The 56,064-nt window shown below is 67.2% G+C and carries 58 protein-coding genes and 2 tRNA genes (1 of these 60 only partly in view); 36 read left to right on the top strand and 24 right to left on the bottom strand.

Annotation, left to right across the window (positions count from 1 at the left end; all coding sequences use genetic code 11):
* Together L810_RS18100 and L810_RS18095 are read left to right on the top strand one after the other, a co-directional pair.
* Positions 1–109, top strand: the 3' portion of a protein-coding gene (locus L810_RS18100) for a sigma-54 dependent transcriptional regulator (protein WP_021159730.1). It extends 1,289 nt beyond the left edge of the window; only the last 109 of its 1,398 coding nucleotides appear in the window; the start codon falls outside the window, past its left edge; the stop codon is at positions 107–109.
* 41 nt (positions 110–150) lie between these two features.
* Positions 151–1,122: a thymidylate synthase gene (locus L810_RS18095; protein WP_021159729.1), complete on the top strand. Its 972-nt coding sequence runs from the start codon at positions 151–153 to the stop codon at positions 1,120–1,122.
* A gap of 101 nt (positions 1,123–1,223) precedes the next feature.
* Here the strand turns inward: L810_RS18095 and L810_RS18090 are convergent, their stop codons facing one another.
* Complete coding sequence (locus L810_RS18090; protein ID WP_042975183.1) at positions 1,224–3,761, bottom strand: DUF6600 domain-containing protein; 2,538 nt, start codon at positions 3,759–3,761, stop codon at positions 1,224–1,226.
* A gap of 162 nt (positions 3,762–3,923) precedes the next feature.
* On the bottom strand, positions 3,924–4,631 hold the full coding sequence (locus tag L810_RS18085; protein WP_027788033.1) for an ArsR/SmtB family transcription factor: 708 nt from the start codon (positions 4,629–4,631) through the stop codon (positions 3,924–3,926).
* Between the two features lie 195 nt (positions 4,632–4,826).
* On the opposite strand from L810_RS18085, the gene L810_RS48445 reads away from it, so the two are divergent.
* Together L810_RS48445 and L810_RS18080 are read left to right on the top strand one after the other, a co-directional pair.
* A complete protein-coding gene (locus tag L810_RS48445) occupies positions 4,827–4,967 on the top strand; it encodes a hypothetical protein (protein ID WP_179945675.1) in 141 nt (46 codons plus the stop codon).
* A gap of 130 nt (positions 4,968–5,097) precedes the next feature.
* Positions 5,098–5,610, top strand: a complete 513-nt coding sequence (locus tag L810_RS18080; protein WP_012328135.1) for an acyl-CoA thioesterase — start codon at positions 5,098–5,100, stop codon at positions 5,608–5,610.
* Between the two features lie 71 nt (positions 5,611–5,681).
* On the opposite strand, the gene fumC is transcribed toward L810_RS18080, so the two are convergent.
* From fumC to L810_RS18065, 3 genes are all read right to left on the bottom strand, one after another.
* Positions 5,682–7,076 (bottom strand): class II fumarate hydratase, encoded by a 1,395-nt coding sequence (fumC, locus tag L810_RS18075; protein WP_021159727.1) that lies wholly within the window; start codon positions 7,074–7,076, stop codon positions 5,682–5,684.
* 155 nt (positions 7,077–7,231) lie between these two features.
* Positions 7,232–8,620 carry a multidrug efflux MATE transporter NorM gene (gene norM, locus L810_RS18070; RefSeq protein ID WP_021159726.1) on the bottom strand — a complete coding sequence of 463 codons (1,389 nt, stop codon included), beginning with the start codon at positions 8,618–8,620 and terminating at the stop codon, positions 7,232–7,234.
* A gap of 134 nt (positions 8,621–8,754) precedes the next feature.
* The gene (locus L810_RS18065; protein WP_021159725.1) at positions 8,755–8,973 is read right to left on the bottom strand and encodes an RNA-binding S4 domain-containing protein; all 219 of its coding nucleotides are present in this window, start codon (positions 8,971–8,973) and stop codon (positions 8,755–8,757) included.
* Between the two features lie 269 nt (positions 8,974–9,242).
* Between L810_RS18065 and L810_RS18060 the strand changes: the two genes are divergently transcribed.
* Positions 9,243–9,644, top strand: a complete 402-nt coding sequence (locus L810_RS18060; protein WP_021159724.1) for a hypothetical protein — start codon at positions 9,243–9,245, stop codon at positions 9,642–9,644.
* Between the two features lie 123 nt (positions 9,645–9,767).
* On the opposite strand, the gene L810_RS18055 is transcribed toward L810_RS18060, so the two are convergent.
* The 8 genes from L810_RS18055 to fdxA form a co-directional block, all read right to left on the bottom strand.
* Positions 9,768–10,550 (bottom strand): DUF4088 family protein, encoded by a 783-nt coding sequence (locus L810_RS18055; RefSeq protein ID WP_021159723.1) that lies wholly within the window; start codon positions 10,548–10,550, stop codon positions 9,768–9,770.
* A gap of 161 nt (positions 10,551–10,711) precedes the next feature.
* Positions 10,712–11,050, bottom strand: a complete 339-nt coding sequence (locus L810_RS18050; RefSeq protein WP_021159722.1) for an AzlD domain-containing protein — start codon at positions 11,048–11,050, stop codon at positions 10,712–10,714.
* On the bottom strand, positions 11,047–11,814 hold the full coding sequence (locus tag L810_RS18045) for an AzlC family ABC transporter permease (RefSeq protein ID WP_042975172.1): 768 nt from the start codon (positions 11,812–11,814) through the stop codon (positions 11,047–11,049). The genes L810_RS18050 and L810_RS18045 overlap by 4 nt, the downstream gene beginning before the upstream one ends.
* 123 nt (positions 11,815–11,937) lie before the next feature.
* Positions 11,938–12,837: an AraC family transcriptional regulator gene (locus L810_RS18040; protein ID WP_021159720.1), complete on the bottom strand. Its 900-nt coding sequence runs from the start codon at positions 12,835–12,837 to the stop codon at positions 11,938–11,940.
* 61 nt (positions 12,838–12,898) lie between these two features.
* Complete coding sequence (locus L810_RS18035) at positions 12,899–13,384, bottom strand: CreA family protein (RefSeq protein WP_021159719.1); 486 nt, start codon at positions 13,382–13,384, stop codon at positions 12,899–12,901.
* Between the two features lie 119 nt (positions 13,385–13,503).
* A tRNA-Asn gene (locus L810_RS18030) sits at positions 13,504–13,579 on the bottom strand.
* Positions 13,580–13,650: 71 nt separating this feature from the next.
* Positions 13,651–13,726: transfer RNA gene (locus L810_RS18025), tRNA-Asn, on the bottom strand.
* 102 nt (positions 13,727–13,828) lie between these two features.
* Positions 13,829–14,152, bottom strand: coding sequence for a ferredoxin FdxA (gene fdxA, locus L810_RS18020; RefSeq protein WP_011351384.1), 324 nt, complete (start codon positions 14,150–14,152; stop codon positions 13,829–13,831).
* A gap of 300 nt (positions 14,153–14,452) precedes the next feature.
* Between fdxA and pncB the strand changes: the two genes are divergently transcribed.
* From pncB to rmuC, 5 genes are all read left to right on the top strand, one after another.
* Positions 14,453–15,652 (top strand): nicotinate phosphoribosyltransferase, encoded by a 1,200-nt coding sequence (gene pncB / locus L810_RS18015; RefSeq protein ID WP_021159717.1) that lies wholly within the window; start codon positions 14,453–14,455, stop codon positions 15,650–15,652.
* An 88-nt stretch (positions 15,653–15,740) separates the two neighbouring features.
* The gene (locus L810_RS18010) at positions 15,741–16,403 is read left to right on the top strand and encodes a LutC/YkgG family protein (protein WP_021159716.1); all 663 of its coding nucleotides are present in this window, start codon (positions 15,741–15,743) and stop codon (positions 16,401–16,403) included.
* Between the two features lie 43 nt (positions 16,404–16,446).
* On the top strand, positions 16,447–17,877 hold the full coding sequence (locus L810_RS18005; protein ID WP_021159715.1) for a sodium:proton antiporter: 1,431 nt from the start codon (positions 16,447–16,449) through the stop codon (positions 17,875–17,877).
* An 81-nt stretch (positions 17,878–17,958) separates the two neighbouring features.
* Positions 17,959–18,948 carry a 2-hydroxyacid dehydrogenase gene (locus L810_RS18000; RefSeq protein ID WP_021159714.1) on the top strand — a complete coding sequence of 330 codons (990 nt, stop codon included), beginning with the start codon at positions 17,959–17,961 and terminating at the stop codon, positions 18,946–18,948.
* Positions 18,945–20,423: a DNA recombination protein RmuC gene (rmuC, locus tag L810_RS17995; RefSeq protein ID WP_021159713.1), complete on the top strand. Its 1,479-nt coding sequence runs from the start codon at positions 18,945–18,947 to the stop codon at positions 20,421–20,423. Before L810_RS18000 ends, rmuC begins: the two co-directional genes overlap by 4 nt.
* Positions 20,424–20,511: 88 nt before the next feature.
* Here rmuC and L810_RS17990 read toward each other — a convergent pair whose 3' ends face one another.
* From L810_RS17990 to L810_RS17965, 6 genes are all read right to left on the bottom strand, one after another.
* Positions 20,512–20,997: a GNAT family N-acetyltransferase gene (locus tag L810_RS17990; RefSeq protein WP_021159712.1), complete on the bottom strand. Its 486-nt coding sequence runs from the start codon at positions 20,995–20,997 to the stop codon at positions 20,512–20,514.
* Complete coding sequence (locus L810_RS17985) at positions 20,994–21,269, bottom strand: hypothetical protein (RefSeq protein ID WP_006401288.1); 276 nt, start codon at positions 21,267–21,269, stop codon at positions 20,994–20,996. Before L810_RS17985 ends, L810_RS17990 begins: the two co-directional genes overlap by 4 nt.
* Before the next feature lie 39 nt (positions 21,270–21,308).
* On the bottom strand, positions 21,309–22,607 hold the full coding sequence (gene moeA / locus L810_RS17980; protein ID WP_021159711.1) for a molybdopterin molybdotransferase MoeA: 1,299 nt from the start codon (positions 22,605–22,607) through the stop codon (positions 21,309–21,311).
* Between the two features lie 105 nt (positions 22,608–22,712).
* Positions 22,713–23,330: a molybdenum cofactor guanylyltransferase MobA gene (mobA, locus tag L810_RS17975; protein ID WP_042975170.1), complete on the bottom strand. Its 618-nt coding sequence runs from the start codon at positions 23,328–23,330 to the stop codon at positions 22,713–22,715.
* Between the two features lie 27 nt (positions 23,331–23,357).
* On the bottom strand, positions 23,358–24,470 hold the full coding sequence (gene moaA / locus L810_RS17970) for a GTP 3',8-cyclase MoaA (protein WP_021159709.1): 1,113 nt from the start codon (positions 24,468–24,470) through the stop codon (positions 23,358–23,360).
* A gap of 131 nt (positions 24,471–24,601) precedes the next feature.
* The gene (locus L810_RS17965; RefSeq protein WP_021159708.1) at positions 24,602–27,730 is read right to left on the bottom strand and encodes an Rne/Rng family ribonuclease; all 3,129 of its coding nucleotides are present in this window, start codon (positions 27,728–27,730) and stop codon (positions 24,602–24,604) included.
* Positions 27,731–28,451: 721 nt separating this feature from the next.
* On the opposite strand from L810_RS17965, the gene L810_RS17960 reads away from it, so the two are divergent.
* Genes L810_RS17960 through L810_RS17945 form a run of 4 tightly spaced genes read left to right on the top strand, consistent with a single transcriptional unit; the run spans position 28,452 to position 31,530 of the window.
* A complete protein-coding gene (locus L810_RS17960; RefSeq protein ID WP_042975167.1) occupies positions 28,452–29,456 on the top strand; it encodes an RluA family pseudouridine synthase in 1,005 nt (334 codons plus the stop codon).
* Between the two features lie 11 nt (positions 29,457–29,467).
* Positions 29,468–30,127, top strand: coding sequence for an HAD-IA family hydrolase (locus L810_RS17955; protein ID WP_027788016.1), 660 nt, complete (start codon positions 29,468–29,470; stop codon positions 30,125–30,127).
* Complete coding sequence (locus L810_RS17950; RefSeq protein WP_021159704.1) at positions 30,124–30,525, top strand: Rieske (2Fe-2S) protein; 402 nt, start codon at positions 30,124–30,126, stop codon at positions 30,523–30,525. The genes L810_RS17955 and L810_RS17950 overlap by 4 nt, the downstream gene beginning before the upstream one ends.
* 12 nt (positions 30,526–30,537) lie before the next feature.
* The gene (locus L810_RS17945; RefSeq protein ID WP_021159703.1) at positions 30,538–31,530 is read left to right on the top strand and encodes a S49 family peptidase; all 993 of its coding nucleotides are present in this window, start codon (positions 30,538–30,540) and stop codon (positions 31,528–31,530) included.
* A 61-nt stretch (positions 31,531–31,591) separates the two neighbouring features.
* Here the strand turns inward: L810_RS17945 and L810_RS17940 are convergent, their stop codons facing one another.
* Together L810_RS17940 and L810_RS17935 are read right to left on the bottom strand one after the other, a co-directional pair.
* Positions 31,592–32,314 carry an SAM-dependent methyltransferase gene (locus L810_RS17940; RefSeq protein WP_027788014.1) on the bottom strand — a complete coding sequence of 241 codons (723 nt, stop codon included), beginning with the start codon at positions 32,312–32,314 and terminating at the stop codon, positions 31,592–31,594.
* Positions 32,311–32,943, bottom strand: coding sequence for a Maf-like protein (locus tag L810_RS17935; RefSeq protein ID WP_042975165.1), 633 nt, complete (start codon positions 32,941–32,943; stop codon positions 32,311–32,313). Before L810_RS17935 ends, L810_RS17940 begins: the two co-directional genes overlap by 4 nt.
* A gap of 221 nt (positions 32,944–33,164) precedes the next feature.
* Here L810_RS17935 and L810_RS17930 point away from each other — a divergent pair, with 221 nt between their 5' ends.
* The 22 genes from L810_RS17930 to nagZ all read left to right on the top strand — a co-directional run bounded on the left by L810_RS17930 (position 33,165) and on the right by nagZ (position 52,983).
* Entirely contained in the window at positions 33,165–33,803 is a 639-nt protein-coding gene (locus L810_RS17930; RefSeq protein ID WP_021159702.1) for a DUF177 domain-containing protein, read from the top strand.
* 98 nt (positions 33,804–33,901) lie between these two features.
* On the top strand, positions 33,902–34,081 hold the full coding sequence (gene rpmF / locus L810_RS17925; protein ID WP_006051932.1) for a 50S ribosomal protein L32: 180 nt from the start codon (positions 33,902–33,904) through the stop codon (positions 34,079–34,081).
* Between the two features lie 129 nt (positions 34,082–34,210).
* Entirely contained in the window at positions 34,211–35,317 is a 1,107-nt protein-coding gene (plsX, locus tag L810_RS17920; RefSeq protein ID WP_042975164.1) for a phosphate acyltransferase PlsX, read from the top strand.
* A complete protein-coding gene (locus tag L810_RS17915; protein ID WP_042975163.1) occupies positions 35,318–36,307 on the top strand; it encodes a beta-ketoacyl-ACP synthase III in 990 nt (329 codons plus the stop codon).
* An 83-nt stretch (positions 36,308–36,390) separates the two neighbouring features.
* Positions 36,391–37,323 (top strand): ACP S-malonyltransferase, encoded by a 933-nt coding sequence (gene fabD / locus L810_RS17910; protein WP_042975162.1) that lies wholly within the window; start codon positions 36,391–36,393, stop codon positions 37,321–37,323.
* Between the two features lie 36 nt (positions 37,324–37,359).
* Complete coding sequence (fabG, locus tag L810_RS17905; protein ID WP_006476504.1) at positions 37,360–38,109, top strand: 3-oxoacyl-ACP reductase FabG; 750 nt, start codon at positions 37,360–37,362, stop codon at positions 38,107–38,109.
* Between the two features lie 144 nt (positions 38,110–38,253).
* Positions 38,254–38,493: an acyl carrier protein gene (gene acpP / locus L810_RS17900; protein WP_004197638.1), complete on the top strand. Its 240-nt coding sequence runs from the start codon at positions 38,254–38,256 to the stop codon at positions 38,491–38,493.
* Positions 38,494–38,660: 167 nt separating this feature from the next.
* Positions 38,661–39,893, top strand: a complete 1,233-nt coding sequence (gene fabF / locus L810_RS17895) for a beta-ketoacyl-ACP synthase II (RefSeq protein ID WP_021159697.1) — start codon at positions 38,661–38,663, stop codon at positions 39,891–39,893.
* A gap of 12 nt (positions 39,894–39,905) precedes the next feature.
* Positions 39,906–40,370, top strand: coding sequence for a hypothetical protein (locus L810_RS17890; RefSeq protein ID WP_021159696.1), 465 nt, complete (start codon positions 39,906–39,908; stop codon positions 40,368–40,370).
* Between the two features lie 91 nt (positions 40,371–40,461).
* On the top strand, positions 40,462–41,061 hold the full coding sequence (gene rpoE, locus L810_RS17885) for an RNA polymerase sigma factor RpoE (protein WP_006490873.1): 600 nt from the start codon (positions 40,462–40,464) through the stop codon (positions 41,059–41,061).
* A gap of 86 nt (positions 41,062–41,147) precedes the next feature.
* The gene (locus L810_RS17880) at positions 41,148–41,765 is read left to right on the top strand and encodes a sigma-E factor negative regulatory protein (protein ID WP_021159695.1); all 618 of its coding nucleotides are present in this window, start codon (positions 41,148–41,150) and stop codon (positions 41,763–41,765) included.
* Positions 41,766–41,770: 5 nt separating this feature from the next.
* A complete protein-coding gene (locus tag L810_RS17875) occupies positions 41,771–42,823 on the top strand; it encodes a MucB/RseB C-terminal domain-containing protein (protein WP_021159694.1) in 1,053 nt (350 codons plus the stop codon).
* Positions 42,824–42,839: 16 nt separating this feature from the next.
* The gene (locus L810_RS17870; protein WP_021159693.1) at positions 42,840–44,342 is read left to right on the top strand and encodes a DegQ family serine endoprotease; all 1,503 of its coding nucleotides are present in this window, start codon (positions 42,840–42,842) and stop codon (positions 44,340–44,342) included.
* Between the two features lie 7 nt (positions 44,343–44,349).
* The gene (locus L810_RS17865) at positions 44,350–44,586 is read left to right on the top strand and encodes a glutaredoxin family protein (RefSeq protein ID WP_021159692.1); all 237 of its coding nucleotides are present in this window, start codon (positions 44,350–44,352) and stop codon (positions 44,584–44,586) included.
* Between the two features lie 199 nt (positions 44,587–44,785).
* Positions 44,786–46,579 (top strand): translation elongation factor 4, encoded by a 1,794-nt coding sequence (lepA, locus tag L810_RS17860; protein WP_021159691.1) that lies wholly within the window; start codon positions 44,786–44,788, stop codon positions 46,577–46,579.
* A 16-nt stretch (positions 46,580–46,595) separates the two neighbouring features.
* On the top strand, positions 46,596–47,489 hold the full coding sequence (gene lepB / locus L810_RS17855) for a signal peptidase I (RefSeq protein WP_021159690.1): 894 nt from the start codon (positions 46,596–46,598) through the stop codon (positions 47,487–47,489).
* 153 nt (positions 47,490–47,642) lie between these two features.
* Positions 47,643–48,881 carry a ribonuclease III gene (gene rnc, locus L810_RS17850; protein ID WP_042975161.1) on the top strand — a complete coding sequence of 413 codons (1,239 nt, stop codon included), beginning with the start codon at positions 47,643–47,645 and terminating at the stop codon, positions 48,879–48,881.
* 60 nt (positions 48,882–48,941) lie between these two features.
* The gene (gene era / locus L810_RS17845; RefSeq protein WP_027788003.1) at positions 48,942–49,841 is read left to right on the top strand and encodes a GTPase Era; all 900 of its coding nucleotides are present in this window, start codon (positions 48,942–48,944) and stop codon (positions 49,839–49,841) included.
* Positions 49,828–50,664: a DNA repair protein RecO gene (gene recO, locus L810_RS17840; RefSeq protein WP_021159687.1), complete on the top strand. Its 837-nt coding sequence runs from the start codon at positions 49,828–49,830 to the stop codon at positions 50,662–50,664. The genes era and recO overlap by 14 nt, the downstream gene beginning before the upstream one ends.
* Complete coding sequence (gene pdxJ / locus L810_RS17835) at positions 50,661–51,437, top strand: pyridoxine 5'-phosphate synthase (protein ID WP_021159686.1); 777 nt, start codon at positions 50,661–50,663, stop codon at positions 51,435–51,437. Before recO ends, pdxJ begins: the two co-directional genes overlap by 4 nt.
* A 72-nt stretch (positions 51,438–51,509) precedes the next feature.
* Entirely contained in the window at positions 51,510–51,938 is a 429-nt protein-coding gene (acpS, locus tag L810_RS17830) for a holo-ACP synthase (protein ID WP_021159685.1), read from the top strand.
* 16 nt (positions 51,939–51,954) lie between these two features.
* A complete protein-coding gene (nagZ, locus tag L810_RS17825; RefSeq protein WP_021159684.1) occupies positions 51,955–52,983 on the top strand; it encodes a beta-N-acetylhexosaminidase in 1,029 nt (342 codons plus the stop codon).
* A 194-nt stretch (positions 52,984–53,177) separates the two neighbouring features.
* Here the strand turns inward: nagZ and L810_RS17820 are convergent, their stop codons facing one another.
* From L810_RS17820 to earP, 3 genes are all read right to left on the bottom strand, one after another.
* On the bottom strand, positions 53,178–54,563 hold the full coding sequence (locus tag L810_RS17820) for a sigma-54-dependent transcriptional regulator (protein ID WP_021159683.1): 1,386 nt from the start codon (positions 54,561–54,563) through the stop codon (positions 53,178–53,180).
* 269 nt (positions 54,564–54,832) lie between these two features.
* Entirely contained in the window at positions 54,833–55,390 is a 558-nt protein-coding gene (gene efp, locus L810_RS17815) for an elongation factor P (protein ID WP_011351421.1), read from the bottom strand.
* 128 nt (positions 55,391–55,518) lie between these two features.
* Positions 55,519–56,064 (bottom strand): elongation factor P maturation arginine rhamnosyltransferase EarP (gene earP, locus L810_RS17810; protein WP_042975159.1); only part of this gene is annotated, 546 nt, incomplete at its 5' end.

The following is a 56,064-nucleotide window of genomic DNA, read 5'->3' as shown; positions in this document are numbered from 1 at the left end:
GCGTGTCACGCTCTACCGGCTGATGTGCGCGCACGGCATGCGCGATCGCGGCGACACGCTGGCAGGGTTTTCAGCGCCGTTGCAGGAGCTTCCGCGTCACGCTTGCTAAAATTGGCGGGTACGGCCGCCCTCGCGGCCGAAGGAACCCGCATGAAACAGTATCTCGATCTCGTTCGCACCATTCTCGATACCGGCACCTGGCAGGAGAACCGCACGGGGATCCGCACCATCAGCATGCCGGGCGCGATGCTGCGCTTCGACCTGCAGCAAGGCTTCCCGGCCGTGACGACCAAGAAGCTCGCGTTCAAGTCGGCGATCGGCGAACTGGTCGGTTTCCTGCGCGCGTCCCGCAGCGCGGCCGATTTCCGCGCGCTCGGCTGCAAGGTGTGGGACGCGAACGCGAACGAGAATGCCCAGTGGCTTGCGAACCCGTATCGCCAGGGTGTCGACGATCTCGGTGACGTGTACGGCGTGCAATGGCGCCAGTGGCCGGGCTACAAGGTGCTCGACGCGGGCGCCGACGCGCAGATCGCCGATGCGACGCGCCGCGGCTTCCGGATCGTGACGCGTTTCGACGAAGACGGCGCACCGAAGGTGCTGCTGTACAAGGCGATCGACCAGTTGCGCCAGTGCCTGGACACGATCATGGAGAACCCGTCCGATCGTCGCATCCTGTTTCACGCGTGGAACCCGGCCGTGCTCGACCAGATCGCGTTGCCCGCGTGCCATCTGCTGTACCAGTTCCTGCCGAACGCGACGAAGCGCGAAATCTCGCTGTGCCTGTACATCCGCAGCAACGACGTCGGCCTCGGCACGCCGTTCAACCTGACGGAAGGGGCCGCGCTGCTGGCGCTCGTCGGCCGGCTGACCGGCTACACGCCGCGCTGGTTCACGTACTTCATCGGCGACGCGCACATCTACGAGAACCAGCTCGACATGCTGCAGCGCCAGCTCACGCGCGAGCCTTACGACAGCCCGCGGCTCGAGATTTCCGACCGTGTGCCGGAATACGCGAAGACGGGTGTTTACGAGCCCGAGTGGCTGGAACGGATCGAGCCGTCGGATTTCTCGCTCGTCGGCTATCGCCACCACGAGCCGCTGACCGCACCGATGGCCGTCTGATCGCGCGGCCCGGGACGCGCGGAGGCATCGATCCGTTTCCCGCAGGAAAATGGCCCGACCGGCTGATACCGGTCGGGCCTTTTGTTTCATGTTTGCGGCGCTTACTGGCGGTGCCGCTCTTCGTGGCCGCCTTGCGGCGGCGGGTTGCTCGGGTGTGGCGCCTCGACGTGCGGCGCCGGTTGCGGCCGCGGTTCCATGTGCGGTGCGGGCATCGACGGGCGCGGCTCCATGCGTGGCGCCGGTTGCGGTCTCGGCTCCATGCGCGGCGCCTGCGGTTGCGGGCGCGGCATGTCATGCACGGCGGGGGCCGGCGGCCGGTACTCGTTCACACGTGGCGGGGCGACTTCGTGGTGTGGCGCCGGTTGCGCGAATTCGGGGTGCGGTTGCGGCGCGGGCGCCGCGCGCTCCGGTTGCGGTTGCCCATGCTGCGCCGGTGTCGGGAATTCGGGGCGCGGGCGCGGAATCTGCGCCGTATTGTCGAGCCTTGGTTGCGGCAGTGCGCGCGGCGTTTCGTTCCGGCCGCCGGGCTGCGCGCCCTGCAGCGCCGGCGCGCCCTCCGGATGCGGGATCGCCGCGCTGCGCACCGGCGGCAGCGCATTCTGTCCCGCCGCATGCAGTGCGGTGGGCGGAGCGGGGCGCTGGCGCTCCATCGGTGTGTGCGGCTGCATCCAGGCGGGCGACGGCGTCTCGGCCGCGTGCGCATTGCCGATGCCGGCCGGACTGTTGTTCGCTACCGGCGGATGGGGGACACCGTTACCGGGCCCGAACGCCTGATGTGGCGCCGGGTTGCCGGGTGCCTGCGGCATGCCGCCGTTGGCGAAGTGCGGTGCGCCGGGGTTTTCGCCGTTCGTGGGCCGCGTGGCATTCGGCACGCCGGGCATCGGTGTTCCCGGCCGCCCGGCCTGCAAGGCGGCCGGCTGGCCTTCGCGAGGCGCGCGAGCCGGCTGCACGACGGGGCCGTGCGGATTCACGAGCTGGACGTTGTGCATCGCCCATGCGCCGCCACCCGGTTTGCCCGGTACGCGGACCGGACGCGCCGTATAGTCGGCCGGCACGTTCGTCTTCACGACGGGCGCGCCGGCACCCGGCACGCGCCCGCCTTGCTGCGCGAGGTGGGCGGCGGCCTGGTCGCGATACGCGGCCGGCACGGCGGGATTGCGCGTGGCGACGTACGGATGCTGGGCAATTGCCGCCGGCGGGCGGTAGCTCGCATTGCGCAGCCCGCCGGTGAAGCTCTGGCGCACCGGCGCAATGCCCGGCGTACCCGGCGTGACGTGCGCGTTGCGCCATTGCTGCGGGTCGACGTGCTGCGAGAAGTGCGCGACAGGCTGGCCGTGCACGAATGCGGCAGCCGGTACGGCCGTGATCGCGTGCGGCGCACGGAAGTTGACGTAGGTCTTGTTGATGTTGGTGATATTGGTGATGTTCGTCACGTTCACGGTCTTGTTCACGTTGACGTTATTCACCACGATGTTGCGGTTCACCCGGTCGTAGTAGTGCGGGCTCCAGCCGCCCCAGCCCGGATGCCACGGTTCGCCCGGGCCGAGCGCGAACCACGCGCAGCCGGCCGCGGCGACGCCGCCCACCGTGAGCGCGACGCTCCAGTCGGGGCCGCCGCCACCGCCGACGAACGCGACGAGTGCCGGTGCATAGGCCGGCGGCTGGCTGACGGCCAGCGGGCCCGGTACCCAGGCCCAGCTATCGTCCACGTACGCCCAGCGGCCGTAGTGATACGGCGCGAAACCCCATGGCGCGTCGTCGACCCACGTCCAGCCCCACGGGGCCTGCCAGATCCAGTGGCCGTCGTGATACGGCGCCCAGTCCGCCGGCGTATCGTTCGGCACCCATACCTGGCCGTAATTCGGGGTGTTGCGCCACGTGCCGTTTGCGTCGAGATCCTGGTAGCCGGGAATGTCACGGGACACATAGCGGGCCGACACCGAGCGTTCCTCGGCCGCGTCGCGGCTGGCGGCCCACTGGTCGAGCGCATCGGGGCCGGGGGCGGCGGCTTGCTGCGCGACCTGCAGGTCGGTGCCCGTGAATACGACCTGCTGCCCCGGTGACAGCGGATACTGGCCGTTGCTGCCGTAGACGGTCGCACTGCCGCTGCGCACCGTGACCGTCGTGCTCGCGCCGTTCGGCGCGACGTCGACGCGATAGTCGCCGGGGCCCGTGATGCCGAGCGCGAGGTTCGGCGTGTCGATTTCGTACGATCCGCCGGCCGGCAGATCGCGCACGTGAGTCGATACGGTGCCGAGCCCCACTTTCAGCTGGGTCGTCGTGTCGTCGAGGTTCAGCACCGACAGGCTCGTCGACTCGCCGAGCCGCACCGCGGTCGAGCCGATGTGCAGTTCCGAGCGCGCCCCGGCATCGTTCCAGAGCTGGTCGCCGGTCGTCAGCGGCCGGTTCACGGCGGCATACGACCACGTATCGGTGCCGGCCGGCTCGGTCGTCACGGCGCCCGACAGGTAATTGAGCCGTGCGACACGGCTGGGCGGATCGCCGCCCGGTTGCCGTGCCGCGGCCGCATACGGAGGGGCGTCGGCCGATTGCGCGAATGCGGGGGGCAGGGCCGCAAGCGCGACGAACGCGAGCAGTGTGCAGCGGGCGGTTCGCTTGAGCGTGAACAGGGTGGCCATGTTGAGCGTCTTCGTCATTGTCGCGGCGCGTCGATTCGTGCCGTTGAGTGCACAATATCCGCTCGGCCTGTTTCAATGCTCGGTGTTTTGTAAGTCGAATGGCACTCGATGTAACAAAACCTGTCGATCGCGCGCCGTTGTCGTGCAGACGCAATGCGGGCGTCAAGCGGACGTAAGCCACTCGTCGAAAACCTGCTGTCCGGGCACGGTGACGCGCAGCACGCGCGGCCGTGCCGCACGCTCGATCCAGCCGTGCGCGCAGAAGCTCTCGAGCAGTGCCGCACCGAGCGCGCCGCCGAGGTGTGAACGCCGCTCGCTCCAGTCGAGGCATCCGCACGCGAAGCGGCGCCGGCGCGTGCGCTGCTGTGCGACGTCGATGCCCCATTGCGCAAGCGCCTGGGTGCCGAGTTCGGTGGTCTCGATCGCATCGCCGTCCGCCTGCAGCCAGCCGCGCGCAGTGAGCCCGTCGAAGATGCGCACCGCGAGTTCGCCGGCCATGTGGTCGTAGCAGGTGCGCGCATAGCGCAATTCGGCCGGGACCGTGCGGGACGGCGGCGGAGCCGCGCGATGCGGCGCGGCCGCGCGGGCGACGTTCGCGAGTGCCTCGAGCGACGCCGCGATGTCGGCCGATGCGATCCGGTAGTAGCGGTGCCGGCCGCGCACGTCGAGCGCGAGCAGGCCGCCTTCGGTCAAGCGCGAGAGGTGGGCGCTTGCGGCGGAGGGCGACAGCCCCGCGATCATCGTCAGCTCGCCTGCCGGTCGTGCGCTGCCGTCCATCAGCACCCACAGCATCGCGGCGCGTCCTGGGTCGGCGATCAGCGAACCGATGCGGCTCAGGCCCGGAAAGTGGTGGTCGTCTTGGTCGGTCATCGTCGTGTCTCGTCAGGCGGGATGGCCTCCAGTGTAGTGGGCGCGCGCATTCGATGTTTCGGTTCCGGCTGAAATGTCGGATGCAGACTTGCCGGCGGCGTCGATGCGGCGAACCGGGCCGCGGCCGCGTGCGGCGCGCGCGTAGAATGGCCGAAAGCGGCGGCAGCGGGCTGCCGCACGTGACACGACGCAACGATGAAGACGATTCTCTGTTTGCTGGCGGTGGCGCTCGTCTGCGCGGCCTGTGCGCAGGGCGGTGCGGGCGCGGCCGGCGAGCGCGGCGGCAGCCTCGAGATGTACGGGACGATCGATCAGGGCATCACGGTGCGCCGCTGACCGGCGCCGGCCACAGGCACGGCGGGCACGGCCCCCTCAGCCGCGCCACACGGGGCGCCCCGCGACGCGTTGCCGCAGTGCAACGTATAATCGGCCGATTACAGCGCCCCTGCCGCCTGGAGCCAACACGATGTCCCAACCGTCCCCCGTACCGGCCGCCCTCGACCGCACCGAAACCGTATTCCGCTTCCTCGCCGAACCGTCGTCCGTGAACTTTGGCGGCAAGGTGCATGGCGGCGCGCTGATGAAGTGGATCGACGAAGTCGCGTATGCGTGCGCGGCCGTCTGGTCGAGCCGCTATTGCGTGACGGTCAGCGTCGGCAACATCCGCTTCCAGCGTCCGATCCTGGTCGGCAATCTCGTCGAGTTGAAGGCGCGCGTCGTTGCGACGGGCCGGACCAGCATGCACATCCATGTGTCCGTCCATGCCGGGGATCCGAAGGGCGGCGTGCTGCGCCAGACGACCGATTGCCTCGTCGTGTTCGTCGCGGTCGACGAGAACGGCAACCCGGTGCCGGTGCCGCCGTTCGTGCCCGAGACCGACGAGCAGAAGGTGCTCGCGAAATATGCGGCCGACGTGCGGGCCGCGCTCGACAAGATCGTCGAGATGAAGCCGGAAGAAGTCGCGAAAGGCGCGGTCTGACCGCGGCGGGCGCCGCGCATCGCGCCGCGCCCGCGATTCCGTAGAACGTCGTACCGCCGATCGTCGTACCGTCAGCGCGCCCCGATCATCTGCTCGGGGCGCACCCACGCATCGAATTCCGCCTCGGTCAGGTAGCCGAGCGCGAGCGCGGCGGCCTTCAGCGTCGTGCCTTCCTTGTGCGCCTTCTTTGCGATCTGCGCCGACTTGTCGTAGCCGATGTGCGGATTGAGCGCCGTCACGAGCATCAGCGATTCGTTCAGCAGCAGGTCGATCCGCGAGCGGTTCGGCTCGATGCCCACCGCGCAGTGGTCGTTGAAGCTCTGCGCGCCGTCGGCGAGCAGCCGCACCGACTGCAACACGTTGTGCGCGATCATCGGCCGGAACACGTTCAGCTCGAAATTGCCGCTCGCGCCGCCGACGTTGACCGCGACGTCGTTGCCGAACACCTGGCAGCACAGCATCGTCACGGCTTCGGACTGCGTCGGGTTCACCTTGCCCGGCATGATCGAGCTGCCCGGCTCGTTTTCCGGAATCGACAGTTCGCCAAGCCCGCAGCGCGGCCCGCTTGCGAGCCAGCGGACGTCGTTCGCGATCTTCATCAGGCTGGCAGCAACCGTCTTCAGCGCGCCGTGCGCGAACACCAGCGCATCGGCGGCAGCCATCACCTCGAACTTGCTCGGCGCCGTCACGAACGGCAGCTTCGCGAGCCGGCCGATCTCATCGGCGACACGCACCGCGAACTCCGGATGCGCGTTCAGCCCCGTGCCGACCGCGGTGCCGCCGAGCGCGAGCTCATACAGGTGCGGCAATGCCGATTCGACGTGACGGATGCCCTGGTCCAGCTGCGCGACATAGCCGGAAAACTCCTGGCCGAGCGTGAGCGGCGTGGCGTCCTGCAGGTGCGTGCGGCCGATCTTCACGATGTCGGCGAAGGCCTTCGACTTCGCGTCGAGCGTCGTGCGCAGCGTGCGCAGCGCCGGCAGCAGGTGGTTGACGATCGCGTACGCGGCGGCGACGTGCATGGCGGTCGGGAACACGTCGTTCGACGACTGGCCGCGGTTCACGTCGTCGTTCGGATGAACCTTGCGCGCTTCGCCGCGCTCGCCGCCCATCAGTTCGCTCGCGCGATTCGCGATCACCTCGTTGAGGTTCATGTTGGTCTGCGTGCCGGAGCCCGTCTGCCACACGGCGAGCGGGAATTCGCGCGGATGCTTGCCGGCGATGATCTCGTCGGCCGCGTCGATGATGGCGCGCGCCTTGTCGTCGGCCAGCACGCCGAGCGACTGGTTCACGGCCGCCGCGGCGCGCTTGACGATCGCGAGCGCGTGGATCAGCTCGGGCGACTGCTTCTCGGTCGAGATCCGGAAATTCTGCAGCGAGCGCTCGGTCTGCGCGCCCCAGAGCCGGTCGGCCGGTACGGCGATCTCGCCGAACGTATCGCGTTCCATCCGAACTGCTTCGTTCATGATCCACTCCTCCAGGAAAGGGGAAAGGCCGCGCGTCGTCGCGCGGCATCAGGCATAACCAGACGTATCGTGAGGCAGTCGCGCCGCTGGCGCGGCGTCTCGAGGTCTTCAGCCGACTAGCATAGCGCCGGCCGGAATTTCGCGTCGTGTCGCGCTCAGTGCGGCGACGTCGTGAGCGACGCGCTCTTCAGATGAAAGCGCCACCCCATCAGCACGGCGACGCTGGCAAGGCCGGCCGCGAGACCCCACCACAGGCCGCGGGCGCCGAGGCCCACGTGGAACGCGAACCAGTAGCCGGTCGGAAAACCGATGCCCCAGTAGCCGAGGGTCGCCGCGAGCATCGGGATGCGCGTGTCCTTCAGGCCGCGCAGCGCGCCCGACGCGACCGTCTGCGCGCCGTCGACGATCTGGAACACCGCGGCGATGCCGAGCAGCGACGCGGCAAGCGACACCGTGGCCGCGTTCGACGGATCGTCGAGGTTCAGGTACAGGCCGACGATCGCGTGCGGCGCGACGATCAGCACGATGCCCGACAGCGTCATGAACGCGACACCGAGGCCGAGTGCGACGAAACCCGCGTGCCGCGCGGCGACGGGCGCCCCCGCGCCGACCCAGTAGCCGACGCGCACGTTGGCAGCCTGGCCGATCGCGAGCGGCACCATGAATGCCACCGACGCGACGTTCAGCGCGATCTGGTGCGCGGCCAGCGACGTCGCGCCGAGCACGCCGATGGTCAGGCCGGTTGCGAGGAACAGCGTCGACTCGACCCCGTACGTGATCGCCACCGGCCAGCCGATGCCGATCAGCTCGCCCATCATGGGCAGCTTCGGGCGCGCGGCGGTGACGAAATGACGGAAGCGCTGCCGGCCGTGCAGCAGCCAGATCAGGGCGAGCGCGGTGAGCCAGATCGTGATCGTCGTCGCGACCGCCGACCCGAGGAAGCCGAGGCGCGGCAGCCCGAACGCGCCGTGGATCAGGCCGTAGTTCAGCACGGCGTTGACGCCGACGCCGCCGATCGACACCCACAGCAGCCGCCGCGCCGCGCCGATCGCCGGAAGGAATGCGCGCATCAGCCCGACACCGATCAGGCTGCCGAGCGCGGCGAAGCGCAGGATGCCCGTGTATTCGCCGACGTGATGCGCGAGCAATGGCGGCTCGTGGAACATCAGCAGGATCGGTTCGGACAGCGACAGCGCGATGATGGCCGGAATCGCGAGCAGCACGGACAGCGCGAAGCCGGTCCAGTAGATGTGCGGTACGCGCTCGTCGGCCTTGGCGCCGCGCGCGTGCGCGACGCTGACGCTGACCGACGACAGCACGCCTTGCAGCACGGTCACGATGACGAAGAAGAAGTTCGCGCCGAGCCCGCCGGCGGCGAGCGAATCGGGGCCGAGCGAGCCGAGCAGCACCGTGTCGGTGACGCTCATCGCCATCTGCGAAAGCTGCGCGATCGCGAGCGGCGCGGCGAGGCGGGCGGTATCGGCGGCATGACTGGACAGGGACGGCGGCGCGGCGGCCGTCCGCGTAAGACCGGAATGCGACATGGAGTGGGCGCTCGCGCGGGTGCGGGCCCGCGCTATATGTATTTATTTTGAGAGACGGCTAGCTTACGGCTTTATTCGAACCGTGTCGAACGCGCGCGCCGATGGCCATGTCGCAGGCAGGGGAACCGTCGGCCCTAGGCTTCGCGCACCGCAATGCGCGTGTCGCCGAGCAGGACGACCTGGCCCGCGCGGATCTTGCAGGTCTTGCGCAGTTCGACCGCGCCGTCGACTTTCACCGCGCCGGACGCGACGATCAGCTTCGCGCTGCCGCCGCTGTCCGCGAGGCCGGTGATCTTGAGAAGGTTGTGCAGCTCGACGTATTCGCCGGTCAGCGTGAAATCCAGGTTGGGCATGACGAAGGAGGTGCGCAAGGCGCGGGAGGAAACGCTCCGCATCATACGGCACCACGGGCCGGCACGCGAGCGCGGGGCGCCGCGGCATGCAGTTGTTAAGGACTGTGAGCGACTCGTCAGCAAATGAAACGGTGGGTAACAGTCTGAGAGATTCGAGAACCGGCCGGGCGTGCCGCGGGTCTTTTTCGTACCTGCTGCGTGTCGCGGCAGGGGAAGCGACGGACCGCATCGCTGCGGTTCGGGCTCACAACTTCCTGAGGAGAATTGCCATGTCCAAGATTCGTACGATGCTGATCGGTGCCGCGCTGACGGCGTTCGCCACTTCGGCCGCATTTGCCCAGACGGGCACGGCGGTGCAGGGCACGGCCGGTGCCGGCGTGCAGGCGCAGACGCCGGCGGCGGGTGTCGGTGCCGGCATGCAGGGCGGTGCGGGCGCGAACGCGTCGGGCAATGCCGCCGGCGGGGCAACCGATGCGGTCGGCGCGGCAGCCGACGGCGCGAAGGATACGGCGTCGTCGGCCGTCCACTCGGCCAAGAAGCACACGAAGCATGCCGCGAAGTCGGCCAAGAGCCATGTCGGTTCGGCCAAGGCGAAGGCCGGCGAAGCGACCGAAGGCGGCGCATCGGTCGGTGCGGAGGGCGGTGCATCGGCCCAGGGCGCCACGCAGTAAGCGGTGCCTGGCGCCGCGCGATGCTCGTCCCTGGCGGTGCGTCGCGATGGCGGTCATCCAGCGGCCCGGTTCGCATTGCGCGAACCGGGCCGTTTTCGTGTGTCGATGCGCATGGGGGCGCCGTTACGGGCGGCGCTGTCCTTGTCCTTGTCCCGGACCCTGTGCCGGCCGCGCGGCAGCCGGGGTGAATACGCTGCGCAGCCACGCGGCGAGCCGTGCGAAGACATCGTACGGCTCCTCGACGAAGATCTCCGGCTTCAGCAGCCGCAGGTATTCCATGATCTGCTGCGCTTCCTGTTTCTGGAACGAGCCGTGCGCGAGCCCGAGCCGCAGCAGGCCGCGCAGTTCGCCGAGCTTGTCGCGCGCGGTGCTGCCGACGCTCATCTCACACGCGAGCTTGGCCTCGTAGACCCGTTGCCGCAGCGATTCCGCGAGGCGCCATGCCGGCGTCTGCATCAGTTCCTCGAGTGCCTGGATATCTTGCGCCGCGCCCTTGATCTGCGACGCGAGCGGGTCGATGAGCGACGGGTCGCCCTGCGCTTCGGCGACGATCGCCTTCGCCCAGTCGCGGCACGCCTTCGCGAGTTCGTCGGGGGTCCATTCGGAACGGCACGCGAAGCCGAAGCCGAATTCGCCGGCCTGTCGCATCAGGATCGCGACGACGTCCGGGAATTCCTTGTCGAGCGTGCGTTTGGCCCACGCGTACTGGCCGCCCTGCAGCATCCGCTGCACCGCGTGCTCGGTCAGCGGCACCATGTTGTCGAGCAGTTTGGCGCGCAGGAAATCCTCGAACGACGGCGTCGCGAACTGCGGGTCGAGTTTCAGCGACACGCGGACGAACGCGTCGTAGTCCTTGCGCAGGGACTCGAGCGTGTCGTCCTTGAGGGAAAGGGTGATCTGGCCCATGAATCGTCTCGATGGCGGCCCGCGCAAGCCGGCGGCCGGCACGGCGCACCGGGGCGGGCGCAGCGTCGACTGACCGGTGCGCGCCGAGGCCGGTGGCGGGTCTTCATCCCCTATATCGGCCTGCCGGGCGGAAACTTGAGCGCGCGTGACCGAGCGTGTGCTCAGGCGGGCAGCCAGTGGGGCAGCACGACCCCTTGCCAGAAAAAGAACACCGCGAGCCCTGCCGCGATCGTCACGAGCGGGCGGCGGGTCGCAGCCGACACGAGCACGGCCGCCAGCGCGCCGACGAGCTGCGGATTGCGCCAGGTCAGCTCGGCCGTGCCGCCGTGCGGCGAGACGGTCATCGGCACGATGATCGCGGTCAGCACGGTGACGGGCACGAAGCCGAGCGCGGTCCGCACGAGCGGCGGGAAAGCCAGCCGTTCGCCGAACAGGAACAGCGTCGAGCGGATCGCGTACGTGATGACGGCCATCCCGAGAATCAGCAGCGCGTAGCTCACGATGCGGCCTCCGTGTGCGAGCCGGCACGCGATCGTTCGTGCAGCAGCGTGAGCGCGACGCCGGTCGCGACGCCGGCGGCGACCGCGCCGAGCAGTCCGAGCTTGTACGGCCAGCCCTGCCAGAAGTACGCCAGCGTGCCGGCCGTCACGGCCGCCGCGAAATAGCGCAGGGTGCCGAGCTGCGGGACGACGATCGCAATGAAGGTGGCCGCCATCGCGAAATCGAGGCCCAGCGACTGCAGCCCCGGGAACGCCGCGCCGAAACCGATGCCCGCGAGCGTCCAGACCTGCCAGTTCAGGTACATCGCGAGCCCCGAGCCGAAGAAGTAGTGGGGGCCGATCGCGCCGGGCGGGAAATGCCGGTAGTGCGCATAGGCGACCGCGAACACCTCGTCGGTCATCAGCGCGCCGAGCGTTGCGCGCCAGCGCAGCGGCAGGTGCGCGACATAGGGCGCGAGCGTTGCGCTGTACAGCAGGTGACGCAGGTTCACGATCAGCGTGGTCGCGAGCACGACGACGAAGCTTGCGCTACCCGCGATCAGGCCGAGCGCGATGAACTGCGCGGAGCCCGCGAACACGGCGAGCGACATCAGCGTGCCATGCCACGCGGCGAGCGGGCCGCCGCCGACGAGCGTGCCGAAAATCACGCCGAACGGGGCGGCGCCAATCATCATCGGGATCGTGTCGCGCGCGCCGTCGAGCCATTCGTTGAACGGGCGGCGAGCGGGCGATGCGGGTGTCGGGTTCAAGGGGTGCTCCTCCATGAACGGGAGGATAGCGGGCGGGGAGGCGAGCCGGCTTGTATGTTCTTGCGCTTGGGCGGCGAGCCGGTGCTTGCCTGCTTGCAGGCGCCGGCGGCATCGCGTTGGCGGGCCGGACGCCGCGCGTCAGCTCGCCTGCCAGCGCCCGGGCGGTACGCCGAACATGCGTTTGAAATGCCGTGTGAAGTGGCTTTGGTCGACGAAGCCGCTGGCCGCGGCGACGTCGGCGACGGGCACGCCCGCGCGCAGCGGCGCCAGCGCGCGCTGCAGGCGCAATTGGTTGCGCCACGCATGCGGCGGCATGCCGTTCGTGCGGGTGAACAGGCGCGCGGCGTGGAACGGTGACAGGCCTGCCGCCTGCGCGACCTCGTCGAGCGTCACCGTGCACGTCAGATCGGCGGCGAGCCGTTCGCGCATCGCGTCGACGCGGGGTTCGTCCGCCGCGAGCGGCGCCGGTCGCGGCAGGGCGTCCGCATGGCGCACGATCAATGTCGACAACGCATCGAGCATCGCCGTTTCGGCGGCGAGCGGATCGTAGATGCGGGGTGCGCCCGTCGCGGGAACGTCAGCTGCTTGCCCGTGCGCCTGCGAGGGCAGTGCGTGCTCGCTGCCGGCCTCCATCATCCGGTGCGCCAGCGTGAGCCGCGCCGCCAGGTCGGCGTCGCGAATCACGTCGGGCGCAAACCACGGCGCGTCCTGCGGGCGGCCGGCGATCGCGCTGGTGAGTTCGCGGATGAAATCGACCGGGATGTAGCTGACGCGATAGCACCAGCCCTCGTCGGCGGCACGCGACCCCGTATGCACTTCGCCCGGATTGATCACGGGTACGGTGCCGGTTTCTGCGACATGGCCGCTGCCGCGATAGGTGTAGCGTTCCGCGCCTTCGAGAATCACGGGGATCGTGTACGCGTCGTGCCAGTGGGGCGCGAACGTGTGGTCGCGATAGGTGGCCGTGACGAGATCCGCATCCGGCAGCAGCGGCGTGCGCCAGTAGCGTGCGGAGTCGGGAAGGCGGGTGGCGGACATGAGCGGGCGCGGAGCGGTCGAACCGACAGTGTATCGCTCGCGCGCCCGGCAGGCGCGGGCCTTACTTGACCGGAATCGTCGTGCCGGCCGGCATCGGCACCGCGGTGACGGCGTTCTTCGGGCTGCCGCTGACGATGCGGTCGCTGTAGGTCAGGTAGACGATCGTATTGCGCTTGGTGTCGACCACGCGCACGACGTGCAGGGTCTTGAAGATGAACGACATGCGCTCGCTGAACACGTCGGTCTGCTGCTTGAGCGGCTCCTTGAAGCTGATCGGGCCGACCTGCCGGCACGCGATCGACGCTTCGCTCGGATCCTCGGCGACGCCGAGCGTGCCCTTGATCCCGCCGGTGCGCGCGCGCGACACGTAGCAGGTCACGCCGTTCACGACCGGATCGTCATACGCCTCGACGACCACGCGATCGGAGCCGGTGACGCGGAAATGGGTGTTGACGCTGCCGACTTCCTCCGCGTGCGCGAACGGTGCCGCGGCGAATGCGGAAAGCAGGAGGGCGAGTGGTGCTGAGCGGAGGAGACGGTGCTTCATCGACGGAACCGGATGCGAATGCGGGACAGAGACTCTAGCATGCGCGCGACCGGGCGACGAAAGCCGAAAGGCGGGCCGGAAAAACAAAAGGCCCGTCGAATGACGGGCCTTTCGCTATTTGGCTCCCCGACCTGGGCTCGAACCAGGGACCTACGGATTAACAGTCCGGCGCTCTACCGACTGAGCTATCGGGGAATAAATCGGTACATCTGCTTGTTTGTCTACCAGCAAAAAGCCCGTCCACTTTCAACGGGCCTTTGCGTTTTTGGCTCCCCGACCTGGGCTCGAACCAGGGACCTACGGATTAACAGTCCGGCGCTCTACCGACTGAGCTATCGGGGAACAAACAACAACAGCAGAGAAACGAGATTGTATGGAGCGTTGATCAACCTGTCAACACTTTTGGGCCGCGGCGCACAAAAATTTTTTGCGGCCGCTGCGCGATCAGCGCTCGAGCAGGTGCAGTTTGTCCTGCACGTCCTTCCATTCGTCCGCGTCGGCCGGTGCCGGCTTGGTCTTCGTGATCGACGGCCAGTCCTTTGCCAGCTCGGCGTTCAGCGCGGTGAACTGCTGCTGGTCGCCCGGAACGTCTTCTTCGGCATAGATCGCATTGGTCGGGCACTCGGCGACGCACACGGCGCAGTCGATGCACTCGTCCGGATCGATGGCGAGAAAGTTGGGACCTTCACGGAAGCAATCCACCGGGCACACATCCACGCAGTCCGTGTATTTGCACTTGATGCAGCCTTCGGTCACAACGTGAGTCATTAAAACGCTCCTGCTTGGCGGTATATATGGGGTGGCGTTTGCGCCAAAACCGGCATTGTAACTGAAGCGCAAAACCCGCATGGCGTGGTCGGCTATCCGGCTTATATCGTTTCGTGATTAGTTTATGGCGGCCCGCAGAAGGGACTCGCCGACGGGGCGCGTGTGTCGCACGGCGGCGTGGCCGGGCAGGGCGGCAGGCGGTTTCGCGATGGTCGGGCCCGCATTCGGGTAACATGGCCGGCAGACCGGGCGGCGCGCGGTGCGCCGGGGCCCTGTCACGATACTGGCGGTGCCGTAATCATGATCATCACTTCGCTGCTCGACACGGATCTCTACAAGTTCACGATGATGCAGGTCGTCCTGCATCACTTTCCTGCCGCAAACGTCGAGTACCGCTTCCGGTGCCGTACGCCCGGCGTCGATCTCGTGCCGTACATCGACGAGATCCGCGACGAGGTGCGCGGCCTGTGTTCGCTGCGCTTCACCGACGTCGAACTCGACTACCTGCGGCGCATGCGCTTCATCAAGAGCGATTTCGTCGACTTCCTCGCGCTGTTCCACCTGAACGAGAAGTACATCTCGATCACGCCGTCGCCGAAGGGCAACGGCGAGATCGACATCGTGATCGAGGGGCCGTGGCTGCACACGATCCTGTTCGAGATCCCGGTGCTCGCGATCGTCAACGAAGTGTATTTCCGCAACACGCAGCGCGAGCCCGACTATCGCGAAGGTCGCGAGCGGCTGTGCGAGAAGATCAAGCTGCTCGGCGCGAAGCCCGAGTTCGCCGACTGCAAGATCGCCGACTACGGCACGCGCCGGCGTTTCTCGAAGGTGTGGCACGAGGAAGTCGCCCTCACGCTGCGCGACGGGCTCGGCCCGCAGTTCGCCGGCACGAGCAACGTGCTGTACGCGATGAAGCACGGCATCACGCCGCTCGGCACGATGGCGCACGAGTATCTGCAGGCGTGCCAGGCGCTCGGCCCGCGGCTGCGCGATTCGCAGATCTACGGCTTCGAGATGTGGGCGAAGGAGTATCGCGGCGACCTCGGGATCGCGCTGTCGGACGTCTACGGGATGGACGCGTTCCTGAACGACTTCGACATGTACTTCTGCAAGCTGTTCGACGGCGCGCGCCACGATTCGGGCGATCCGTTCGAGTGGGGCGAGCGCATGCTGCGCCACTACGAGGCGAACCGCTGCGACCCGCGCACCAAGGTGCTCGTGTTCTCGGATGCGCTCGACATCCCGAAGGTCATGCAGTTGTACGAACGTTTCCGCGGCCGCTGCAAGCTCGCATTCGGCGTCGGCACCAACCTCACGAACGACCTCGGCTACGTGCCGCTGCAGATCGTGATCAAGATGGTTCGCTGCAACGGGCAGCCGGTCGCGAAACTGTCGGATACGCCGGGCAAGAGCATGTGCGACGACAAGGCGTATCTCGCGTACCTGCGCCAGGTGTTCGGCATCGCGCAGCCGGTCGAGGAAGGCGCGTCGAAGTAAGCGTCGGCCGAACGGCCAAAACTGCGTCGCGGCGGGGCCGGCCGGTATAATCCGACGGTATCGCCCGCCAACGTCACGAGGACCGTTCATGGACACTTCCGCTGCCCGTCGCCAGATCCTCGCGCGCATTCGCGCGGCGCAGGGGCGTGCGGCCGAACCCGATGCGGCCGAGCGCGACGGCGTTGCCGACTATCTCGCCCGTCATCCGGAGGGCCCGCGCCCGCCGGCGCCGGCCGACCTCGTCGCGGCATTCGTCGACGAAGCGGCCCGTTTGTCGACGACGGTCGACGAAGTCGCGGCGCTTGCCGATGTGCCGGCCGCCGCGGCCCGCTACCTGTCCGCTCATGGCCTGCCGACGCAGGCCGTCGCATGGCGCACGCTGGCCGATTTCGACTGGGCGGGCGCAGGCCTGTCGGTCGAATGCCGCAAGCCGCTCGACGGCGATCTGGTCGGCCTTACCGGCTGTTTTTGCGCGACCGCCGAAACGGGCTCGCTGGTGCTGCTGTCCGGCCCCGACACCTATGCGTCGGCGGGCCTGCTGCCGGAAACGCACATCGCGATCGTTCCCGCGTCGCGGATCGTCGCCGGTCATGAGGACGCCTTTGCGTTGATCCGCGCGGAGCGCGGCGAATTGCCGCGCGCGGTCAATTTCGTGTCGGGCCCGTCGCGCACGGGCGATATCGAGCAGACCATCGTACTGGGCGCGCACGGCCCGTACCGCGTTCACGTGATCGTCGTACGGGGCGCATGACGCGCCCGCCGCATCCACCACCATTCGAACAAGGAAGTTCTGCATGAAACGACATGCCGCCTGGGCGGGCATGGCGTCGGGGATCGCGCTTGGCGCCGTTCCCGCGCTTGCATCGGCCGCAACGCTCGACGGTGCCTCGCTGTCTGCCCTCTGGGGCATTCCGTTCGCCGGAATCCTGCTGTCCATCGCACTGTTCCCGCTCGTCGCCCCCGTCTTCTGGCATCACCATTTCGGCAAGATTGCGGCCGCGTGGGCGGTGGTGTTCCTGATCCCGTTCGGATTCGCGTTCGGCGCGGGCACCGCGTTCGGCACGCTCGTGCATGCGCTGCTCGAGGAATACATTCCGTTCATCGTGTTGCTCACCGCGCTCTATACGGTCGCGGGCGGCATCTGCGTGAACGGCAATCTGCATGGATCGCCGAAGCTCAATACCGCGATCCTCGCGCTCGGCACGCTGCTCGCGAGCGTGATGGGTACGACGGGCGCCGCGATGCTGCTGATCCGGCCGTTGCTGCGCGCCAACGACAATCGCAAGCATGTCGTGCACGTCGTGATCTTCTTCATCTTCCTCGTTGCGAACGCGGGCGGCTCGCTGTCGCCGCTCGGCGATCCGCCGCTGTTCCTCGGTTTCCTGAACGGCGTGAGCTTCTTCTGGACGACCACGCACCTCGCACTGCCGATGCTGTTCATCTGCGCGGTGCTGCTGACGCTGTTCTTCGTGCTCGATACGTACTTCTACCGGAAGGGCGGCGAGGAGCGGCCGGCCGTGCTCGACCCGACGCCGGACGGCGCGGCGCTGTCGATCGACGGGAAGATCAACTTCGTGCTGCTCGCGGCCGTGGTTGCGCTCGTGCTGATGAGCGGCATCTGGAAGCCGGGAATCGCGTTCGACGTATGGGGCACGCACGTCGCGCTGCAGAACCTCGTGCGCGACGTCGCGCTCGTGGGCGTGACGCTCGCGTCGCTCGCGCTGACGCCGCGTTCCGCGCGCGAGGGCAACGCGTTCAACTGGGCGCCGATCGAGGAAGTCGCGAAGCTGTTCGCGGGGATCTTCGTGACGATCGCGCCGGTGATCGTGATCCTGCGCGCCGGCGCCGACGGCGCGTTCGCGCAGATCGTCCACCTCGTCACGGGGCCGGACGGCAAGCCGATCGACGCGATGTACTTCTGGGCGACGGGCATTCTTTCATCGTTCCTCGACAACGCGCCGACCTATCTCGTGTTCTTCAACCTCGCGGGCGGCGATGCCCAGTCGTTGATGACGACGGGCGCGTCGACGCTCGCCGCGATTTCCGCGGGTGCGGTGTTCATGGGCGCGAACAGCTATATCGGCAACGCACCCAACTTCATGGTGAAGGCGATCGCCGAATCGCGCGGCGTGAAGATGCCGAGCTTCTTCGCGTATCTCGGCTGGGCGCTGGTCGTACTGATACCGGTATTCCTGCTGACATCGTGGCTTTTCTTCACGGCGTAAGCTGACGATTTTCAACCTTGAGCGGGCGGTCCCGGCGGCGCACGGCGCGCTTCGATCCGCCCGCGGCATGCGGAGATGGCGATGCAGAAGATCCTGGTCGCGCGTCCGATCTTTCCGGACGTGATCGAGCGGCTCAAGCAATATTTCGACGTCGACTGGAACAATGGCGACGCACTCGCGCCCGGCGCGCTCGCCGCGCGTCTGGCCGACAAGGACGGCGCGTTGACGGCCGGCGATCCGGTCGGCGCGGCCGAGCTCGCCGCGGCGCCGCGCCTGCGCGTCGTGGCGAACATGGCGGTTGGCTACAACAACTTCGACATGGCTGCGTTCAACGCGGCGAACGTGCTCGGCACCAACACGCCCGACGTGCTGAACGAGTCCACCGCCGATTTCGGCTGGGCGCTGATGATGGCCGCCGCTCGCCGGATCGCCGAATCCGAGCACTGGCTGCGCGCCGGCCACTGGCAGAAGTGGGCTTACGACGGGTTCCTCGGTAGCGACATCTACGGCTCGACGCTCGGCGTGATCGGAATGGGGCGCATCGGCCAGGCGCTCGCGCGCCGCGCGCGCGGCTTCGGGATGCAGGTGATCTATCACAACCGGTCGCGTGTCGCGCCCGAGATCGAGGCCGAGCTGAACGCCGAATACGTATCGAAGGATGCGCTGCTCGCGCGCGCCGATCACGTCGTGCTCGTGCTGCCGTACACGCAGGAAAACCACCATACGATCGGCGCGGCCGAACTCGCGAAGATGAAGCCCACCGCGACGCTGACCAACATCGCGCGCGGCGGGATCGTCGACGACGCGGCGCTGGCCGTCGCGCTGCGCGACGGGACGATCGCCGCCGCCGGCCTCGACGTGTACGAAGGCGAGCCGACGGTGCATCCGGCGCTGCTCGAGGTGCCGAACGTCGTGCTGACGCCGCATATCGCGAGCGCGACCGAAAAAACGCGCCGCGCGATGGCGAACCTCGCCGCCGACAACCTGATCGCCGCGCTGGGCGAGGGGCCGCGCGCGGGGCGCCCGCCGAATCCGATCAACCCTGACGTGATCGGGAAGCCGCGCGCATGACGATGACGTTGTTGCTTGCGGCGGTCGTCGTGCTGGCCGTCGCGCTCGCGGTGGCGATCGTCGCGCTCATGCGTGGCGCTGGCCGTCACGACGATACGGCGGTACTGGGCGACCAGATCGAGGACGCCGCGCACGCGCAGGCGCGCGCGGTCGAGCGGCTCGAACGCGAATTGCGCGGCGAGATCGTCGAGAACGCGCGCGGCTCGCGCACCGAGCTGGCCGGCAGTTTTGCGCAGCTTCAGCAGACGCTCGCCGCGCAGCTGACGAGCGTGGCGACCGTGCAGAACAACCAGGTCGAAGGCTTCGCCCAGCAGCTCGGCAAGCTCGTCGCCGGCAACGCGCAGCAGTTCGACGCGATGCGCGAGAGCCTGCAGCGTCAGGCACAGCAGGCGCGCGAGGAGCAGACGGGTGCGCTCAGGCTGTTCGGCGACACGTTGAACCGGCAGCTCACGCAGCTGACCGAGGCGAACGATCGCCGGATCGGCGAAGTGCGCGCGACGCTCGAACAGCGGCTGAAGGAAATCGAGACGAACAACGCGGCGAAGCTCGAGGAGATGCGCCGCACCGTCGACGAGAAACTGCACGCGACGCTCGAGCAGCGGCTCGGCGAATCGTTCAAGCTCGTATCGGACCGGCTCGAGCAGGTGCATCGCGGGCTCGGCGAGATGCAGACGCTCGCGGCGGGCGTCGGCGATCTGAAGAAAGTGCTGACCAACGTGAAGACGCGCGGCACCTGGGGCGAAGTGCAGCTCGAGGCGCTGCTCGAGCAGATGCTGACGCCCGAGCAGTACGCGAAGAACGTCGCGACGGTGCCGAAGAGCAGCGAGCGCGTCGAGTTCGCGATCCGGCTGCCGGGGCGCGATGCCGGTACGCGCGACGCGCCGCCCGTGTGGTTGCCGATCGACGCGAAATTCCCGCGCGAGGATTACGAGCGGCTGATCGACGCGCAGGAGCGCGCCGATGCGGCGGCGGTCGAGGAAGCGGCCCGCGCGCTCGAAGCGCGTGTGCGGCTCGAGGCGCGCACGATCGCCGAGAAGTACGTCGCGCCGCCGCACACGACCGATTTCGCGCTGCTGTTCCTGCCGACCGAAGGGCTCTATGCGGAGATCCTGCGTCGCCCGGGGCTGACCGACCTGCTGCAGCGCGACTATCGCGTGACGGTGGCCGGCCCGACGACGCTCACCGCACTGTTGAACAGCCTGCAGATGGGTTTCCGCACGCTCGCGATCGAGCAGCGGTCGAGCGAGGTGTGGCAGGTGCTCGGCGCGGTAAAAACGGAATTCGGCAAGTTCGGCGACGTGCTCGCGCGCACGAAGGCGCAGCTCGAAACGGTCACGCGCTCGATCGAGTCCGCCGAGCAGCGTACGCGCGTGATGAACCGCAAGCTGAAGCAGGTCGAGGCGCTGCCGGGCGACGCGGCGGCCGGGCTGCTCGGTGCGGAAGGTAGCGACGGCGCCGATGCGGACGACGCGTGACGCGCGTTGCCGACATCGGCCGGAACAGAAACGGGCGCCGCGGCGCCCGTTTTTTCATGCAGCGATTGCCGGTGCGGCCGCGATGCGCTCAATGCCCGGCGAGCGTGTCCAGCGCGTCGCCCGTCACGCGAACGATGCGCCAGTCGGGCAGCACGGTGGCGCCCATCTTCTCGTAGAAATCGATCGCAGGCTGGTTCCAGTCGAGAACCGACCATTCGAAGCGCCCGCAACTGCGCTCGACGGCCAGGGCCGCGAGGTGACGCAGCATCGCGGTGCCGAGGCCCGTGCCGCGTTGCGACGGCTGCACGTACAGATCCTCGAGATAGAGGCCACGACGGCCGAGGAACGTCGAGTAATTGTGGAAGAACAGCGCATACGCGACGATCGCGCCGTCGTGTTCTGCCACCCGCGCTTCGGCGGCAGGCCGCGCGCCGAACAGCGCGTCGGCGAGATCGGCCTCGGTCGCGACGAACAGATGCGTGAGCTTCTCGAATTCGGCGAGCTCGCGCATCAGCGCGAGGATCGCCCCGACGTCGCTCGCTTGCGCCGCACGGATCAGCGGTGTGCCGCTCACGCTTCCTCCGGCGGATCGGACAGCACGATCTCGATGCCGCCGAAGCGTGATGCGACCCAGTTGTACGCGTGGCACGCGATCCACAGCAACACGAAGCCGAGGATGGCGTTCAGCAGCAGCGCGCTCAGGATCGTGCTCAGTTCGACCATCCCGTAACGAACGTAGGCGACGAGAATGCCGAGCAGCACGATCGGCACGCTGAACGTCAGGTAGACGAGGATCAGCGCCTTTGCGGTCTGCCCCGCGGCGATCGACGAAATTTGTTTCTTCATGTGCGGATTGCCCCCGTAGAGATATACCGATAGTGGAATTCAGATCAGGCCGTCGAACGGCAGGATGTCGACCGGGGTGCCCGCGTCGACTGCCGCGGTATCGTGGCCCAGGACGATGAAACAGTTGGCGGCCGAGAGGCCGCTCAGCGACGCGGAACTCTGCGAGCCGGCAGGTGCGACGTGCCAGCGGCCGTCGGCGGCGCGTGTCGCGATGCCGCGCAGGTAGTCGGTGCGGCCCGGGCGCGTCTTCAGCGCATGCGTGCTGAGTGCCGTATGTATCTCCGGCGGCTGGGCCAGCGCGCCGGCCAGCGTCAGCAGTGCGGGGCGCACGATCGCGTAGAACGTCACGGCGGACGCGACCGGATTGCCGGGCAGGCCGAAGAACAGCGCGTGACCGGTGTCACCGGGCGCGCGTGCGAGCGTGCCGCACGCGAGCGGCCGGCCGGGACGCAGCGCGAGGCTGGCGAACGTCACGTCGCCGAGCCGTGCCATCACGTCGCGCGTGAAATCGGCTTCGCCGACCGATACGCCGCCGGACGTGATCACCGCGTCGGCCTGCGCGGCGACGGCGTCGCGCAATGCGGCTTCGAGCGCGGCCGGGTCGTCGCGGACGATCCCGAGGTCGACCGCGTCGACATGCAGTCGTTCGAGCATCGCGATCAGCATCCCGCGATTGCTGTCGTACAGTGCGCCGGGGCCGAGCGGCTCGCCGGGCTCGCGCAGTTCGTCGCCGGTGGAGAACACGGCGACGCGCACGCGCCGGCGCACCGTGACCTCGGTGATGCCGAACGACGCAAGCAGCCCGAGATCGGACGGTCGCAGGATGCGGCCCGCGGCGAGTGCGCAGGCGCCGCGCGCGAGATCCTCGCCGGCCTTGCGGCAGTTCGCGCCGCGCGCGATGTCATGCGCGACGAAGCGAATCGTGTCGCCGTCCGCGTGTGCGCGTTCCTGCGGAATCACCGTGTCGCATCCGGCCGGCATCGGCGCGCCTGTCATGATGCGCACGCATGATCCGGCCGCCACGGTGCCGTCGAACGGATGGCCGGCGAGCGCGGTGCCGGCGACCGTCAGCGCGACATCCGCTTGTGGCGCCGCGTGCGTGCCGGTGCTGCCGTCGAACGCGTAGCCGTCCATCGCCGAGTTGTCGTAGGCGGGAATGTCGAACGGTGCGTTCACGTCGGCCGCGAGCACGCGGTCGAGCGCATCGCGCAGCGCCACCGTCTCGCACGTCGCGACGGGCACCGCAAAGCGGCACGCGAGTGCCTGCGCGTCGGCGAGCGACAGCGGGGCATCGGAATCGGGGGCGCTTCGGGAGGCGGGCGAGGATTGCGTGATCATCAGTCGGACTGCGCCGCAAGGCGTATCGGGTTCGTGGCCGGTGGCGCGAGGAGGGTGCCTGGGCGCGGGTTTCGCGTGCGGCGGGCGGGAACCGCGCGAGTGCCGTCAGCGGCGGGCCAGCGCGGCGAGTTCCTGCCAGGAGTTGGCATTGTAAAACGCACGCTCGTCGTGAAACTCGACTTCGACCGTCTTGTGGCGTGCGTACCACGCACGCACCTTGCGGTCGCCGGCCGCGAGCCGGGCGGCGAGATCGTCGGCCAGCGACGTGCGCAGCAGCGCAAACGTCGGCTGCGGCGAGCGCGCCTGCTGCGCGTCGACGGTCACCGCCATGGCGATGTCGGCTTGCTGCGCGTCGAGCGCCGCATGCAGCCGTGCGACGAGGTCGGCGGGCAGGTAGGGCGTATCGCATGGCGAACACGCGACGAGCGGCGCGCGTGCCGCCCGCATGCCGGCGAGCAGGCCCGCGAGCGGGCCGGGGAAGTCGGGTGTTTCGTCCGCGACGATGCGAGCGTCGAACGGTGCGCCGAGTTCGGCATAACGATCGGCATGGCGATTCGCGCTGATCAGCGTTTCGTCGACCTGTGGCGAGAGGCGGCGCAGCACGTGCAGCGCGAGCGGCGTGCCGTCGAGCAACTGCAGGCCCTTGTCGACGCCGTCCATGCGTGTGGCCCGCCCGCCTGCGAGCAGCAGGCCGGCGATCGAGGGGTAGGTGGAAGCGGGCATCGCGAGAAGGCGGAAGGGCAGCGTGCGTCAGCCGCCGATATACGACATCTCGACGCGCTTGCCGGCGCCGTCGGGCACGGTGTCGGCAGACGCGCTGCCGCGCAGCTGCGAATAACGGTCGGTGCGAGCCTGCCAGATGCGGGCGATCGCGGTCGCGATCTCGGCGTCGCTCGCGCCGCCGCGCACGAGTGCGCGCAGGTCGTGGCCCGTCGACGCGAACAGGCACAGGTACAGCTTGCCTTCGGTCGACAGCCGCGCGCGCGTGCAGTCGCCGCAGAAGGCCTGCGTGACGCTCGAAATCACGCCGAGCTCGCCGCTGCCGTCCGCATAGCCCCAGCGCTGCGCGGTTTCTGCCGCCGTGTGCGGCTCGAGCGGCACGAGCGGGAAGTGTTCGGCGATGCGTGCGATGACGTCCGCCGACGGCAGCACCTCGGTCATGTTCCAGCCGTTCGACGTACCGACGTCCATGTATTCGATGAAGCGCAGGATCACGCCGGTACCGCGGAAACGCTCGGCCATCGGCAGGATCTCGCTGTCGTTGGTGCCGCGCTTCACGACCATGTTGACCTTGACCGGCGCGAGGCCCGCGGCCTGGGCGGCGAAGATGCCGTCGAGCACGTCGGCGCTTGCGAACTCGGCATCGTTCATGCGCTTGAACAGCGTATCGTCGAGCGCGTCGAGGCTGACCGTCACGCGCGTGAGCCCGGCGTCCTTCAGCGCGCGCGCCTTGCGGGCGAGCAGCGAACCGTTGGTCGTGAGCGTCAGGTCGAGCGGGCGGCCGTCGTGCGTGGTCAGGCGTGCGAGGCGCTCGATCAGGAATTCGAGATTCTTGCGCAGCAGCGGCTCGCCTCCCGTGATGCGGATCTTCTCGACGCCGTGTGCGACAAAGAGTCGCGCCACGCGTTCGATTTCCTCGTGCGTGAGCAGCGCGCTGTGCGGCAGGAACGGGTAGTCCTTGTCGAAGACGGCGCGCGGCATGCAGTACACGCAGCGGAAGTTGCAGCGATCCGTCACCGAAATGCGCAGGTCGCGCAGCGGCCTGGCGAGCGTGTCGGCCAGCGTGCCGTCCGGGGCGTGCGCGACGCCGGAGACGTCCGGCATCCCGCTGACGTCGGCGAGAGGAATGATGCGTCGGGACATGTTGAAAGAAGTGCGAACCAGACTTCTATTTTAGCCGCAAGCGGCGGGCCGGTCCGGTGGGCGGAAACCCGCAGCGCGGACGTGAAAAAGCCCGCCGGAGGCGGGTTTTTCCTGGTCGGGCGATGTGCCGGTCAGTGATGCGTCGTTTCGACCTGCTGCATCGGGGCCGTATCGACCGGCGGCAGTACCTTGCGTTCGCGCGGCACGCGAGCCGGGCGCGGGAGTCGCGACGCGGCTTCCTGCGCGGCGGCGAACTTGTCGGCGTCCGTGTTCACCCAGACGAGACCGGCCTGCTCCAGCACGACATCCAGGCTCGCCGAAGCGGGCGCGGCTGCCGGTTGTGCGGAAACCGGTGCCGGTGCTGCGACGGCCTCGACCGGCGCAGCTTCGACCGGTGCCGGCTCGACAGCCGCCGGAGCGGCTTCGATCGCCACGGCCGGCGCGGCTTGTTCGACGGGCGCGGACTGCGGTGCTTCGACCGCGGCAGGCGCTGCCGGCACTTCGAACGCGTCCGTCGGCGAAACCGCGACCGGGGCCGGACCGGCTTCCGTTTCGACGGCCGGTGCGACCGGAGCCGGTTCTGCCGCGTGGGCAACAACCGCCGGTTCGACCGGAGCCGCTTCGACGTGTACCGGTGCCGGCTGCGGCTCGACAGCGGCCGGTGCAACCGGTTCGGCGTGGTGCTCGACCGCTGCTTCGGCGACGACGGCGCCTGCCGCAGCCGCGGCCACGACGACTGCCGGTGCGGCCGTGTGGGCCGGTTCGGCAGCAGCCGGTGCGTCCGGCGTCACGGCTTGTACGGCGGCTTCGCCATCTGCGCCTTGCTCGGCGTGGTCGACAACTGCGCCGTCTTCCTCGCGCTCGCGGCGACCGCCGCGGCGGCCGCGACGGCGACGGCGACGTTCCTCGCCATCACGCGCGCCGGCTTCCGCGTCGGCTGCCAGCTCGGCGCCGGGCAGGGCCTCGGCGGCGGCCTTGTCGGCTTCCGGTTCCGGATGGGTTTCGCCACGGTTGACCGTTTCGAGCGTAGCCGCATGCTGGGTCGGCTTGCGGCGCTCGCCGCGCTCGCGACGTTCCTGGCGCTCGCCACGGCCGGCGGCTTCGACGCCCTCCGGCTGCTCGGCACGCTCGCGCGGTTCGCGGTTCTCGCGCGGTTCGCGGCTTTCACGCGGCTCGCGGCCTTCGCGCGGGCCACGGCCCTCGCGACCTTCGCGACCCTCACGGCCTTCGCGGATCTCGCGACCTTCACGCGGCTCACGGCCCTCGCGTGGTTCGCGGTTCTCGCGCGGCTCACGTGCTTCACGCACTTCCTTGCCTTCGCGCTCCTGGCGTTGCTGCTGGCCGCGGCCTGCCGCAGCCTGGTCGCGTCCGCCTTGTGCCTGCTGGGCGCCGCCGCGACGGTTGCGGTTGCGATCGCCGCCGCGTTCGCCGCGTTGCTCGGACTTCTCGGCGCGTTCGCCGCGAGCCGGACGGGCTGCCTGCTCCTTCGCCGGTGCCGGGGCGACCGGTGCGGGCGCCGGAGCCGGCGCCACGCCGAACAGGCCCTTCAGCCAGCCGATGAAACCGCCGCTTGCCGGCGCGACGGGCACGGGCGCGGCAACGGGTTCGACCGGACGCTGCGGTGCCGGGCTCGGTGCCGGACGCTCGGGCGTGATGCCCTTGACCGCGGCTTCCTGCTTCGGCTTCACTTCCGCCGCGCGCTTGCTGTAGCCGGTTTCCGACTCGAGTTCGCGGGCCGCTTCCTCGGCCATCTTCCAGGATGCGCGCGGATCGTCGAGGCGCGCGTCGTCGTGGCGCAGGCGCTCGAGCTTGTAGTGCGGCGTATCGAGGTGCTTGTTCGGGATCAGCACGATGCCGACCTTGAAGCGCGACTCGATCTTGTTGATTTCCTGACGCTTTTCGTTGAGCAGGAAGGCGGTCACCTCGACCGGCACCTGGCAGTGGATCGCCGCGGTGTTTTCCTTCATCGCTTCTTCCTGAATGATCCGCAGGACCTGCAGCGCGGACGATTCGGTATCGCGGATGTGGCCGGTGCCGTTACAACGCGGGCAGGTCACGTGGCTGCCTTCCGACAGGGCCGGACGCAGGCGCTGGCGCGACAGTTCCATCAGGCCGAAACGGGAGATCTTGCCCATCTGGACGCGCGCGCGGTCATGCTTGAGCGCGTCTTTCAGGCGCTGCTCGACTTCGCGCTGGCTCTTCGCCGATTCCATGTCGATGAAATCGATCACGATCAGGCCGCCGAGGTCGCGCAGGCGGAGCTGGCGGGCGACTTCGTCGGCCGCTTCGAGGTTCGTGCGGGTCGCCGTTTCCTCGATGTCCGCGCCCTTGGTCGCGCGGGCCGAGTTCACGTCGATCGCGACGAGCGCTTCGGTGTGGTCGATCACGATCGCGCCGCCCGACGGCAGCGGCACCGTACGCGAGTACGCGGTCTCGATCTGGTGCTCGATCTGGAAGCGGGAGAACAGCGGCACGTCGTCGTGGTAGCGCTTCACCTTCGCGACGTTGTCCGGCATCACGATATCCATGAATGCGCGGGCCTGATCGTGGATCTCGTTCGTATCGATCAGGATTTCGCCGATATCGGGCTGGAAATAGTCCCGGATCGCGCGGATCACGAGGCTCGATTCCAGGTAGATCAGCATCGGCTGGCCGGCGTTGCCGCTTTGCGACGCCGCTTCGATCGCGCGCCACAGTTGCAGCAGGTAGTTCAGGTCCCACTGCAGTTCCTCGGCGCTGCGGCCGATGCCCGCGGTACGGGCGATCATGCTCATGCCGTCCGGAATCTGCAGTTGCGCCATCGTTTCGCGCAGTTCCTGGCGCTCGTCGCCTTCGATCCGGCGCGACACGCCGCCGCCGCGCGGATTGTTCGGCATCAGCACGAGGTAGCGGCCGGCGAGCGAGATGAAGGTGGTGAGGGCGGCGCCCTTGTTGCCACGCTCTTCCTTCTCGACCTGGACGATCAGTTCCTGGCCTTCGCGCAGTGCATCCTGGATGCGCGCGGAGCGCATGTCGATGCCTTCCTTGAAGTACTGGCGGGCGACTTCCTTGAACGGCAGGAACCCGTGGCGGTCTTCGCCGTAGTTGACGAAGCACGCTTCGAGCGACGGCTCGATACGGGTGATGACACCTTTGTAGATATTGCCTTTGCGCTGTTCGCGCCCGGCGGTTTCGATGTCGATGTCGATGAGCTTCTGCCCATCGACGATGGCGACGCGCAGCTCCTCCTGCTGCGTCGCATTGAACAGCATGCGTTTCATGAACGGCTCCAGGCGGCTCCGCTGCCGGCGCCTCGCGGTTGTCAGTCGCGAGGGCGGGAACGACGGCAGGCCGCACCTTGTTGTGTTGTCACAAGCACGCTGGAGCGGGAACGATGGCGGGGAGAATTGCCTGAAGAGGCGCTTGGGCTCCGAAAGACGGGGCCGGCGGCCGTAGGGCACCTGCGAATACGGCTTCAAAGCACGGCGTTCACACACCGCACGCTGCAAAAGCGCGCTAAGCCTGTCCGGGCATTGCCACGGGCGCGCGCAATGCGTCGCGCGCGCCGACGGGCGGCAGATGCTGCGGCTTGGGCCGCAGCGGGGAGTATCGAATCCAGCCCGACTTTCCCGCTTGGGGTGTACTTCCCTGGTTTGACGTCGCCAAGTCCCGCACGCTTCGCGGAACCAAATCGGGCGCAACGCCGTAATTTTCGCAACCGGCAGCTTGCGGACGCACCTCGCGCCGTCGGGCTGCCGATCAAATTCTTTTCAACCAACTTTCCGTTACCGCGGCGCCTTGCCGACCGAATCCGCCTGTGGGCGCGATCCTTGCCGACGGGCGGCGCCGTGCGTGCAACTTGCTGCATCTCTTTGATTAGGGGCGAGCAGCGGACCCCCGGCGCAAGTAAAATAGCGGTTTGCGCTTGCGCCTTGCCCGATTCAGCCGGGGCCGGCCGATCAGGCCACCCACAACGTCAGGCTGGGCAAAATTATATTCAGTATGAATGAGTTAGGCAAAATATCCCAGAATTCGGTCGCAAGCGGCCAGGTATCGATGATCGAGATCGACGAAAACTCGGCCGGTCAGCGGATCGACAACTTCCTGTTGCGCGTCTGTAAAGGCGTGCCCAAAAGCCATATTTACCGGATACTGCGCAGCGGCGAAGTGCGCGTCAACAAGGGCCGGATCGATGCGCAGTACCGCCTCGAACTGGGCGACCTCGTCCGCGTGCCGCCGGTGCGCGTCGCGGCGGCCGACCTCGCGCGCGCCGACACGCCCGTCGTGCCGCCCGCGAATTTCCACGTGCTGTACGAGGACGACGCGATGCTCGTCATCGACAAGCCGGCGGGGGTCGCGGTTCACGGTGGCAGCGGCGTCGCGTTCGGCGTGATCGAGCAGATGCGCCAGGCGCGCCCGCGCGCGAAATTCCTCGAACTCGTGCACCGGCTCGACCGCGAGACGTCCGGGATCCTGATGCTCGCGAAGAAGCGCACGGCGCTCGTCGGCCTGCACGAGCAGATCCGCGAGAACCGGATGGACAAGCGCTACTTCGCGTGCGCGCACGGCGAATGGCAGCCCGACTGGGGTCGCCGCCGCGCGGTGAAGGCGCCGCTGTTCAAGTATTCGACCCCGGAAGGGGAGCGCCGCGTGCGGGTGCAGGACGACGGGCTGCCGTCGCATACGGTGTTCAACCTCGTCGACCGCTGGCCGGACTACGCGCTCGTCGAAGCGGAACTCAAAACGGGGCGGACCCATCAGATCCGGGTGCACCTCGCGCATCTCGGCCTGCCGATCGCCGGCGACGCCAAGTATGGCGATTTCGCACTGAACAAGGCGCTGGCGCGCGCGAATGCGCAGCCGTCGTTGAAACGGATGTTCCTGCATGCGCACCGGCTGCGGCTCGCCCACCCGCTGACCGGCGAGGCGTTGCAGTTCGATGCGCCGCTGCCGGACGAATGCCGGCGCTTCCTCGACCAACTCAGCGCATTGCGCGATACCGCCTGAACCTGAACCGCATGGCTCGACAGCAATTTGACCTGATCGTCTTCGACTGGGACGGCACACTGATGGATTCGACTGCGCACATCGCGCACAGCATCCAGGCCGCATGCCGCGATCTCGGCCTGCCCACGCCGTCCGACGAGGCGTCGCGCTACGTGATCGGCCTCGGCCTGCGCGACGCGCTGCAGATTACCGCTCCGACCCTCGATCCGTCCGACTATTCGCGGCTCGCCGAGCGCTACCGCTATCACTATCTGCTCGACGACCAGCGCATCGAGCTGTTCGCCGGCGTGCGCGAACTGCTCGCCGAGCTGCGCGACACCGGGTATCTGCTCGCCGTGGCAACCGGCAAGGGCCGGGTCGGGTTGAATCGCGTGCTCGACCAGTCGAAGCTGACGAGCCTGTTCGATGCGACGCGCTGCGCGGACGAGACTTTCTCGAAACCCCATCCGGCGATGCTGCACGAGTTGTCCCGGGAACTGGGGCAGGATCTTTCCCGCACCGTGATGATCGGCGACACGACGCACGACCTGCAGATGGCCGCGAGTGCCGGGGCGGCCGGCGTCGGTGTCGCATACGGTGCGCACACGGCCGATGCGCTGGCTGCGCTCACGCCGCGCTTCGTCGCGCCGGACGTCGAAGCGCTGGCCGCGTGGTTGCGGGAGCACGCATGAGCGCGGCGCCGGATGCGATGCGCGTGTGTGCATCGGATGCGCTGGCCGACGGCGGTGCCGGCGTGCGCGTCGACGCGACGCTGCGCGGCGAGCAGGCCGTCGTGTTCTTCGTGCGCTACGAGGGGCGCGCATACGGTTACCTGAACCGCTGCGCGCATGTGCCGATGGAGCTCGACTGGGCCGAAGGCCAGTTCTTCGAATCGTCGGGCCTCTACCTGATGTGCGCGACGCATGGCGCGATCTACGAGCCGAACACCGGCAAGTGCGTCGGCGGCCCGTGCCGCGGCGGCCGGCTGCGGCCGGTCGAGGTCGACGAGCGCGACACGGCCGACGGGCGTGCGGTATTCTGGGTGCCCGACGCCGACCTGCGTCCCGCCGTTTCCGCCACGACCGACTGACGACAATACCGCATGGCCGACCAACCGAATTCCCCGGATTCCTCCTCCCGTCCCGACAGCCGTGAACCGAACTGGGAGCGTGCGGCGCTCGAGCGGATCGCGCTTGCGGCCGTCAAGGAGCAGCGCGCGGCACGGCGCTGGAAGATCTTCTTCCGCTTCGCGTTCCTCGGCGTGTTCGTGCTGCTTGCGTTCGCGCTGATCGATTTCTCGAGCGATGCGAAGTTCTCGGCGAGCGGGCGGCATACGGCGCTCGTGACGATCGACGGCGAGATCGCCGCCGGCGTCAACGCGAACGCCGACGACATCAACACGGCGCTCGACGCCGCGTTCGACGACGACGGTACGGCCGGCGTCGTGCTGCGGATCAACAGCCCGGGCGGCAGCCCGGTGCAGGCCGGGATGGTCTACGACGAGATCCGGCGGCTGCGCGCGAAGCATCCGGACAAGCCGCTGTACGTCGTCGTGACCGACATGTGCGCATCGGGCGGCTATTACATCGCGTCCGCGGCCGACAAGATCTTCGTCGACAAGGCGAGCATCGTCGGGTCGATCGGCGTGCTGATGGACGGGTTCGGCTTTACCGGCCTGATGGGCAAGCTCGGCGTCGAGCGGCGCCTGCATACGTCAGGTGAAAACAAGGGCTTCTACGATCCGTTCTCGCCGGAGACGCCGAAGATGGACGCGCATGCGCAGGCGTTGCTCGACCAGGTGCACGCGCAGTTCATCAAGGCAGTGAAGGATGGCCGCGGCAAGCGGCTGCACGAGACGCCCGACATGTTCTCGGGCCTGTTCTGGACCGGCGAGAAGAGCGTCGAGCTCGGGCTCGCCGACGGCTTCGGCACGACCGACACGGTCGCGCGCGACGTGCTGAAGGCGCCCGATCTCGTCGACTATACGGTGAAGGAAAGCCTGACGAACCGTGTCGCGCGCAAGTTCGGCGCGGCCGTCGGCGGCGCCGCGATGAAGGCGCTGACGGCCGGCGGCGCGGCGGTCAGCCTGCGCTGACGGAAGCGGGCGGGCCGCGATGGTCCGCCGATCGGCTGCCGGGCAGCCACCGGTCGCGGCTTCAGTTCGCCAGCAGCAGGAAGATCGCAGGGCGCTTGTGCAGATTCGGCGCAGGCGCCTTTTTCCAGTCCGTTACGGTGCGGCTCGCGATCGTCTCGGTCGCGAGGGTCAGGTCGGCCGCGACGCAGATCTGCGTGGACGGTGCGCAGGTCGCGACGAGCGTGTCGAGCATCGCCTGATTCCGGTACGGCGTTTCGATGAAGATCTGCGTCTGGCGCGCCTTGCGTGACAGCTGCTCGAGTTCGCGCAGGCGCTTCGCGCGCGCGGCCGCGTCGACCGGCAGGTAGCCGTTGAACGCGAAGCTCTGGCCGTTCAGGCCCGATGCCATCAGCGCGAGCAGGATCGAGCTCGGCCCGACGAGCGGCACGACCTTCACGCCGCGCTCGTGTGCGCGGCGCACCAGCAAGGCGCCGGGATCGGCGACGGCCGGGCAGCCGGCTTCGGATACGAGGCCGGCATCCGCGCCGGCCAGCACGGGTGCGAGCAGCCGGTCGATCTGCCCGGCCGGCGTATTGACGTTCAGTTCGCTGATCTCGATTTCCTGGATCGGGCGCGTCGTGCCGATCTTCTTCAGAAACGCGCGCGTCGTCTTCGCGTTCTCGCCGATGTAATAGCCGAGCGTGCCGGCGCGTGCCTGCACGGCCGCGGGCAGGACCGCCGCGAGCATCGATTCGTCGCCTTCGCCGAGCGTGTTCGGAACGAGATAGAGCGTGCCGGCCGTCATGCGCGGTCTCCACGGGTGGTTGCAAACAGTGGATATTCGGCGGCGCGCAGCATCCGCGTGAGCGCGATCAGCGGCAGGCCGACGAGTGCCGTCGGGTCGTTCGAGTCGATCGCGTCGAGCAGCGCGATGCCGAGCCCTTCCGACTTGGCGCTGCCGGCGACGTCGTACGGTGTTTCCGCGCGCAGGTACGCATCGAGTTCGGCCTCGGGCAGCGAGCGGAAACGCACGCGCGTGACGACGTCCTCGACCTGCGCTTCGCCCGTGCGGCTGTCATACAGGCAGAGCGCGCTGTGGAATTCGACTTCGCGGCCCTGCATCGACACGAGTTGCGCGAGCGCGCGCTCATGCGTGCCGGGCTTGCCGATCTGGAGGCCGTCGAAGGTCGCGACCTGGTCGGACCCGATCACGAGCACGCCGTCCGGCGCATCGATCGTCGCGGCGACGGCGCGCGCTTTCGCGCCTGCAAGGCGCAGTGCGGTCGCGGCCGGCGTCTCGCCGTCGTGCGGGGTTTCGTCGAGGTCGGGCGACACGACGTCGAAGGGGATGCCGAGGCGCTCGAGGAGCGCACGGCGGTAGCGTGAACTGGAGGCAAGAATCAGCCGCGGCGGGCGGCAAACGGTATCCGGCATGGTCGGTGGGATCGGTGAGTCGTCGGGTGTTGCGCAGCGTTGCTGCGGACGCAAGCTTAAGTGATTGACTGCAAAAGGTAAAACAGGTATGCTTTCCCGCTTTTCGTCGGCAGGCTTCCGTTGTGGTGGCGCCTGCCGGGTCTTCGGAAGTAAAGTACGGTCACCCGTACGCGAGCGGCACCAAGTCGGATCCGCAAGTCAGCCTGTAGGCAGGAGCGCACATGAACACTTCTTCTGGCAAACCTGCTGCGGCGCCACTTGATCCGCATGCAGTCGACCTGTTCGAGTTCGCCCGCAGCGGGCGGCAGGCAGCAGGCGCGGTGCACCTCTCGCAACTGCCGCGCATGTTAAACGAAGTGCCTGCGGACGCGCCAGATCGCGACACGGTCTTCACATGGCAGGCGGAAGGGTTCACCCAGAAGGAGTTGCAGGACGACGGCGCCGACGGGCAGCAGCCGTATCTGCGCCTCGCGGTGCACGGTCATGCGTGGCTCACGTGCCAGCGCTGCATGACCCCGTACGACCAGACGTTCGACGTCGACATGACGTACCGGGTCGTCGCGACCGAAGAAGAAGCTGAAGAATTTCCGCTCGACGACGATGAAGCCGATGTGATCGTGGGCTCACGCCAGTTCGATCTCGTCGACTTGATCGAAGAGGAATTGCTGCTTTCGTTGCCGCTCGTGCCCAAGCACGAGGTTTGCCCGGCAGTTCACGAAAGCCTCGTGTCGGGTGCGAGCGGTCCCGCGGAAGAGACGGACGAGGAGTCCGACGAAGCCGGGGACGAAGGCAAACGGCCGAATCCGTTCGCAGCGCTGGAAGCGCTGAAGAAGGGCGGTGACGGCACCAAGAAACACTAAGCAGTTGTGGCGCGGGAAGGCGTAAAGGCTTTGGGCCAGGGTAGTTAAGCGCCGGATCGGGCTGTGTTAGAATCCGGAAAATTATTTAGGAGTTAGTCATGGCAGTCCAGCAAAACAAGAAGTCGCCGTCGAAGCGCGGCATGCATCGTTCGCACGATTTCCTGACGGCAGCGCCGCTGGCAGTCGAGCCGAGCACGGGTGAAGTGCACCTGCGTCACCACGTCAGCCCGAACGGCTACTACCGCGGCAAGAAAGTCGTCAAGACGAAGAACGACTAAGCGTCAAGTCACGCGTTGCGCGCTACGTTTGCCGTTCGCGTGACAACTGGTTCGCTTGACACTTTCCTGGCTCAACAAAAAGGCGGCATTCAACTGCCGCTTTTTTGTGCCTGAAATTCGTCGCATTCCATGACCGTAAAGCTCACAATCGATTGCATGGGAGGCGACCACGGCCCGTCCGTGACCGTTCCCGCGGCAGTCAAGTTCGTCCGCGCGCATCCCGATGCGCACCTGATGCTCGTCGGCATCGAAAGCGCGATTCGCGCTCAGTTGAAGAAGCTGAAAGCCCTCGACGATCCCGCGCTGACCATCGTTCCCGCCACCGAAGTCGTGGCGATGGACGACCCTGTCGAAGTGGCGCTGCGCAAGAAGAAGGATTCTTCGATGCGCGTCGCACTCAACCACGTCAAGGAAGGCGCGGCGCAGGCCTGCATCTCCGCCGGCAATACCGGCGCGCTGATGGCCGTTTCCCGTTACGTACTCAAGACGCTGCCCGGCATCGAGCGGCCCGCGATCGCGTTCGCGCTGCCGAACCCGACCGGCTACACGATGATGCTGGACCTCGGCGCGAACGTCGACTGCGAACCGCAGCACCTGCTGCAGTTCGCGGAAATGGGGCACGCGCTCGTGGCCGCGCTCGAAGGCAAGGAGCGCCCGACGATCGGCCTGCTGAACATCGGCGAAGAGGTCATCAAGGGCAACGAGACGATCAAGCGCGCAGGCGAACTGCTGCGCGCCAGCACGCTCAATTTTCGCGGCAACGTGGAAGGCAACGACATCTACAAGGGCACGGTCGACGTGATCGTGTGCGACGGCTTCGTCGGCAACGTCGCGCTGAAGACGTCCGAAGGGCTCGCGCAGATGCTGTCGGACATCATCCGCGAGGAGTTCGGCCGTTCGCTGATGTCGAAGCTGATGGCGCTGCTCGCGCTGCCGGTGCTGATGCGTTTCAAGAAGCGCGTCGATCACCGCCAGTACAACGGCGCGGCGCTGCTGGGGCTGAAGAGCCTCGTGATCAAGAGCCATGGTTCGGCCGATGCCTACGCGTTTGAGTGGGCAATCAAACGCGGGTATGATGCCGTCAAAAACGGCGTGCTGGAGCGCCTCACGCGTGCGATGGCGGATAATTCGGTGTCGCTCGGCGACGGCGAACACAACGCGGGCGGCGCGGGCCATGCAAGCCCCGCCGCAGGCCATCACGCCGAACCTTCCGCTGCGCAATCCTCTAAAGCATAAATGGCCCAATCGACTCTCTATTCCCGCGTGCTCGGCACGGGCAGCTACCTGCCGCCCGACCGCGTCACGAACCAGCAGTTGACCGATCGACTTGCGAAGGAAGGCATCGAGACGAGCGATGAATGGATCGTTGCGCGCACGGGCATCCATGCGCGCCATTTCGCCGCACCGGACGTCACGACCAGCGACCTCGCGCTCGAGGCGTCGCGTCGCGCGATCGAGGCCGCCGGCATCGATCCGCAGTCGATCGACCTGATCATCGTCGCGACTTCGACCCCCGATTTCGTGTTCCCGAGCACCGCGTGCCTGCTGCAGAACAAGCTCGGCATCAAGAACGGCGGCGCGGCCTTCGACGTACAGGCCGTGTGTTCGGGCTTCGCGTACGCGATGGCGACCGCCGACAGCTTCATCCGCAGCGGCCAGCACCGCACCGCGCTCGTGGTGGGTGCGGAGACGTTCTCGCGCATTCTCGACTTCAAGGACCGCACGACCTGCGTGCTGTTCGGCGACGGCGCGGGCGCGGTGATCCTGTCCGCGTCGGAAGAGCCGGGCGTGCTCGGCAGCGCGCTGCACGCGGACGGCAGCTACTCGAACATCCTGTGCACGCCGGGCAACGTCAATCGCGGCGTGATCGACGGCAGCGCGTTCCTGCACATGGACGGGCAGGCCGTGTTCAAGCTCGCGGTCAACGTGCTCGAAAAGGTCGCGATCGAAGCGCTCGCGAAGGCGAATCTCGCGCCCGAGCAGATCGACTGGCTGATTCCGCACCAGGCCAACATCCGCATCATGACCAGCACCTGCCGCAAGCTCGGCCTGCCGCAGGAGCGCATGGTCGTGACGGTCGACCAGCACGGCAACACGTCGGCCGCGTCGATTCCGCTGGCGCTCGACGCCGCGGTGCGCGACGGTCGCATCCAGCGCGGCCAGCACGTGCTGATCGAAGGCGTCGGCGGCGGCTTCACCTGGGGCGCGTCGGTCTTCCGCTACTGATCCGCGGCGCGCGACGGCTGCGCGCGGATCCCACCGGCGCGCCATTCGTGCGCGCCGTCCGAATCGATTCAATTGGGGACGATATGAAATTTGCATTCGTATTTCCGGGGCAGGGCTCGCAGGCGGTCGGCATGCTCAACGCATTCGCCGATCTGGCCGTCGTGCGCGAGACGCTCCAGGAAGCGTCCGATGCACTCAATCAGGATCTCGGCAAGCTGATCGCCGAAGGCCCGGCCGAAGAGCTGAACCTCACCGCCAACACGCAGCCCGTGATGCTGACCGCGGCCTACGCGTGCTATCGCGCGTGGCAGCAGGCGGGCGGCCCGGCGCCGTCGATCGTCGCCGGACACAGCCTCGGCGAATACACGGCGCTCGTCGCTGCCGGCGCGCTCGCGTTCAAGGATGCCGTGCCGCTCGTGCGCTTTCGCGCGCAGGCGATGCAGACGGCCGTGCCGGTCGGCCAGGGCGGCATGGCCGCGATCCTGGGTCTCGATGACGACACGGTGCGTGCGGTATGCGCGGAAGCCGCGGAAGCGGGTGTCGTCGAGGCAGTGAACTTCAATGCACCCGCGCAGGTCGTTATCGCAGGCAACAAGGCTGCGGTCGAAAAGGCCTGCGAGATCGCGAAGGCGAAGGGCGCGAAGCGCGCGCTGCCGCTGCCGGTGTCGGCGCCGTTCCATTCGTCGCTGCTCAAGCCGGCGTCGGATCAGTTGCGCGACTACCTCGCGAACGTCGACGTGAAGGCGCCGCAGATTCCGGTCGTCAACAACATCGATGTCGCCGTGGTCAGCGATCCGGCCGCGATCAAGGACGCGCTGGTGCGCCAGGCCGCGGGCCCGGTGCGCTGGGTCGAGTGCGTGCAGCACATCGCAGGCACGGGCGTCACGCACGTGATCGAATGCGGTCCGGGCAAGGTGCTCGCCGGCCTGACGAAGCGCATCGACGGCAACCTGACGGGTGCGTCGGTGTTCGATCCGGCGTCGCTCGACGAAGCGCTCAAGCTGGTGACCGCCTGACGCGGCGCCTTTTCTCAAGAGACGGATATTCGATTCATGGACAAGACTCTCGATAAACAGGTTGCGATCGTTACCGGCGCATCGCGCGGCATCGGCCGTTCGATCGCGCTCGAACTCGCGCGCCTGGGCGCGACGGTGATCGGCACGGCGACGAGTGAGTCGGGCGCCGCTGCGATCACCGCGGCGTTCGCGGAAGCGGGCGTCACGGGTCGCGGTGCGGTGCTGAACGTCAACGACGCGGCAGCCGCCGAGGCGCTGATCGACGCGACGGTGAAGGAATTCGGCGCGCTGAACGTGCTCGTCAACAACGCGGGCATCACGCAGGACCAGCTCGCGATGCGGATGAAGGACGAGGACTGGGACGCGGTGATCGACACCAACCTGAAGTCGGTGTTCCGCCTGTCGCGCGCGGTGCTGCGCCCGATGATGAAGGCGCGTGGCGGCCGCATCATCAACATCACGTCGGTGGTCGGCTCGGCCGGTAACCCGGGTCAGGTCAACTATGCAGCCGCGAAGGCGGGCGTCGCGGGCATGACCCGTGCGCTCGCACGTGAAATCGGCAGCCGCGGCATCACCGTGAACTGTGTGGCGCCGGGCTTCATCGATACCGACATGACGAAGACGCTGCCGGAAGAACAGCAGGCCGCGCTCAAGACCCAGATTCCGCTCGGCCGCCTCGGCAGCCCGGAAGACATTGCCCACGCCGTCGCGTTCCTCGCGTCGCCGCAGGCCGGTTACATCACCGGTACGACGCTGCACGTGAACGGCGGCATGTACATGTCGTAACGATTTTCGTTTACCATCCGCGCCGTATCCCGTTTTTCAGGCGGATCGGCGCTTGATCGACCATCAAGCCAACGCGCGTTTTGGCGTCAGCAAACCTGATAAAATGCGCGCACTTGTAAATCTGAACTTTCCCTCGGAGGGGTAATGGACAACATCGAACAACGTGTCAAGAAGATCGTCGCTGAACAACTGGGCGTCGCGGAAGCCGAGATCAAGAACGAAGCTTCGTTCGTGAACGACCTGGGTGCGGACTCGCTCGACACGGTCGAACTGGTGATGGCTCTGGAAGACGAGTTCGGCATGGAAATCCCGGACGAAGAAGCAGAGAAGATCACGACCGTTCAGCAAGCGATCGACTACGCTCGCGCAAACGTCAAGGCGTAACAGGCGCCTTTCGCGCTTGTCCGCCACGTCGCCGCGATCTTCGCGATTGACGCGCCATCCTGCCGGCCTCTCGCCGGACGGACTAACAGCCACAGGGCTCGCAGGGCTGGTTCCTGTGGCCACTGTGGCTTTTGTTTTTGTCATCCAATAATGGAAAAGAGGTTACCGTGAGCCGCCGTCGTGTTGTTGTTACAGGCCTGGGGCTGATTTCGCCTGTTGGCAATAATGTTGCCGACGGCTGGGCCAATCTCGTCGCCGGCAAGTCCGGCATTGCCACCGTCACGAAGTTCGACCCGTCGAACCTCGCCGTCCATTTCGCGGGCGAAGTGAAGGGGTTCAGCGCCGAGGAGTACATCCCGGCGAAGGAAGCCCGGAACATGGATACGTTCATCCATTACGGCATCGCCGCCGGTGTCCAGGCCATCAAGGACAGCGGGCTGGAAGTGAACGAAACCAATGCGGAGCGCATCGGCGTGCTGGTCGGTTCCGGCATCGGCGGCCTGCCGATGATCGAAGATACGCACCAGACCTACGTCGATCGCGGCGCGCGCCGGATTTCGCCGTTCTTCGTGCCGGGTTCGATCATCAACATGATCTCGGGTCACCTGAGCATCATGTTCGGCCTGAAGGGCCCGAACCTCGCGGCCGTCACGGCCTGCACGACCGGCCTGCACAGCATCGGCCTCGCGGCACGCCTGATCCAGGCCGGCGACGCCGACGTGATGGTCGCGGGGGGCGCCGAATCGACGGTGTCGCCGCTCGGCATCGGCGGTTTCGCGGCAGCGCGCGCGCTGTCGACCCGCAACGACGATCCGGCCACCGCGTCCCGACCGTGGGACAAGGACCGCGACGGCTTCGTGCTGGGCGAAGGTGCGGGCGTGATGGTGCTCGAGGAATACGAAGCGGCGAAGGCACGCGGTGCGAAGATCTACGCGGAAGTCTCGGGTTTCGGCATGACGGGCGATGCGTACCACATGACCGCGCCGAACATGGACGGCCCGCGCCGCTGCATGGTCGCGGCACTGCGCGACGCCGGCGTGAACGCGGACGAGGTCCAGTACCTGAACGCGCATGGCACGTCGACGCCGCTGGGCGACAAGAACGAGTCCGACGCGGTGAAGGCGGCCTTCGGCGAGCATGCGTACAAGATCGTCGTGAACTCGACGAAGTCGATGACGGGCCACCTGCTGGGCGGCGCGGGCGGCCTCGAGTCGGTGTTCACGGTGCTCGCGCTGCACAACAACGTGTCGCCGCCGACCATCAACATCTTCAACCAGGACCCCGAGTGCGATCTCGATTACTGCGCGAATACCGCACGTGACATGAAGATCGACGTGGCCGTGAAGAACAACTTCGGCTTCGGCGGTACCAACGGCACGCTGGTGTTCAAGCGCGTCTGACGCCGCAGTCACTTGACGAGTCCATTCGATGCGCCGGCCGGGCGTCCGCAGCGCTTTGCGTTGCGGGCCTCGGCCGTGTCATATGTCGTGCTGGCCGCGTTCGTCGCGTCGGCCGCCGCGTCGGCCTATCTGTTCTGGGCGCCGCGCGCGGGCGCTGCCGCGGGCGCATGCGTGTCGGCCGTGACGGCCGCGCTGCTGGCCGTATGCGCCGCACGGGCCTGTGCCCGCCGGCTGCCGGCCGAGCTGCGGATCGACGCGTTCGGGGAAATCGCGGCGTTCGGCCGCACCGGGCGCCTGCTGGCCCGTGGCCGCGTGACGGGGCATGCGCACTGGAGCAGCCTGCTGCTGGTGCTGTCGGTCGGGCAGGGTGCCCGGCGGGCCCGGCCGCTGCTGATTCCGGCCGATGCGCTCGATGCCGCATCGTTCAGCGCGCTTTCCGTGCTGGCGAAGACGGCGGGCGCGGCGGGGCGGGCATGACGGCGGCGCGGTTACGTACCGTAACCAGCGTCCGGCGCGGGAACGTTACAATGACGCTCCGCGTTGCATCCCTAGTTAACGGATTTGTCAGGTGAGTGAAAAAGAAATCGATCAGGCTCTGGTCGAACGCGTACAGAAGGGCGACAAGGCGGCGTTCGAACTCCTGGTCTCCAAATACCACCGCAAGATCATTCGGCTGATCTCGCGCCTCGTGCGTGATCCCGCCGAGGTCGAGGATGTGGCCCAGGACGCGTTCATCAAGGCGTATCGTGCGCTGCCGCAATTCCGCGGCGAATCGGCGTTCTATACGTGGTTGTACCGAATTGCCGTCAACACGGCGAAGAACTACCTTGCGACGCAAGGCCGCCGGGCGCCGACCTCGACCGAGGCCGATGCGGAGGAAGCGGAAACTTTCTCCGACGCAGACCAACTAAGGGATATCAACACGCCTGAGTCGATGTTGATGAGCAAGCAGATTGCCGAGACGGTCAACGCTGCCATGGCTCTGCTGCCCGAGGAACTGCGCCAGGCAATTACGCTGCGCGAGATCGAGGGCCTGAGCTACGAAGAGATCGCGGAAATGATGGGCTGTCCGATCGGGACGGTCCGGTCGCGGATCTTCCGTGCACGCGAGGCAATCGCTGCCAAATTGCGTCCGCTGCTCGATACGCCCGAAGGCAAGCGCTGGTAAGCGCGACAGGCGGAGCGACGTGGGTCGGGGTCTAGTTACGGTTAGAGTCGTGAAGTCACGACGGGGTGTGCAAGATGGGGAGCATCATGGGGTCGGTCAATACGCAGTCGCAAGCGTGCTCGCGCGGCGAGCGCCTTTCCGCGCTGGTCGACGGCGAAATGTTCGATGGCCCGGACAACGGGCAGTTTCTGGCTGAGCTCAACCGCGCGGATCGCGCTGCGTGGGCCCATTACCACCTGATCGGCGATGCGCTGCGCTCGGACGAACTGGCGCTGTCGCCCGCGCTGAGCGTCGCGTTCACCGCGCGCATGTCGGCTGCGCTCGAAAGCGAGCCGCACCTGCTCGCGCCGGCGGCCGCGCCGGTCGCGCGCAAGCTGCTGTCGCTGCGCCGGCGCGTCGTGCCCGCGTTCGCGGTTGCCGCCGCGGCGGCCACGCTGACGTGGATCGTCGTCCCGCAAATGCAGACGGCCGGTGCCCCGGGCGCCGTTCAGGTCGCGTCGGCCGGTGCGCCGCAAGGCGGCAACCTGCAGCGCGTGACGGTTGCGCAGGCATCGACCCAGCCGGGGCTGCAGGACGTCAACATCATCCGCGACGCCAGCCTCGACCAATACCTTGAAGCGCACCAGCAATTCGCGCAGCAGCCCGTCGTCACGGGTTCGATGCCGCTGATCCGCGCTGCCGTGACCACCACGCCAGGCCAATAAACCCGATGCGGACATTGCAGTTGAATCAAGCCATCTCCGGATGGAAGCGGCTGCCGGCCCTCCTGCTTTGCGCAGCCGCCCTGTTGTCCGTTCAATCCCTTCCTGCCAGCGCCCAGCAACCGGACGATCCCGTCGCGACCCGCAAGGGTGCCGCGGACTGGCTCGACCGCGTCCAGCAAGCGGCGCAGCAGCAGAGCTACGAAGGCACGTTCGTCTATCAGCGCGGCGGGTATGTGCAGTCGTCGCGCATTGCGCACGTCGCGTCCCGCGACGGCGAGTTCGAGCGCATCGAGACCCTCGACGGCAAGCCGCGCAAGCTGCTGCGCCACAACGACGAGCTGTACACGTTCGTACCCGAGCGCAAGCTGTGCGTGGTCGAGCGCCGTCAGACGCGCGACTCGTTCCCCGCGCTGCTCGGCGCGAGCGGCGAGCACGTGATGTCCGTCTACGACGCGAAGTCGCTCGGCAAGGATCGCGTCGCGGGGATCGACGCGCAGGTCGTCGAGCTCGTGCCGAAGGACGCATACCGCTTCACGTACAAGCTGTGGGCCGACGCGCGCACGGGGCTGCTGCTGCGTTCGCAGACGCTCGATGCGAACGATCATGTGCTCGAGCAGATCGCTTTCTCGCAATTGCAGACGGGCGGCGCAAGCGGCGACAAGGCCGCGATCGCGGCCGGCATGCGCAACCTGAGCGGCTGGACGGTCGTACGCCCGCCGGTCGCGACGGTCGACATGGAAGCGCAGGGCTGGCAACTCGCACCGAGTGTTGCCGGTTTCCAGAAGATTCGCGAAGTGCGCCGGCCGATGGCCGCGCGCGACGCGGGTGAGCCGCCGATTCCGGTCGATCAGGCCGTCTTCACCGACGGTCTCGCGACGATCTCGGTTTTCATCGAGCCGGCCGAAAAGAATACGCGCAAGGAAGGCGCGGGCAGCACCGGTGCAACGAACGTTCTCGTGAAGCGCCGCGGCGACTACTGGATCACCGTGCTCGGCGAAGTGCCGCCGGCAACGTTGCAGCAGTTCGCGTCTGCCATAGAATACAAGGCTTCCAAGTAACGCTACGGCTTCCGACATGATGAAACTCACGCTGCGCAAATGGCTCGCGGCGGCGGCGTTGTCTGCCTGCCTGCCGCTCGTGCCACATACCGCGGTCGCGGTGACGGCTCCCGCTGCCAGCCTGCCCGACTTCGCCGATCTGGTCGAAAAGGTCGGGCCGGCCGTCGTGAACATCCGGACCACCGCCAACGTGCCGACGAGCAGCGGCCCGCGCGGGATGCTCCCGCCGGGCTTCGACAACGGCGACATGTCGGAATTCTTCCGGCGCTTCTTCGGCATTCCGCTGCCGCAGGCGCCCGGCAACGGTGGCGGCAATGGCGGCGGCAACCCGAAGAACGCGCCGGCGCCGGACAATCCCCCCGACACCGAACAGAATCGCGGCGTCGGCTCGGGTTTCATCGTGTCGGCCGACGGTTACGTGATGACCAATGCGCACGTCGTCGACGATGCGGACACCATCTACGTGACGCTGACCGACAAGCGCGAATTCAAGGCGAAGCTGATCGGCGTCGACGATCGCACGGACGTCGCGGTCGTCAAGATCCAGGCGTCGAACCTGCCGGTCGTCGCGATCGGCGATTCGAACAAGGTGCGTGTCGGCGAGTGGGTCGTCGCGATCGGTTCGCCGTTCGGCCTCGACAACACCGTGACGGCCGGCATCGTCAGCTCGAAGAGCCGCAACACGGGCGACTACCTGCCGTTCATCCAGACCGACGTCGCCGTGAACCCCGGCAACTCGGGCGGCCCGCTGATCAACATGCAGGGCGAGGTGATCGGCATCAACTCGCAGATCTACAGCCGTACCGGCGGCTTCATGGGCATCTCGTTCGCGATTCCGATCGACGAGGCGATGCGCGTGGCCGACCAGCTGAAGGCGACGGGCAAGGTCACGCGCGGCCGGATCGCGGTGGCGATCGGCGAAGTGACGAAGGACGTGGCCGATTCGATCGGGCTGCCGAAGGCGGAGGGCGCGCTCGTCAGCAGCGTCGAGCCGGGCGGGCCGGCCGACAAGGCGGGCATCCAGCCGGGCGACATTATCCTGAAGTTCAATGGCCGTTCGGTCGACACGGCGTCGGATCTGCCGCGCATGGTCGGCGACACGAAGCCGGGCACGAAGGCGACGGTCAGCGTGTGGCGCAAGGGTCAGGCACGCGATCTGCCGATCACGATCGCGGAAACCCCGGCCGAATCGACGGCGAAGGCCGAGCAGCGCAAGAACGCGCCGCAGAAGCCGCGCCAGGCCAACTCGCTCGGTCTGACGGTCAGCGACCTGACGGCGGAGCAGATGAAGACGCTGAAGCTGAAGAACGGCGTGCAGATTGACGGCGTCGACGGCCCGGCCGCCCGTGCGGGCCTGCAGCGCGGCGACATCGTGCTGCGTGTCGGCGACACCGACATCACGAACGCGAAGCAGTTCGCCGAAGTGACCGCGCAGCTCGATCCGCAGAAGGCGGTCGCGGTACTCGTGCGGCGCGGCGACAACACGCAGTTCGTGCCCGTGCGGCCGCGCCAGAAATAACGCGCCGATGTTCACGCTCTACGGCCGCGGCTGGTGCCACCTGTGCGACGACATGCGCGACGCACTGGCGCCGGTGGCGGCCGAATTCGGCGTTGCGGTCGATTACATCGACATCGATACCGATGCGGCACTCGTCGCCCGCTACGACGAGGACGTGCCCGTGCTGTTGCTGGACGGTGCGGAAGTGTGCCGCCACCGGTTCGACGCCGCGAAGGTGCACGACGTGCTCGCGGCCCGGCGCTGAAGCCGGGCTGCTGCCTTGCGGCGGCGCCTGGTACCGGGCTATGCCCGGCGGGCGGCCCCGGCAGGGTGCCGCGCGGGCCGGCGTTGGAAATACCGCCCGGCGAAGGCCTTTTCGGCTAAAATAAGCCGTTTTTTCACCGACTTACACAAGGCGTGCTCAGCGGTCGTCGAGCGCGCCTTTTTCGCTTGATCGGCACTGAATGGATCATATTCGCAATTTCTCGATCATCGCGCACATCGACCATGGCAAGTCGACGCTCGCGGATCGCATCATCCAGGTATGCGGCGGCCTCGCCGACCGTGAAATGGAAGCGCAGGTGCTCGACTCGATGGATATCGAGCGCGAGCGCGGCATCACGATCAAGGCGCAGACAGCCGCGCTGTCCTATCGCGCGCGCGACGGCAAGGTCTACAACCTGAACCTGATCGACACGCCGGGGCACGTCGACTTCTCGTACGAAGTCAGCCGTTCGCTGTCCGCGTGCGAAGGCGCGCTGCTGGTCGTCGATGCGAGCCAGGGCGTCGAGGCGCAGACGGTCGCGAACTGCTATACGGCGATCGAGCTCGGCGTCGAGGTCGTTCCCGTGCTGAACAAGATCGACCTGCCGGCCGCGAACCCCGAGAACGCGATCGAGGAGATCGAGGACGTGATCGGCATCGACGCGACCGACGCGACGCGCTGCAGCGCGAAGACGGGGCTCGGCGTCGAGGACGTCCTCGAAGCGCTGATCGCGAAGGTGCCGCCGCCGAAGGGCGATCCGGCCGCGCCGCTGCAGGCGCTGATCATCGACTCGTGGTTCGACAACTACGTCGGCGTCGTGATGCTGGTGCGCATCGTCAACGGCACGCTGCGTCCGAAGGACAAGATCAAGATGATGGCGACCGGCGCGCAGTATCCGGTCGAGCACGTCGGCGTGTTCACGCCGAAATCGCGCAATCTCGAATCGCTGTCGGCCGGGCAGGTCGGCTTCATCATCGCCGGCATCAAGGAACTGACGGCCGCGAAGGTCGGCGATACCGTCACGCATGCGACCAAGGCTGCCGCCGAGCCGCTGCCGGGCTTCAAGGAAGTGAAGCCGCAGGTGTTCGCGGGGCTGTATCCGGTTGAAGCGAACCAGTACGACGCGCTGCGCGAATCGCTCGAGAAGCTGAAGCTGAACGACGCGTCGCTGCAGTACGAGCCGGAAGTGTCGCAGGCGCTCGGTTTCGGTTTCCGCTGCGGCTTCCTCGGGCTGCTGCACATGGAAATCGTGCAGGAGCGGCTCGAGCGCGAGTTCGACATGGATCTCATCACGACCGCACCGACGGTCGTCTACGAGGTCGTGCAGAGCGACGGCTCGACGATCATGGTCGAGAACCCGGCGAAGATGCCGGAGCCCGGCCGCATCGCCGAGGTGCGCGAGCCGATCGTCACCGTGAACCTGTACATGCCGCAGGACTACGTGGGCTCGGTGATCACGCTGTGCGAGCAGAAGCGCGGCTCGCAGATCAACATGCAGTATCACGGCCGCCAGGTGCAGCTCACGTACGAGATCCCGATGGCCGAGATCGTGCTCGACTTCTTCGATCGCCTGAAGTCGGTGTCGCGCGGCTACGCGTCGATGGACTACGAGTTCAAGGAATACCGTTCGTCGGACGTCGTGAAGGTCGACATGCTGATCAACGGCGACAAGGTCGATGCGCTGTCGATCATCGTGCACCGCTCGCAGTCGCAATACCGCGGCCGCGAAGTGGCCGCGAAGATGCGCGAGATCATCCCGCGCCAGATGTACGACGTGGCGATCCAGGCCGCGATCGGCGCGCACATCGTCGCGCGCGAGAACATCAAGGCGCTGCGCAAGAACGTGCTTGCGAAGTGCTACGGCGGCGACATCACGCGAAAGAAGAAACTGCTCGAAAAGCAGAAGGAAGGCAAGAAACGGATGAAGCAGGTGGGTTCGGTCGAGATCCCGCAGGAAGCGTTCCTTGCGATCTTGCGCGTCGAAGACAAATAACAGGACTGTTCCTTTTATGAATTTTGCGCTGATTCTTTTTGTGCTCGTCATCTTGACGGGCGTAGCGTGGGTGCTGGACAAACTGGTGTTCCTGCCGCAGCGACACAAGGCGGCCGACTCGGCGATCGAGGAGTTCGATCGCCAGCAGTCGCGCATCGACAAGCGTTTCGCGGATGAAAACGCGGTGCAGACGCGTTCGAAGCTGCGCGACGAAAAGCTGCGCCAGCCGTGGTGGCTCGAGTACACCGCGAGCTTCTTCCCGGTAATCCTGGCGGTGTTCGTCGTGCGTTCGTTCGTCGTCGAGCCGTTCAAGATTCCGTCGGGCTCGATGGTGCCGACGCTGCTCGTCGGCGACTTCATCCTCGTCAACAAGTTCGAATACGGGCTGCGCCTGCCGGTGACGAACACGAAGATCACGCAGGGCAGCCCGCTGTCGCGCGGCGACGTCGTCGTGTTCCGCTATCCGAAGGACGAGTCGGTCGACTACATCAAACGCGTGATCGGCCTGCCGGGCGATACCGTCGCATACCAGGACAAGCAGCTCACGATCAACGGCCAGCCGGTGCCCGAAACGCCGCTGCCCGATTTCTTCGACGACGAGCGCCAGAATTACGCGAAGCAGTTCGAGGAAACGATCGGCAACAAGAAGAACGCGATCCTCAACAACCCGGCCGTGCCGCCGTTCGTGATGGGCGCATACGACTATCCGTTTCGCGACAACTGCACGTACAACAGCCGCGGCGTGATCTGCAAGGTGCCGCCCGGTCACTACTTCATGATGGGCGACAACCGCGACAACAGTGCGGACAGCCGCTACTGGGGTTTCGTGCCGGACCAGAACATCGTCGGCCGCGCGTTCTTCATCTGGATGAACTTCAGCGACCTCAAGCGCATCGGTTCCTTCAACTGATCGCATCCGGGTCACTCGCAATACGCGACGCACGGGCCGCGTCGCGTATTGCCGAACTACTTTAAGAACCGGCGGTAACACCGCCTCGTCACGCCTTTTCGCGTCCGGCCGTGCCGTTTCGGCCCGACCGGCGCCCGCGTTATACTCCTGCACATGCCCTTATCCCAGTTGGAAAGCCGGCTGCGCTACGAATTTCGCAATGCGGAATTGTTGCGCCAGGCTTTGACCCATCGCAGTCACAGTGCCACGCACAATGAACGGCTCGAGTTTCTCGGCGATTCCGTTCTGAATTGCGCGGTGGCTGCCCTTTTGTTCCAGCGTTTCAGCAAGCTGGACGAAGGCGACCTGTCGCGCGTACGCGCCAACCTCGTCAAACAGCAGTCGCTGTACGAAATTGCTCAGGCCCTGAATATCTCGGACGGGCTGCGGCTTGGCGAGGGCGAGCTGCGCAGCGGCGGGTTCCGCCGCCCGTCGATCCTCGCGGACGCGTTCGAAGCCATCATCGGGGCCGTATTCCTCGATGGCGGCTTCGAAGCCGCCCAAGGGGTCATCAAGCGCCTCTATATCCCGATTCTTGACCACATCGATCCGCGCACGCTCGGCAAGGACGCGAAGACGCTGCTGCAGGAATACCTGCAGGGGCACAAGATCGCGCTGCCGACTTACACGGTGGTCGCCACGCATGGTGCGGCGCACAATCAGCAATTCGAAGTCGAATGCACGGTGCCGAAGCTCGACGTGAAGGTGTCGGGCTCCGGTGCGAGCCGGCGCGCGGCCGAGCAGGCCGCCGCGAAGAAGGCGCTCGACGAGGTGATGGCGGCCGCGCCGATGCTGGCCGCCAAGCCGAAGCGCTCGAAAAACGCGCGCGGGTCGAAGCATGTCGAACCCGAAATCGTGCCGGGCGTGAAGGGTGTGCAGGAAGCGCTCGACCTGCGCTCGCCGGAGCGCAAGGAACGCGCGGCGGCGCGCGAGGCGAGGGCGGCCGGTGCAGCGCCCGCGGCAACCGCGGCGACCGGTAATGAGCCGGCCGCGGCGCCGATGGCCGCGATTCGCGCGGCGCATGTCGACGCAGCTGCCGAGAAGGGTGAACGGGCGGCGAAGCCGGCGATCGACAAGGCTGCCGAAAAGCCGGCAGAGAAGCCGGCCGAGCGACCCGACAAGGCCTCAGAGAAACCCGCCGAAGCCGTGCCCGCCGCACGCGGAGCCGACAAGCCGGCTGCCCAGGCCGCCGACTCGGCCCCCGCGTCCGCCGACAAGACTTCCGCCGGTACCGACTCCGCTTCGCGCACGGCGGCGCGCACGCGCGATACGGCGGCACCGGATTCCGAGACGCCGCCGGGCGGCGTGAGCCTCGCTGCCGCGCAGGCGCGCGTGGCCGATGCCGACCACTGAATTGCCCATCGATCGTGCCGCGCGCCGCGCGGCCGTTTCCGAACCTGTCTCCCAAACGATATGAACACTCCCGCTCCTACCGGTTTCCGTTGCGGCATGATCGCGATCGTGGGCCGCCCGAACGTCGGCAAGTCGACGTTGATGAACGCACTCGTCGGCCAGAAGATCAGCATCACGTCGCGCAAGGCGCAGACGACCCGCCACCGCATCACCGGCATCAATACGTTCGACGACGCGCAATTCGTGTTCGTCGACACGCCGGGTTTCCAGACCCGCCACAGCACCGCGCTGAACCGTTCGCTGAACCGCGCGGTCACGTCGACGCTCACGTCGGTCGACGTGATCCTGTTCGTGATCGAGGCCGGCCGTTTCGGGCCCGACGACCAGAAGGTGCTCGACCTGATCCCGCCGGGCATGCCGACACTGCTGATCGCGAACAAGATCGACCGCGTGACCGACAAGGCGTCGCTGTTCCCGTTCATGCAGCAGATGAGCACGCTGCGCGAATTCACCGAGCTCGTGCCGCTGTCGGCTCAGCGTCCGGAAGACATCAAGCGCCTGCTGGACACGATCAAGCCGTACCTGCCGGAAGGCGAGCCGATCTATGGCGAGGACGAACTGACCGACCGCAGCTCGCGTTTCCTCGCCGCCGAAATCCTGCGCGAGAAGGTGTTCCGCTGGACCGGCGACGAACTGCCGTACACGAGCACCGTGCTGATCGACAAGTTCGAGGAGGAAGGGCGCCTGAAGCGCATCTTCGCGACGATCCTCGTCGAGCGCGATTCGCACAAGGCGATGGTGATCGGCAAGAAGGGCGAGAAGCTCAAGCAGATCAGCACCGAGGCGCGGATGGACATGGAGAAGCTGTTCGACGGCCCCGTGTACCTCGAGACCTTCGTGAAGGTGAAGAGCGGCTGGGCCGACAACGAGGCGGGGCTGCGTGCCTATGGGTACGAATGACGCACTGACGTCGACCGAAGACGCGGTGACGGCCGGCGCGAACGACGCGCCGTTGCCGGCACCGCCCGAACCGCCGCGCAAGGCGCGGCGCGCGACGTCTCGCACGTCCGATTTCCGCGTCGCCGAGCAGCCGGCGTTCGTGCTGCACAGTTATCCGTATCGTGAAACGAGCCTGATCGTCGACGTGCTGACGCGCGATCACGGCCGGCTCGCGCTCGTCGCGAAGGGCGCGAAGCGCCCGCACTCCGCGCTGCGCGGTGTACTGCAGACTTTCCAGCCGCTGCTGCTGTCGTGGTCGGGCAAATCCGAGGTGCGCACGCTGACGGGCGCCGAGTGGGTCGGCGGGATGCTGCCGCTCGGCGGCGACGGGCTGCTGTGCGGTTTCTACGCGAACGAGCTGCTCGTGAAATTCTGCGCGCGCGAGGATCCCCAGCCGCCGCTCTTCAACCACTACGTGCTGACCCTCACGCGCCTCGCCCACGGCGAGCCCGCGGTGCAGGTACTGCGCTCGTTCGAGCGCGTGCTGTTGCGCGAGACCGGCTACGCGATGGCGCTGAACCGCACGGTCGCGCGCCGCGCGGTCGAGCCTGACCGCCGCTACGTGTTCGATCCCGAGCGGGGCGTGCGCAACGCGGACGACGAAGTTCCGTCGCACTGGCCGGTCATTTCCGGGCAGACGTTGCTCGACATGGAGCAGGACGATTACCATCGAGCCCAGACGGTTGCGCAAAGCAAGACGCTGATGCGCTTCCTGCTGAACACCTATCTCGGCGGTACGCCGCTTGCCACGCGCCAGATCCTGATCGACCTGCAAAACCTATGAGCTTCTTCCTGACAACGCCCACCGCCATCGACCTCGGCGTGAACATCGACCACGTCGCGACGCTGCGCAATGCGCGCGGCACGACCTATCCCGATCCGATCCGCGCGGCGCTCGCCGCCGAGGAAGCCGGCGCCGACGCGATCACGCTGCATCTGCGCGAGGATCGCCGCCACATCGTCGATGCGGATGTGCGCAAGCTGCGCCCGCTGCTGAAGACGCGCATGAATCTCGAATGCGCGGTGACGGCCGAGATGCTCGATATCGCCTGCGAAGTGCGCCCGCACGACGCGTGCCTCGTGCCCGAGAAGCGCGAGGAACTGACGACCGAAGGCGGTCTCGATGTCGCCGGCCGCTTCGAGGCCGTGCGTGCGGCGTGCAAGCAGCTTGCCGACGTGGGCGTGCGCGTGTCGCTGTTCATCGACCCGGACGAGACGCAGATCCGTGCCGCGCACGAAGCAGGCGCGCCGGTGATCGAGCTGCATACGGGCCGTTATGCCGAAGCGCACGACGAAGCCGAGCAGCAGCGCGAATACGAGCGCATCGTCGCGGGCGTACAGGCCGGCGCGCAGCTCGGCCTGAAGGTCAATGCCGGTCACGGGCTGCACTACACGAACGTGCAGCAGATCGCCGCGATCGACGGCATCGTCGAGCTGAACATCGGCCATGCGATCGTCGCGCACGCGATTTTCGCGGGCTGGGACAACGCGGTGCGCGAAATGAAGGCGATCATGGTCGCCGCACGCGTTGCCGCGCTGCATGGCGGCGCGCGGTGAAGATGAAAGGCCGCTGCGCATCGCACGTCATGCGTGACCCGGCCCAGCCGGGCCACACCGGCGCGTACTGACATGGCGATCTACGGCATCGGTACCGACATCGCACAGGTGAGCCGCGTCGCGGCCGTGCTCGAACGCACGGGCGGCCGGTTTGCCGAAAAGGTGCTGGGCCCCGACGAACTGCGCGTGTTCCATGCGCGCCGCGCCCGCTCCGAGGCGCGCGGCATCGCGTTCCTCGCGACGCGCTTTTCCGCGAAGGAAGCGTTCTCGAAGGCGATCGGGCTCGGCATGCACTGGCCGATGACGTGGCGTGCGCTGCAGACCCTCAATCACCCGAGCGGCGAGCCGTACGTGGTCGCGTCGGGCGAGCTGGCCGACTGGCTTGCCGCCCGCGGCATCACGGCGCGCGTGACGGTCAGTGACGAGCGCGACTACGCGGTGTCGTTCGTGATCGCCGAGACGGACGCCGCGCCTGCCCCTGTTTCCCGAACCTCCTCCTGACGGAATTCCCGATTCGATGAAAACGACTCCCGGCCCGGTCATGCTCGACGTCGTCGGCACGGCCCTGTCGCGCGACGATGCGCGGCGCCTCGCGCATCCGAATACCGGCGGCGTGATCCTGTTCGCGCGGCACTTCCAGAACCGTGCGCAACTGACCGCGCTGACCGACTCGATCCGCGCGGTGCGCGAAGACATCCTGATCGCCGTCGATCACGAAGGCGGGCGCGTGCAGCGTTTCCGCACCGACGGCTTCACCGTGCTGCCCGCGATGCGGCGCCTCGGCGAGCTGTGGGATCGCGACGTGCTGCTCGCGACGAAGGTCGCGACGGCCGTCGGCTATATCCTGGCCGCGGAATTGCGCGCATGCGGGATCGACATGAGTTTCACCCCCGTGCTCGACCTCGATTACGGGCACTCGAAAGTGATCGGCGATCGCGCGTTCCATCGCGATGCGCGCGTCGTCACGCTGCTCGCGAAGAGCCTGAACCATGGGCTGTCGCTCGCCGGGATGGCGAACTGCGGCAAGCATTTCCCGGGGCACGGTTTCGCGGAGGCCGACTCGCACGTCGCGCTGCCGACCGACGACCGCACGCTCGATGCAATCCTCAAGCAGGACGTCGCGCCGTACGACTGGCTCGGCTTGTCGCTGTCCGCGGTGATTCCCGCGCACGTGATCTACACGCAGGTCGACAAACGGCCGGCCGGTTTCTCGCGCGTGTGGCTGCAGGACATCCTGCGCGGGCGGCTCGGCTTCACCGGCGCGATCTTCAGCGACGACCTGTCGATGGAAGCGGCGCGCGAAGGCGGTACGCTCACGCAGGCGGCCGACGCCGCGCTCGCTGCCGGCTGCGACATGGTGCTCGTCTGCAACCAGCCGGACGCGGCCGAGGTCGTGCTGAACGGGTTGAAGGCGCGGGCAACGGACGAGTCGGTGCGACGCCTCAAGCGGATGCGCGCGCGCGGCAAGGCACCGAAGTGGGACAAGCTGATCGCGCAGCCCGAATACCTGCAGGCGCAGGCGCTGTTGAGCAGCGCACTGGCATGAGCGGGGAGGGGATGGCGCGACGTGTGCCATTCCCCGGTCGCCGAAACAAAAAGCCGCGCAACTGCGCGGCTTTTTCATGGGTTACTGCAAGTGCGAAACGGGTAGCGTCACGAGTCAAGCGGCCCCGGGACGGTGATGCTCTTGGCGCAACTAACGGTCTGATTCCGCCAGTGCCTGCAAGCATCGACGCCCGCTCAGTTCACCTTCATTCGCTGCAGCTTGTTGTACAGCGTCTTCGGGCTGATGCCGAGCAGCGTGGCCGCGCGGTGGCGCGTACCGCCGACCGCATCGAGCGTCGCGCGGATCAGCAGATCCTCGACGTCGGACAGCGGCGTGCCGACCTTGATCTGCACGCTGCTGCCGTTCAGCGCGGCGCCGGCCGAGAAACTCGGCTCGCCCGCGCGCAGCGTCTCGATGAAATCGCCCGATGCGTCGTACGCGAAGCGCACGCGTTCCTGCAGTTCGCGCACGTTGCCCGGCCATTCGTAGGACAGGCATTCGCGCACGAAGCCCGGTGCCGCGCGCTTGTCGGTCGTGCTGCGGCCGGTTGCGCGCGCTTCGCGGTTCAGCTCGTCGATCAGCGCGTCGCCGATCGCGAGTGCATCGCCGTCGCGCTCGCGCAGCGGCGGCATCGTGATCGACGCCGCGTCGAGGCGCAACCACAGATCCTCGCGCAGCGTACCGTTCGCGACCGCTTCGCGTGCCGGGCGGCGCGTGGTCGCGATCAGCCGGAAATCGCTCGTGATCGAACTCGTGCCGCCGATCCGCATGAAGTTCTGCGAATCGAGCGCATGCAGCAGCGCTTCCTGCAGCACGAGCGGCAGCGCGGTGATTTCGTCGAGGAACAGCGTGCCGCCGCCGGCCTGCTCGAACAGGCCCGATTCGCGGCGCTCGGCGCCGTCGAACGCGCCGCGCTCATGGCCGAACAGTACGCTGTCGAGCGATGCGCCGTGCCGACCGGCATGCGCGATCGTCCTGCAGTCGAACGACACGAACGGCCCCTTGCGGCGCCGGCTCAGGTCGTGCAGCGTGCGCGCGGCCAGCTTCTTGCCGGTACCGGCTTCGCCGGAGAACAGGACGGCCGTTTCGGTGCGCGCGTTGTGCTCGATCATGTCGTACACGTGCTGCATCGCGTCGCTGCGGCCGACCAGCGCGCCGAAGCGGCCGAGATGGCGCAGCGACGCGCGCAACGACTGCACTTCGTCGATCAGTTCGTAGGGACGGGGGATCCGCGCGAGCAGGCTGCGCAGGCGCGGAATGTTGATCGGCTTCAGCAGGTAGTCCCAGATACCGTGACGCAAGCCCTCGATGGCGCTCTCGACCGTCGCATTGCCCGTCAGCACGATGACGGGCAGCGAGCCGTTCGGCTGTTGCTGCGGCAGGTGCTGGAGCAGGTCGAACCCGCTGCCGTCCGGCAGGTTCAGGTCGACGAGCACGACATCGGGAATCGAGCGGCCGAGCGCCGTGCGCGCTTCGGCGAGCGACGTGGCCGTGTCGACCGAGAAGCCGTCCGCGGCGAGCAGCGCGGTGAGACCGGACAGACTGTTGGGATCGTCTTCGACAATCAGGGCGTGTGGCATGGTGGACGCGAGTCGAGTCAAGAGAGGCGGGCTGTCGGTCATCTGGGCCGCAGCCGCATGTCAGATTAAAAACTGATTTTATGCCCCGCTGAACGCGTAACGAGCATTATTTCTCCGGCGCTATAAAACAGTTACCGATGATACAAATTGAATATCTTTACCGGTGGATTTTGTGCTTTACATGAGCCTTGCCCGCGCGCGCTTGTTGGCGCAAGACAAACAAAAAGCGCCCCGAAGGGCGCTTTGTTCGATGCGGGCATCGCTGGCGATTACGCGCGGCTGCGGTATTCGTTCGTGCGCGTATCGATTTCGATCTTGTCGCCGGTGTTGCAGAACAGCGGCACTTGCAGTTCGAAGCCCGTTGCGAGCTTGGCGTTCTTCAGCACCTTGCCCGACGACGTGTCGCCCTTGACTGCCGGTTCCGTGTAGGTGATCTCGCGAACGAGGACCGTCGGCAGTTCGACCGAGATCGCCTTCTCGTTGTAGAACACGACTTCGCAAGCCATGCCGTCTTCGAGGTAGTTCAGCGCTTCGCCCATCATTTCGGCTTCGACTTCGAACTGGTTGTAGTCGGCGTCCATGAACACGTACATCGGGTCGGCGAAGTACGAATACGTCACTTCCTTGCGGTCGAGCACGACGACGTCGAACTTGTCGTCGGCCTTGTAGACCGCTTCCTGGCCTGCATTCGTCAGCAGGTTCTTCATCTTCATCTTGACGACGGCGGAGTTACGGCCCGACTTGTTGTATTCAGCCTTGGCGATGACCCATGCGTCGCTGCCGATCTGCACGACGTTGCCTACGCGGAGTTCCTGTGCGGTTTTCATAAAAAACTGTCCTGATCAAATCAAATAAATAGGTGCCTGAGCGTTGCACAACGGGTGAGGCGCCAAGCAGACGCGTTCCGGTGGGCGCCAAAAGCAAGCGCTTGCGTGGTCGGCCGTCGGATAACCGCTTATTTTAACTGAGATTTTGCGTATTCCGCCAGCTTTCCCGTGAGATCGCCGACGGCCGCGAGCGCATCGGCCCAGCGGGCCGCGTTGGCGTCCAGTGCGGCGCGGTGCTGCCAGAAATCCGCCCAGTCGGGCGTGCCGGCGCCGTTCCAGGCATGCCAGAACCGCTCGAGCGCCGCGCGCGGCGCGTCGGCGAGGCCGGCCGACAGGTGCGCGAGCGCGGCGTCGAGCTTCGGCAGGTGCACGTCGTCGGCCTGCGGATAGATGTGCCACACGAACGGCTTGCGTGCCCACTGCGCGCGGACGAACGAATCCTCGCCGCGCACGAAATTGATGTCGGCCGCCCACAGCAATGGATCGTAGTCAGCCTGGGGGACGAACGCGAGCCCGTGAGCCGTCAGGTTGCCGCTGTGCGCATGCGTGCCCGCGTCGAACGACTCGACCCCGAAAAAGCGCGCGACGGCAGGCGACACGCGGCCGGCCGGCACGAGCGCGACGACCGGCGACGGGCCGTCGCGCCACTGCGCGAGCAGCGCGTCGACGGCCGG

This window comes from Burkholderia sp. AU4i (genome assembly GCF_000466765.1).
Classification (GTDB): Bacteria; Pseudomonadota; Gammaproteobacteria; order Burkholderiales; family Burkholderiaceae; genus Burkholderia; species Burkholderia cepacia.
This window is presented reverse-complemented; position numbering and strand designations above follow the sequence as displayed.

Coding starts and splice junctions, on each gene's coding strand:
- L810_RS18095 (WP_021159729.1), top strand. CDS start 151: ATGAAACAGTATCTCGATCTCGTTCGCACCATTCTCGATACCGGCACC.
- L810_RS18090 (WP_042975183.1), bottom strand. CDS start 3,761: ATGGCCACCCTGTTCACGCTCAAGCGAACCGCCCGCTGCACACTGCTC.
- L810_RS18085 (WP_027788033.1), bottom strand. CDS start 4,631: ATGACCGACCAAGACGACCACCACTTTCCGGGCCTGAGCCGCATCGGT.
- L810_RS48445 (WP_179945675.1), top strand. CDS start 4,827: ATGAAGACGATTCTCTGTTTGCTGGCGGTGGCGCTCGTCTGCGCGGCC.
- L810_RS18080 (WP_012328135.1), top strand. CDS start 5,098: ATGTCCCAACCGTCCCCCGTACCGGCCGCCCTCGACCGCACCGAAACC.
- fumC (WP_021159727.1), bottom strand. CDS start 7,076: ATGAACGAAGCAGTTCGGATGGAACGCGATACGTTCGGCGAGATCGCC.
- norM (WP_021159726.1), bottom strand. CDS start 8,620: ATGTCGCATTCCGGTCTTACGCGGACGGCCGCCGCGCCGCCGTCCCTG.
- L810_RS18065 (WP_021159725.1), bottom strand. CDS start 8,973: ATGCCCAACCTGGATTTCACGCTGACCGGCGAATACGTCGAGCTGCAC.
- L810_RS18060 (WP_021159724.1), top strand. CDS start 9,243: ATGTCCAAGATTCGTACGATGCTGATCGGTGCCGCGCTGACGGCGTTC.
- L810_RS18055 (WP_021159723.1), bottom strand. CDS start 10,550: ATGGGCCAGATCACCCTTTCCCTCAAGGACGACACGCTCGAGTCCCTG.
- L810_RS18045 (WP_042975172.1), bottom strand. CDS start 11,814: ATGGAGGAGCACCCCTTGAACCCGACACCCGCATCGCCCGCTCGCCGC.
- L810_RS18040 (WP_021159720.1), bottom strand. CDS start 12,837: ATGTCCGCCACCCGCCTTCCCGACTCCGCACGCTACTGGCGCACGCCG.
- L810_RS18035 (WP_021159719.1), bottom strand. CDS start 13,384: ATGAAGCACCGTCTCCTCCGCTCAGCACCACTCGCCCTCCTGCTTTCC.
- fdxA (WP_011351384.1), bottom strand. CDS start 14,152: ATGACTCACGTTGTGACCGAAGGCTGCATCAAGTGCAAATACACGGAC.
- pncB (WP_021159717.1), top strand. CDS start 14,453: ATGATCATCACTTCGCTGCTCGACACGGATCTCTACAAGTTCACGATG.
- L810_RS18010 (WP_021159716.1), top strand. CDS start 15,741: ATGGACACTTCCGCTGCCCGTCGCCAGATCCTCGCGCGCATTCGCGCG.
- L810_RS18005 (WP_021159715.1), top strand. CDS start 16,447: ATGAAACGACATGCCGCCTGGGCGGGCATGGCGTCGGGGATCGCGCTT.
- L810_RS18000 (WP_021159714.1), top strand. CDS start 17,959: ATGCAGAAGATCCTGGTCGCGCGTCCGATCTTTCCGGACGTGATCGAG.
- rmuC (WP_021159713.1), top strand. CDS start 18,945: ATGACGATGACGTTGTTGCTTGCGGCGGTCGTCGTGCTGGCCGTCGCG.
- L810_RS17985 (WP_006401288.1), bottom strand. CDS start 21,269: ATGAAGAAACAAATTTCGTCGATCGCCGCGGGGCAGACCGCAAAGGCG.
- moeA (WP_021159711.1), bottom strand. CDS start 22,607: ATGATCACGCAATCCTCGCCCGCCTCCCGAAGCGCCCCCGATTCCGAT.
- mobA (WP_042975170.1), bottom strand. CDS start 23,330: ATGCCCGCTTCCACCTACCCCTCGATCGCCGGCCTGCTGCTCGCAGGC.
- moaA (WP_021159709.1), bottom strand. CDS start 24,470: ATGTCCCGACGCATCATTCCTCTCGCCGACGTCAGCGGGATGCCGGAC.
- L810_RS17965 (WP_021159708.1), bottom strand. CDS start 27,730: ATGAAACGCATGCTGTTCAATGCGACGCAGCAGGAGGAGCTGCGCGTC.
- L810_RS17960 (WP_042975167.1), top strand. CDS start 28,452: ATGAATGAGTTAGGCAAAATATCCCAGAATTCGGTCGCAAGCGGCCAG.
- L810_RS17955 (WP_027788016.1), top strand. CDS start 29,468: ATGGCTCGACAGCAATTTGACCTGATCGTCTTCGACTGGGACGGCACA.
- L810_RS17950 (WP_021159704.1), top strand. CDS start 30,124: ATGAGCGCGGCGCCGGATGCGATGCGCGTGTGTGCATCGGATGCGCTG.
- L810_RS17945 (WP_021159703.1), top strand. CDS start 30,538: ATGGCCGACCAACCGAATTCCCCGGATTCCTCCTCCCGTCCCGACAGC.
- L810_RS17940 (WP_027788014.1), bottom strand. CDS start 32,314: ATGACGGCCGGCACGCTCTATCTCGTTCCGAACACGCTCGGCGAAGGC.
- L810_RS17935 (WP_042975165.1), bottom strand. CDS start 32,943: ATGCCGGATACCGTTTGCCGCCCGCCGCGGCTGATTCTTGCCTCCAGT.
- L810_RS17930 (WP_021159702.1), top strand. CDS start 33,165: ATGAACACTTCTTCTGGCAAACCTGCTGCGGCGCCACTTGATCCGCAT.
- rpmF (WP_006051932.1), top strand. CDS start 33,902: ATGGCAGTCCAGCAAAACAAGAAGTCGCCGTCGAAGCGCGGCATGCAT.
- plsX (WP_042975164.1), top strand. CDS start 34,211: ATGACCGTAAAGCTCACAATCGATTGCATGGGAGGCGACCACGGCCCG.
- L810_RS17915 (WP_042975163.1), top strand. CDS start 35,318: ATGGCCCAATCGACTCTCTATTCCCGCGTGCTCGGCACGGGCAGCTAC.
- fabD (WP_042975162.1), top strand. CDS start 36,391: ATGAAATTTGCATTCGTATTTCCGGGGCAGGGCTCGCAGGCGGTCGGC.
- fabG (WP_006476504.1), top strand. CDS start 37,360: ATGGACAAGACTCTCGATAAACAGGTTGCGATCGTTACCGGCGCATCG.
- acpP (WP_004197638.1), top strand. CDS start 38,254: ATGGACAACATCGAACAACGTGTCAAGAAGATCGTCGCTGAACAACTG.
- L810_RS17880 (WP_021159695.1), top strand. CDS start 41,148: ATGGGGTCGGTCAATACGCAGTCGCAAGCGTGCTCGCGCGGCGAGCGC.
- L810_RS17875 (WP_021159694.1), top strand. CDS start 41,771: ATGCGGACATTGCAGTTGAATCAAGCCATCTCCGGATGGAAGCGGCTG.
- L810_RS17870 (WP_021159693.1), top strand. CDS start 42,840: ATGATGAAACTCACGCTGCGCAAATGGCTCGCGGCGGCGGCGTTGTCT.
- L810_RS17865 (WP_021159692.1), top strand. CDS start 44,350: ATGTTCACGCTCTACGGCCGCGGCTGGTGCCACCTGTGCGACGACATG.
- lepA (WP_021159691.1), top strand. CDS start 44,786: ATGGATCATATTCGCAATTTCTCGATCATCGCGCACATCGACCATGGC.
- lepB (WP_021159690.1), top strand. CDS start 46,596: ATGAATTTTGCGCTGATTCTTTTTGTGCTCGTCATCTTGACGGGCGTA.
- rnc (WP_042975161.1), top strand. CDS start 47,643: ATGCCCTTATCCCAGTTGGAAAGCCGGCTGCGCTACGAATTTCGCAAT.
- era (WP_027788003.1), top strand. CDS start 48,942: ATGAACACTCCCGCTCCTACCGGTTTCCGTTGCGGCATGATCGCGATC.
- recO (WP_021159687.1), top strand. CDS start 49,828: ATGGGTACGAATGACGCACTGACGTCGACCGAAGACGCGGTGACGGCC.
- pdxJ (WP_021159686.1), top strand. CDS start 50,661: ATGAGCTTCTTCCTGACAACGCCCACCGCCATCGACCTCGGCGTGAAC.
- acpS (WP_021159685.1), top strand. CDS start 51,510: ATGGCGATCTACGGCATCGGTACCGACATCGCACAGGTGAGCCGCGTC.
- nagZ (WP_021159684.1), top strand. CDS start 51,955: ATGAAAACGACTCCCGGCCCGGTCATGCTCGACGTCGTCGGCACGGCC.
- L810_RS17820 (WP_021159683.1), bottom strand. CDS start 54,563: ATGCCACACGCCCTGATTGTCGAAGACGATCCCAACAGTCTGTCCGGT.
- efp (WP_011351421.1), bottom strand. CDS start 55,390: ATGAAAACCGCACAGGAACTCCGCGTAGGCAACGTCGTGCAGATCGGC.